Annotated in this window: 52 protein-coding genes and 1 rRNA gene; 20 read left to right on the top strand and 33 right to left on the bottom strand. The window is 72.2% G+C overall.

Annotation, left to right across the window (positions count from 1 at the left end; translation table 11 throughout):
• The first annotated feature begins 76 nt into the window (after positions 1-76).
• On the top strand, positions 77-1549 hold the full coding sequence (locus I2501_RS18055) for a DNA-binding protein NsdB (protein WP_196195115.1): 1473 nt from the start codon (positions 77-79) through the stop codon (positions 1547-1549).
• A gap of 72 nt (positions 1550-1621) precedes the next feature.
• Here the strand turns inward: I2501_RS18055 and I2501_RS18050 are convergent, their stop codons facing one another.
• A complete protein-coding gene (locus tag I2501_RS18050) occupies positions 1622-2182 on the bottom strand; it encodes a PAS domain-containing protein (protein WP_196195114.1) in 561 nt (186 codons plus the stop codon).
• A gap of 367 nt (positions 2183-2549) precedes the next feature.
• Here I2501_RS18050 and I2501_RS18045 point away from each other — a divergent pair, with 367 nt between their 5' ends.
• The 4 genes from I2501_RS18045 (at position 2550) to I2501_RS18030 (ending at position 7914) form a co-directional block, all read left to right on the top strand.
• Complete coding sequence (locus I2501_RS18045; protein ID WP_196195113.1) at positions 2550-4049, top strand: HEAT repeat domain-containing protein; 1500 nt, start codon at positions 2550-2552, stop codon at positions 4047-4049.
• 253 nt (positions 4050-4302) lie between these two features.
• Entirely contained in the window at positions 4303-5592 is a 1290-nt protein-coding gene (locus tag I2501_RS18040) for a glycosyltransferase family 4 protein (protein ID WP_196195112.1), read from the top strand.
• 10 nt (positions 5593-5602) lie between these two features.
• Complete coding sequence (locus I2501_RS18035) at positions 5603-6838, top strand: glycosyltransferase (RefSeq protein WP_196195111.1); 1236 nt, start codon at positions 5603-5605, stop codon at positions 6836-6838.
• The gene (locus tag I2501_RS18030; RefSeq protein WP_196195110.1) at positions 6835-7914 is read left to right on the top strand and encodes an SGNH/GDSL hydrolase family protein; all 1080 of its coding nucleotides are present in this window, start codon (positions 6835-6837) and stop codon (positions 7912-7914) included. Before I2501_RS18035 ends, I2501_RS18030 begins: the two co-directional genes overlap by 4 nt.
• Here I2501_RS18030 and I2501_RS18025 read toward each other — a convergent pair.
• The 3 genes from I2501_RS18025 to I2501_RS18015 all read right to left on the bottom strand — a co-directional run bounded on the left by I2501_RS18025 (position 7797) and on the right by I2501_RS18015 (position 11578).
• Entirely contained in the window at positions 7797-8903 is a 1107-nt protein-coding gene (locus I2501_RS18025) for a WD40/YVTN/BNR-like repeat-containing protein (protein ID WP_236046624.1), read from the bottom strand. The genes I2501_RS18030 and I2501_RS18025 overlap by 118 nt on opposite strands.
• A gap of 189 nt (positions 8904-9092) precedes the next feature.
• The gene (locus tag I2501_RS40260) at positions 9093-10706 is read right to left on the bottom strand and encodes a 5-oxoprolinase subunit B/C family protein (RefSeq protein WP_215909761.1); all 1614 of its coding nucleotides are present in this window, start codon (positions 10704-10706) and stop codon (positions 9093-9095) included.
• Positions 10707-10813: 107 nt separating this feature from the next.
• A complete protein-coding gene (locus I2501_RS18015; RefSeq protein WP_408022748.1) occupies positions 10814-11578 on the bottom strand; it encodes a LamB/YcsF family protein in 765 nt (254 codons plus the stop codon).
• Between the two features lie 288 nt (positions 11579-11866).
• On the opposite strand from I2501_RS18015, the gene I2501_RS18010 reads away from it, so the two are divergent.
• The 6 genes from I2501_RS18010 to I2501_RS17985 all read left to right on the top strand — a co-directional run bounded on the left by I2501_RS18010 (position 11867) and on the right by I2501_RS17985 (position 23609).
• Positions 11867-12646 carry an aquaporin gene (locus tag I2501_RS18010; RefSeq protein ID WP_196195107.1) on the top strand — a complete coding sequence of 260 codons (780 nt, stop codon included), beginning with the start codon at positions 11867-11869 and terminating at the stop codon, positions 12644-12646.
• A 129-nt stretch (positions 12647-12775) separates the two neighbouring features.
• A complete protein-coding gene (locus tag I2501_RS18005) occupies positions 12776-14287 on the top strand; it encodes a hypothetical protein (protein WP_196195106.1) in 1512 nt (503 codons plus the stop codon).
• Between the two features lie 178 nt (positions 14288-14465).
• Positions 14466-15338 (top strand): hypothetical protein, encoded by an 873-nt coding sequence (locus I2501_RS18000; RefSeq protein WP_196195105.1) that lies wholly within the window; start codon positions 14466-14468, stop codon positions 15336-15338.
• 227 nt (positions 15339-15565) lie between these two features.
• Entirely contained in the window at positions 15566-16105 is a 540-nt protein-coding gene (locus I2501_RS17995; protein WP_196195104.1) for an RICIN domain-containing protein, read from the top strand.
• Positions 16106-16399: 294 nt separating this feature from the next.
• Positions 16400-18655: a helix-turn-helix domain-containing protein gene (locus I2501_RS17990; RefSeq protein WP_196195103.1), complete on the top strand. Its 2256-nt coding sequence runs from the start codon at positions 16400-16402 to the stop codon at positions 18653-18655.
• 145 nt (positions 18656-18800) lie between these two features.
• Positions 18801-23609 carry a hypothetical protein gene (locus I2501_RS17985; RefSeq protein WP_328806436.1) on the top strand — a complete coding sequence of 1603 codons (4809 nt, stop codon included), beginning with the start codon at positions 18801-18803 and terminating at the stop codon, positions 23607-23609.
• Here the strand turns inward: I2501_RS17985 and I2501_RS17980 are convergent.
• The 4 genes from I2501_RS17980 to I2501_RS17965 all read right to left on the bottom strand — a co-directional run bounded on the left by I2501_RS17980 (position 23575) and on the right by I2501_RS17965 (position 25019).
• Complete coding sequence (locus I2501_RS17980; RefSeq protein WP_196195102.1) at positions 23575-23841, bottom strand: hypothetical protein; 267 nt, start codon at positions 23839-23841, stop codon at positions 23575-23577. The two genes, I2501_RS17985 and I2501_RS17980, sit on opposite strands and share 35 nt — an antisense overlap.
• Before the next feature lie 71 nt (positions 23842-23912).
• Positions 23913-24173 (bottom strand): hypothetical protein, encoded by a 261-nt coding sequence (locus tag I2501_RS17975; protein ID WP_196195101.1) that lies wholly within the window; start codon positions 24171-24173, stop codon positions 23913-23915.
• The gene (locus I2501_RS17970) at positions 24163-24378 is read right to left on the bottom strand and encodes a hypothetical protein (protein ID WP_236046754.1); all 216 of its coding nucleotides are present in this window, start codon (positions 24376-24378) and stop codon (positions 24163-24165) included. Before I2501_RS17970 ends, I2501_RS17975 begins: the two co-directional genes overlap by 11 nt.
• 53 nt (positions 24379-24431) lie before the next feature.
• Positions 24432-25019 carry an ArsR/SmtB family transcription factor gene (locus I2501_RS17965; protein ID WP_196195100.1) on the bottom strand — a complete coding sequence of 196 codons (588 nt, stop codon included), beginning with the start codon at positions 25017-25019 and terminating at the stop codon, positions 24432-24434.
• Positions 25020-25074: 55 nt separating this feature from the next.
• On the opposite strand from I2501_RS17965, the gene I2501_RS17960 reads away from it, so the two are divergent.
• Positions 25075-26355 (top strand): MFS transporter, encoded by a 1281-nt coding sequence (locus tag I2501_RS17960; RefSeq protein ID WP_196195099.1) that lies wholly within the window; start codon positions 25075-25077, stop codon positions 26353-26355.
• Positions 26356-26406: 51 nt separating this feature from the next.
• Here I2501_RS17960 and I2501_RS17955 read toward each other — a convergent pair whose 3' ends face one another.
• Complete coding sequence (locus tag I2501_RS17955) at positions 26407-26703, bottom strand: hypothetical protein (protein ID WP_196195098.1); 297 nt, start codon at positions 26701-26703, stop codon at positions 26407-26409.
• A gap of 187 nt (positions 26704-26890) precedes the next feature.
• Positions 26891-27586 (bottom strand): FadR/GntR family transcriptional regulator, encoded by a 696-nt coding sequence (locus I2501_RS17950; RefSeq protein WP_196195097.1) that lies wholly within the window; start codon positions 27584-27586, stop codon positions 26891-26893.
• 134 nt (positions 27587-27720) lie between these two features.
• Between I2501_RS17950 and I2501_RS17945 the strand changes: the two genes are divergently transcribed.
• Positions 27721-28269 (top strand): gluconokinase, encoded by a 549-nt coding sequence (locus tag I2501_RS17945; RefSeq protein ID WP_215909747.1) that lies wholly within the window; start codon positions 27721-27723, stop codon positions 28267-28269.
• A complete protein-coding gene (locus I2501_RS17940) occupies positions 28266-29681 on the top strand; it encodes a GntT/GntP/DsdX family permease (protein WP_408022747.1) in 1416 nt (471 codons plus the stop codon). The genes I2501_RS17945 and I2501_RS17940 overlap by 4 nt, the downstream gene beginning before the upstream one ends.
• A 326-nt stretch (positions 29682-30007) precedes the next feature.
• On the opposite strand, the gene I2501_RS17935 is transcribed toward I2501_RS17940, so the two are convergent.
• The 12 genes from I2501_RS17935 to I2501_RS17880 form a co-directional block, all read right to left on the bottom strand.
• Complete coding sequence (locus tag I2501_RS17935; RefSeq protein ID WP_196195096.1) at positions 30008-30190, bottom strand: hypothetical protein; 183 nt, start codon at positions 30188-30190, stop codon at positions 30008-30010.
• A complete protein-coding gene (locus tag I2501_RS17930) occupies positions 30187-30417 on the bottom strand; it encodes a hypothetical protein (protein ID WP_196195095.1) in 231 nt (76 codons plus the stop codon). The genes I2501_RS17935 and I2501_RS17930 overlap by 4 nt, the downstream gene beginning before the upstream one ends.
• Before the next feature lie 145 nt (positions 30418-30562).
• Complete coding sequence (locus I2501_RS17925) at positions 30563-31747, bottom strand: helix-turn-helix domain-containing protein (RefSeq protein WP_196195094.1); 1185 nt, start codon at positions 31745-31747, stop codon at positions 30563-30565.
• A 96-nt stretch (positions 31748-31843) separates the two neighbouring features.
• Complete coding sequence (locus I2501_RS17920; RefSeq protein ID WP_196195093.1) at positions 31844-32497, bottom strand: HAD family hydrolase; 654 nt, start codon at positions 32495-32497, stop codon at positions 31844-31846.
• A gap of 284 nt (positions 32498-32781) precedes the next feature.
• Entirely contained in the window at positions 32782-33294 is a 513-nt protein-coding gene (locus tag I2501_RS17915) for a hypothetical protein (RefSeq protein ID WP_196195092.1), read from the bottom strand.
• A gap of 355 nt (positions 33295-33649) precedes the next feature.
• A complete protein-coding gene (locus I2501_RS17910) occupies positions 33650-34078 on the bottom strand; it encodes a DUF732 domain-containing protein (protein ID WP_196195091.1) in 429 nt (142 codons plus the stop codon).
• A 115-nt stretch (positions 34079-34193) separates the two neighbouring features.
• Entirely contained in the window at positions 34194-34442 is a 249-nt protein-coding gene (locus I2501_RS17905) for a hypothetical protein (RefSeq protein WP_196195090.1), read from the bottom strand.
• Positions 34443-34531: 89 nt separating this feature from the next.
• The gene (locus tag I2501_RS17900; RefSeq protein WP_196195089.1) at positions 34532-34873 is read right to left on the bottom strand and encodes a VOC family protein; all 342 of its coding nucleotides are present in this window, start codon (positions 34871-34873) and stop codon (positions 34532-34534) included.
• Between the two features lie 28 nt (positions 34874-34901).
• On the bottom strand, positions 34902-35612 hold the full coding sequence (locus tag I2501_RS17895) for a response regulator transcription factor (protein WP_328806435.1): 711 nt from the start codon (positions 35610-35612) through the stop codon (positions 34902-34904).
• A complete protein-coding gene (locus I2501_RS17890) occupies positions 35609-36964 on the bottom strand; it encodes a sensor histidine kinase (RefSeq protein WP_196195088.1) in 1356 nt (451 codons plus the stop codon). Before I2501_RS17890 ends, I2501_RS17895 begins: the two co-directional genes overlap by 4 nt.
• Positions 36965-37023: 59 nt before the next feature.
• Complete coding sequence (locus I2501_RS17885) at positions 37024-37476, bottom strand: hypothetical protein (RefSeq protein WP_196195087.1); 453 nt, start codon at positions 37474-37476, stop codon at positions 37024-37026.
• A 195-nt stretch (positions 37477-37671) separates the two neighbouring features.
• A complete protein-coding gene (locus I2501_RS17880; protein WP_196195086.1) occupies positions 37672-37986 on the bottom strand; it encodes a hypothetical protein in 315 nt (104 codons plus the stop codon).
• Between the two features lie 101 nt (positions 37987-38087).
• Here I2501_RS17880 and I2501_RS17875 point away from each other — a divergent pair, with 101 nt between their 5' ends.
• Positions 38088-38318 carry a hypothetical protein gene (locus I2501_RS17875; protein ID WP_196195085.1) on the top strand — a complete coding sequence of 77 codons (231 nt, stop codon included), beginning with the start codon at positions 38088-38090 and terminating at the stop codon, positions 38316-38318.
• 28 nt (positions 38319-38346) lie between these two features.
• On the opposite strand, the gene I2501_RS17870 is transcribed toward I2501_RS17875, so the two are convergent.
• The 8 genes from I2501_RS17870 to I2501_RS17835 all read right to left on the bottom strand — a co-directional run bounded on the left by I2501_RS17870 (position 38347) and on the right by I2501_RS17835 (position 47394).
• Entirely contained in the window at positions 38347-39006 is a 660-nt protein-coding gene (locus tag I2501_RS17870) for a LysE family translocator (protein WP_196195084.1), read from the bottom strand.
• Positions 39007-39020: 14 nt separating this feature from the next.
• A complete protein-coding gene (locus I2501_RS17865) occupies positions 39021-40061 on the bottom strand; it encodes an epimerase (RefSeq protein ID WP_196195083.1) in 1041 nt (346 codons plus the stop codon).
• A 184-nt stretch (positions 40062-40245) separates the two neighbouring features.
• Positions 40246-41832, bottom strand: a complete 1587-nt coding sequence (locus I2501_RS17860; RefSeq protein ID WP_196195082.1) for a glycerol-3-phosphate dehydrogenase/oxidase — start codon at positions 41830-41832, stop codon at positions 40246-40248.
• A 175-nt stretch (positions 41833-42007) separates the two neighbouring features.
• Entirely contained in the window at positions 42008-43537 is a 1530-nt protein-coding gene (gene glpK, locus I2501_RS17855; RefSeq protein WP_196195081.1) for a glycerol kinase GlpK, read from the bottom strand.
• Between the two features lie 99 nt (positions 43538-43636).
• Positions 43637-44347: an MIP/aquaporin family protein gene (locus tag I2501_RS17850; RefSeq protein ID WP_196195080.1), complete on the bottom strand. Its 711-nt coding sequence runs from the start codon at positions 44345-44347 to the stop codon at positions 43637-43639.
• A gap of 265 nt (positions 44348-44612) precedes the next feature.
• Positions 44613-45377 (bottom strand): IclR family transcriptional regulator, encoded by a 765-nt coding sequence (locus tag I2501_RS17845; RefSeq protein WP_196195079.1) that lies wholly within the window; start codon positions 45375-45377, stop codon positions 44613-44615.
• A 163-nt stretch (positions 45378-45540) separates the two neighbouring features.
• A complete protein-coding gene (gene mmuM / locus I2501_RS17840; protein ID WP_196195078.1) occupies positions 45541-46512 on the bottom strand; it encodes a homocysteine S-methyltransferase in 972 nt (323 codons plus the stop codon).
• A 138-nt stretch (positions 46513-46650) separates the two neighbouring features.
• The gene (locus I2501_RS17835; protein ID WP_196195077.1) at positions 46651-47394 is read right to left on the bottom strand and encodes an SDR family oxidoreductase; all 744 of its coding nucleotides are present in this window, start codon (positions 47392-47394) and stop codon (positions 46651-46653) included.
• Positions 47395-47491: 97 nt separating this feature from the next.
• On the opposite strand from I2501_RS17835, the gene I2501_RS17830 reads away from it, so the two are divergent.
• The 3 genes from I2501_RS17830 (at position 47492) to I2501_RS17820 (ending at position 51200) form a co-directional block, all read left to right on the top strand.
• Positions 47492-48061 carry a TetR/AcrR family transcriptional regulator gene (locus I2501_RS17830; protein WP_196195076.1) on the top strand — a complete coding sequence of 190 codons (570 nt, stop codon included), beginning with the start codon at positions 47492-47494 and terminating at the stop codon, positions 48059-48061.
• 173 nt (positions 48062-48234) lie between these two features.
• On the top strand, positions 48235-49020 hold the full coding sequence (locus tag I2501_RS17825) for an NUDIX hydrolase (protein ID WP_196195075.1): 786 nt from the start codon (positions 48235-48237) through the stop codon (positions 49018-49020).
• 191 nt (positions 49021-49211) lie between these two features.
• Positions 49212-51200 (top strand): acetoacetate--CoA ligase, encoded by a 1989-nt coding sequence (locus tag I2501_RS17820; RefSeq protein ID WP_196195074.1) that lies wholly within the window; start codon positions 49212-49214, stop codon positions 51198-51200.
• Positions 51201-51235: 35 nt separating this feature from the next.
• On the opposite strand, the gene I2501_RS17815 is transcribed toward I2501_RS17820, so the two are convergent.
• Entirely contained in the window at positions 51236-52045 is an 810-nt protein-coding gene (locus I2501_RS17815) for a class I SAM-dependent methyltransferase (protein WP_215909746.1), read from the bottom strand.
• 160 nt (positions 52046-52205) lie between these two features.
• Between I2501_RS17815 and I2501_RS17810 the strand changes: the two genes are divergently transcribed.
• Complete coding sequence (locus I2501_RS17810; protein ID WP_196195072.1) at positions 52206-53216, top strand: EamA family transporter; 1011 nt, start codon at positions 52206-52208, stop codon at positions 53214-53216.
• A gap of 21 nt (positions 53217-53237) precedes the next feature.
• Here the strand turns inward: I2501_RS17810 and ptsP are convergent, their stop codons facing one another.
• Entirely contained in the window at positions 53238-54908 is a 1671-nt protein-coding gene (gene ptsP / locus I2501_RS17805) for a phosphoenolpyruvate--protein phosphotransferase (protein ID WP_196195071.1), read from the bottom strand.
• A 51-nt stretch (positions 54909-54959) separates the two neighbouring features.
• Positions 54960-55409, bottom strand: a complete 450-nt coding sequence (locus tag I2501_RS17800; RefSeq protein ID WP_196195070.1) for a PTS sugar transporter subunit IIA — start codon at positions 55407-55409, stop codon at positions 54960-54962.
• Positions 55410-55884: 475 nt separating this feature from the next.
• Here I2501_RS17800 and I2501_RS17795 point away from each other — a divergent pair.
• Positions 55885-56014: ribosomal RNA gene (locus I2501_RS17795) — 16S ribosomal RNA — on the top strand; the annotation flags it as partial.

Genomic DNA, 56014 nt, shown 5'->3' with positions numbered 1-56014 from the left:
CGAACCCTGGCGAATGCTCGCCTGGCACATGACGGGTGGTTAGCCTCGAAAGCGCCGAGGAACCTGGGGGCTTGACGTGAACAGAGGACCGAACACCCGACTCGCCGACCTGTTCGCCCTGACGGGCTGGTCCAAGGGCGAGTTGGCGCGGATGGTCAACCGCCGTGGGGCATCAGCCGGTCAGCAGCAGCTGTCGACCGACACCTCACGGGTGCGCCGCTGGATCGAGCGCGGGGAGATCCCACGTGATCCGGTGCCACGCATTCTCGCGGCTCTGTTCAGTGAGCAGCTCGGTCGAGTTGTCACGCCGGAGGACCTCGGCTTTGCACGGGAGCGGAACAACGGGCCGGGTGTGCGAGCCGGCACGCCCGACAGCTCCAGACCCTCCCCAGGGCAGACGGCCGCGGTCCTCACCGAGTTCACGGGAATGGACCTCATGCTCAATCGACGCGGACTGATGGGAGCGAGCACAGCGCTCGCAGCGGGCGCCGTCATTGCCAACCCCTTGTACGAGTGGATGCGTTCGCCGGCCGCCACGCCGCCGCCGGACGAGTCCGGCAGGGTGGTGCGCAGCCCTTCGGCGCTGCCCGCACTGGACTTCTACGAGGCGGGGCCTGTCGGCGAGGAGGAGGTCAAGGCACTGGAGGCCTCCGTCGAGGTGTTCCGCCAGTGGGACGCCTCACGCGGCGGCGGGTTGCAGCGCAAGGCGGTGGTCGGCCAGTTGAACGAGGTCGGCGGCATGCTGACCTACGATCACCCCGACTACCTGCGACGCCGGTTGTGGAGCGTCGCGGCCAACCTGGCCGTGCTGGCCGGGTGGATGTCGCACGACGTCGGCCTGGAGCCGACGGCGCAGAAGTACTTCGTCATGGCCGTCCACGCCTCCCGCGAGTCCGAGGACCGGCCGCGGGCCAGCGAGGCCCTGGCGCGCGCGGCGCGTCAGATGGTCCACCTGGGCCGCCCCGGCGACGCACTGGACCTGATGCGGGTCGCGGACGCGGGGACGGACACGGAGACCTTGCCGCGCACCCGCGCCATGCTGCGCACGGTGGAGGCCTGGGCGCACGCGTCGCTGGGCCACAGCCAGGCGACCCGGCGCACGCTGGGCGAGGCCGAGGACCTGTTCGCGCAGGACAAGGGCGATCCGGGCCCCACCTGGCTCCAGTTCTTCGACCTCGCCGACCTGCACGGCATGCAGGCGCTCACCTACCGCACGCTGGCCGACCACGACCCCACCGCATCCCCGTTGGCGCAGCGGCACGCGCAGCTGGCCCTCCAGCTGCGTTCGGGCGGGCACGAGCGGTCGATGCTCTTCGACAACATCTCCATGGCCTCCGCCTGCTACCTGGCGAACAAGCCCGACGAGGCACAGCGCTACGCGCAGCTCGCGCTCAGCGCCACCAGCGAGATGTCCTCGCACCGCACCTGGGACCGGCTGCGCCAGATGTACCGGCTGACCGCGCGCTACGAGAAGCTGCCCGCGGTCTCCGAGCTGCGGACGGAGATCTCCCAGGTCATGCCGCGCCCGGTCAAGCCGCAGATCGTCTGAGCAGGAAGGAAATTCGAAAGGGAAGCAGGAAAGGGACAGCAGGCAAGGCTCGGCCGGGAGCCGCCCGGCCCTTCAGGCCGCCGTGCGGCCGAGGTCGCGCAGTGCCAGCCAGACGGCCTCGACGTAGCCGTCCGCGGCGAGTTGGGGCGCGCCCACGCAGTGGACCGACCGCACCGTGCCGTCGCCGAGTTGGAGCCGGAACTCGGCGTCTATCGGCTTGCCGTCGACCAGTGCGGCGGTGAGCAGCCCGGAGACCGCGCGGCGGTCCTCGGGGTGCAGCGCGCCCGGGAGTTGATCGAGCGTCAGCGGCCCCTCCTGCGGGGCCCGGGCGAAGATCCGGTACATCTCTGCGGACCAGTCCACCGCGTCGTGGACCAGGTCCCATTCCGCGTCGCCCAGCAGCGTGCCACCCTCGCCGTCGACGGCGGGCGTGGACGCGGCTGACGACGCGGACGTGTGCGAGCCGAATGAGAGAGCGGTGGAGCACCGCTCCAGTTCAGCCAGGTGCGAACAGGCGTGCGCGAGCAGTGCCCGCTCGGAGCGGTCCTGGCAGTCGGCGATCGAGGCCTCCAGCTGTGCGCGGACCACAGCCAACTGCTGCGGAAGCGACGAGGGAGGGAGTTCGGGGTGCATGGCGTCCCACGGTTGCTCGGGGTGGCCCTCTGGCCGTTACGACTCTCGCACAGCGCGTTGCGACGGGGGAGGGCTTTGGGCGAAGTCAGGCCAAGTTTTGCCTTTGGCATATGCCTGAAGATCGTGCCACCGCCGAGAATACGGGCTTCGAGCCCACTTGCGGGTGTCTACGAACGATCTGGGTGGCCTTGTCCGCGTGTGCGGAGAGTGCACACGGACGGTAAGATTCCGTGCTTCCGGCTGACGACCCCGACAGCCGGTGACACAATCCACCCGCGGCCACCGTCGCGGACCCGAACCGACCCGGCCACCGCCGGGTGCACGAAATTCCATTGCCACCAGGACCGCCGCAACGGATGCTGACCTCATGTTCGAGCCCGCGATAGCGCCCAGCGCCTCCCTCCTCGGCCTGCTTCAGCGGGGCCGAGGGGACGGCACCCTGCACGCTCTGGCGGCCGAGCGTCACGAAGCGCTCGCCGCCCTGGACGAGTGCGTCACCAGAGACCCCCGCCGCGACTGGCAGGTCGAGAACCGCTCCCTCTACTACGCACGCCTCTACATGGAGCTGGAGGCGCCGCTGACCGGCCTGGAGGAGCACCTCTTCTGCGCCTGGGACACCCTCGACGAGTGCGAGTCGCGCACCGGTCTGACCCTCGCCGTGCTGGGACGCCTGGTCGGCTACGGCCGCCGCGACGCGCAGCTGCTGCTGCACCGCTACGCCGCGCACGGCAGCAACTGGGCCTGGGCTCTGGACGAACTCGCCGTGCGGGAGACCGACGACGGCCTGCGCGTCCTCGCCGCCGCCGTACTGGACCGCTTCCCTGAGGGCCCCGAGGGCGACGCCGCCCTTCGCGCGGCCGTCCGGGACGCCTACGAGCCACGGCCCTGGCACCTGTGGGCGGCCGACCACCCGCGCGTCGCCGCGGCCACCGAGCGCGCCCCCTTCGACCTGTGGCAGCGCCAGATGGACCGCCCGGAGACGCCGGAGTGGAGCACCGCCGCCGTCCTCGCCTGGGCGGACGCGGGCAGCGGCGGTCAGGGCGGCGGCTTCCCCAGCCAACGGAGCGACGGCACTCTGACCGGCGGTGACGCGACCGGCGACAGCCTGACCGGTGGCGGTCCGGCCGACGACCGCGCCGCGGTCCGCCGTGCCGCCGCGGGCGCCCGGCTGCTCGCCGCCGTCGCCGGGCCGGGCGACGCGTCGCTGCTCCGCGACACCGCGCGGACCGGCGCGACCGGCGCACGCTGCGCCGCCCTGCGCCACCTGGCCGAGATCGACGACGTGTGCGCCCCCGAACTGATCGAGCACGCGGCCGAGGACCTCGCCGAGCCGGTCGCCGAGTTCGCCCTGGACACCCTGGGCCGGATGCGCGGCGCCCGCATCCTCGTCCACGCCCGCGCCTGGGCCGCACGGCCCGCAGGCGGTCGCCTCGCCCGGACCGCCGCCAAACTCCTCGCCTGCGCCGGCGGGCCCGAGGACGCGCCGCTCGTGGTCAGCGCCCTGCACCAGGAGGTCTCGGACGCGGGCGCCGACGGCGCCGACCTGTGCGCGCTCGTCGAAGGCGTCGGCCGGCTGGCGGCCGGGCAGGCGGTGTCGGTGCTGCGGCACATCTACGCGGAGACGGTCTGTTCCCAGCTGCGCCAGAGCGCGGCCCGCGGACTCGCGGTGATCGACCCCTACTTCGCGACCGGCGCGGCGGTCGAGTGCCTCTGGGACTGCGAGGAGGCGACCCGCGAACTGGCCGCGCGGCACGTGTTCACCAAGGGCGACGGCCGGGTGCTGGACCGGCTGCGCCGCCTCGCGGCAGACCCCGGCGAGAAGGCCGAGGTCCACGCGGCCGTCCGGGGCCGCCTCAGCTCGGGCTGACCGTCGGCGGACCGTGCTGACGTCGGCCCACCGTGCTGACGTCGGCTGATGTCCGCTGACGTCGACGGGCTGTCTCCGGTACGCGGGCGCGTGCCGGACCGTCCGTCCCGGGATTCGGTCGTGCCACCCGAGCCCCAGTAATCCCGCAGGTCGTGGCCGTGCGTACCCGCAGCGAGAGAGGATTCGCGCGGCGTTCGCCGATCCGTCAGATCGACGTGCCTCCCTGCACGCCGCGGCTCGGAATAACGCAGGCATGCGTGTCGTCCTCGTCACCGAGTCGTTCCCGCCCGACATCAACGGCGTCGCCCACTCCGTGCTCCGCACCGCGGAACATCTGGTCCGGCGCGGCCACGATCCCCTTGTCATCACTCCCGCACCGGCCGGTCCGGTCGGTGCGCCCGACCCCTGCCCGGTCGTCCGGGTCCCGGCGATCCCACTGCCCGGGTACCCGCAGGTCCGGATCGCCCTGCCCAGCCGCAAGCTGGAGCAACTGATCGCCGGGCACCGGCCCGACGTGGTCCACCTGGCCAGCCCGTTCCTGCTCGGTGCACGCGGCATGGCGGCGGCCGAGCGCCTCGGCCTGCCGACGGTCGCCGTCTACCAGACCGACATCGCCGGGTACGCCCGCGCCTACCGGGCGGGCAGCACGCTCGGCGAGGCGGCTGCCTGGCGGCGGCTGCGCACCGTCCACTGCGCCGCCGACCGGACGCTGGCCCCGTCCACCCCTGCCGCACAGGACCTCACCGCCCACGGCATCCCACGGGTGCACCTGTGGCGGCGCGGCGTCGACTCGGCGCGGTTCCACCCGCGTCACCGCGACGAGGCGCTGCGACGCGAACTCGCCCCGGGCGGCGAGGTGCTGGTCGGCTATGTCGGCCGGTTGGCGCCCGAGAAGCGCGTCGACCTGCTTGCGCAGACCGTGGCGCTGCCCGGCGTCCGGGTCGTCGTCATCGGCGACGGACCGAGCGAGCCGGCCCTGCGGCAGAGCCTGCCGGGAGCCGTCTTCCTCGGACGCCGCACCGGCGACGAACTGGCCGCGCTCTACGCCTCGTTCGACGTCTTCGCGCACACCGGACCGATGGAGACCTTCTGCCAGACCATCCAGGAGGCCATGGCCAGCGGCATCCCCGCCGTCGGCCCGGCGGTGGGCGGGCCGCTGGACCTGATCGCCCATCAGCGCACCGGCTTTCTGGTGCCGCCGCGTGACGGCGCGGCGGTGGCCCGGGCGGTCGAACAGCTCGCCGCCGACCCGGAGCTGCGCGCCCGCTTCGGCGCGGCGGGCCGGGCCGAGGTCGAGTCGCGCACCTGGCAGTCCGTCGGCGACGAGCTGATCGAGCACTACCAGCACGTCATCGGCGGCACGGGAACGGGGCTGCCCGTCTCCCGGGTCGGTGCGGTCACGGCGGTCACGGCGGCTACGGCTACGGCTACGGTCACGGATGCGGCAGCCGCGTCCGTGTCCGCCGTGCCCGCGTCCGTGGCACCGGCACCTGCGGTGCCGGCACCCGCCTCGCCCCCGAGCGCCGCGCCTGCGGCGGCGTAGGAGCGGGGCCATGGGACTCCGTATCGTCCGCGTCGCCAACTTCGTCACCCCGACCTCGGGCGGCCTGCGCACCGCGCTGCGCCGCCTGGGGGAGGGCTTTCTGGCGGCCGGACACCGACCCGTCCTGGTCGTCCCCGGCCCGGAGGCGTCCGACCAGGAGACCGAGCAGGGCCGGGTGATCACGCTGCCCGGCCCGCTCGTCCCCGGTATGGGCGGCTACCGCGTGCTGCGGGACCGCGCCCGGGTGGCGGACCTCCTGACCCGGCTCCGGCCGGATCGGCTGGAGGTCTCCGACCGGACCACACTGCGCTGGACCGGCCGTTGGGCACGTGACCACGGTGTCCCGTCCGCGATGGTCTCCCACGAGAGCCTCGACGGCGTGCTGCGGGTCTGGGGTCTGCCGGGCCCGCTGGCGAGCCGGGCCGCCGACCGGCTCAACGCAGGCAGCGCCCACGCCTATACCCGGATCATCTGCACCACCGACTGGGCGGCCGCCGAGTTCCGTCGCATCGGCACGTCCAACCTCGTTCTGGCTCCGCTCGGCGTCGATCTGACCACTCGTCACCCCGACTGTTACGACCAGGCGTTGCGCGCGGAACTGGCGCGGCCCGAGGAGATCCTGCTCGTCCTCTGCTCCCGCCTCTCCACCGAGAAGCGCCCCGAGCGGGCGTTGGACGCCCTGGTCGAGCTGCGTCGACGCGGCGTGCCCGCCCGCCTGGTGGTGGCGGGTGACGGCCCGCTGCGGGCCCGTATGGCCGCCCGCGTCGAACGGGACGGACTGCCGGCCCGCCTGCTCGGTCATGTCGCCTCCGCCGAACGCCTTTCCGCCGTCCTCGCCACCGCCGACGTCGCCCTCGCTCCGGGGCCGGTCGAGACCTTCGGACTCGCCGCCCTCGAAGCCCTGGCCTCGGGCACTCCGGTCGTGGCCAGCGCCTCCTCCGCCCTGCCCCCCATCCTCGGCCCGGCGGGCCTCCCGGCGGCCGACACCGGCGAGGCCTTCGCCGACGCCGTCCAGCAGCTCCTGGACCGACCGGAGTCCCGACGCCGGGGCGCCGCCCGAGCCCGGGCCGAGCAGTTCGGCTGGGCGACGGCGGTCGACGCCTTCCTCGCAGCTCACGAGGCACCCTCCAGCGCGCCTGCACCGGCGCCCACGAACCTGGTTGCGATGGCCGCGCCCGCCGCGGCCCAACTCGTCCCACCACTCGCAGCCCAACCCTGCGCACCTCCGGAAGGAGCCCCGCGATGACCCAACTTCGTATCTCCGCGCTCGGCGACTCCCTCACCGAGGGGCTCGGCGATCCCGTGCCCGGCGGCTGGCGTGGCTGGGCGGCACTGCTGGCCGACAGCCTCTCCGTCGAGCCGGAGGGCCACGACGGCGTCGCCTTCGTCAACCACGCCACCAGCGGCGCCCAGACCGCCGATGTGCTGCGCCGTCAGCTCCCCGAGGCCAGGGCTCGACGGCCGCACGTCGCAGCCGTGCTGGTCGGCGTGAACGACACGCTACGGGCGACCTATGACATCCACGCCGTCGCCCGGCACCTCGACACCGCCTTCGGCAGCCTGGTCGAGGACGGGACGGTGCTGCTGACCGCATGCCTGCCCGACCCCGGACGCATGCTGGGGCTGCCCACCGCGCTCGCCCGGCCGCTCGGCCGGCGGATGGCGAGCGTCAACACCGTCGTCCACGCGCTCTCGGACCGCTACGAGGCCGTCCACGTGCACCTGGCCGACCACGACTGGATCCACGACCCGGCCATGTGGTCCGTGGACCGGCTGCACCCGAGCGAGAGCGGGCACCGGGCCCTGGCCCGCGCGTTCCACCACGAACTCGCGGAGCGCGGCGTGCCGGTCGGGCCCGCTCCCGACCTCGACACGGACGGCATCGCCCCGAGCCGGATCGCCCAGATCCTCTGGATGGCGACCAAGGGCACCCGTTGGGTGTTCGACCGCTGCACCGACCTGCTCCCGGACCTGCTCCGGCTCGCCGCGGCGGAGCGCCGCGACACCCGCGGCGGCGACCTGCTCGACCACGAGGCCGCCGAGCAGACCGCCGCAGCGCTGCGCGCCCTGCCGTGCCCGGTTCCGTACCCGACGCAGCGTCAGCTTGCGGCTGTTCACCCAGGCCCTGTTCGGACCGGCCCTCTACAGCCAGGTCCTGTCCAGGCCAGCCCGGTTCAGCCCGTTGCTGTGCAGCCGGTGGCTGGTCAGCCCAACGTGGCCGCGCGGACGCAGAGCACGGTGGGCAGATGCTCGTGGAGCAGCGCCCAGGTCTCGCCCTCGTCGGCGCTGCCGTACACCTCGCCGTTCTTGTTGCCGAAGTAGATCCCGGCGGGTTCGCCCTGGTCGGTGGTGAGCGCGTCGCGCAGCACGATGCCGAAGTGCTCGCCCTGCGGCAGGCCCTTCTCCAGCGCCTGCCAGGTCTCGCCCGCGTCGTCGGTCCGGTAGATCCGGCAGCGGTGCTCGGGGGCGAGCCGCTCGTAGTCCGCCACCAGCGGGAACACGTAGGCAGTGTCGCCCCTGTGCGGGTGGGCGACCACGGGGAAGCCGAAGTCGGCGGGGAGGCCGGCGTCGATACGCTTCCAGAGCGCGCCGCCGTCGTCGCTCCGGTAGACGCCGCCGTGGTTCTGCAGATAGAGCCGGTCGGGGTCGACGGCGTCCGTCGAGATCTTGTGCACGCATTGGCCGAACTCGGGCAGGCGGTTCTCCTCGGGGAAGAAACGCGCCTCGATCCCGGTGTTCGAGGGCTCCCAGCTCGCGCCCGCGTCGGCGGAGCGGTAGACGCCGCCGGAGGAGACGGCGATGGTCAACCGGGCCGGGTCGCGCGGGTCGAGGATGATCGTGTGCAGGCCCTGGCCGCCGAAACCCGCACCCCACTGCTCCCGCTGCGGATGCTGCCACAGGGCCTCGACCAGCGAGAACGACGTGCCGCCGTCCTCGGAGCGGAACAGTGCGGCGGGCTCCGTGCCCGCGTAGACGACACCCGGCTCGTCCGCCCCGGCGGGCTGCAGCTGCCAGGCCCGGACCAGCGAGGCCTCCGTGCTCTCGGGGAATCTGATGGCCGGCTTGGCCGGCTCCTGCCAGGTGGCGCCGAAGTCGTCGGAGGTGAAGACCGACGGGCCCCAGTGGCTTGAGTCGGCGCCGACCAGGATCCGCGGGGTCTCGCCGCGGAGATCGAAAGCCACCGAGTAGACGCCCTCCATCAGGAAGTGGGGGCCCGTCCACTCCCACGACCGCCGGTCCTTGCTCCGGGCCAGGAAGAGGCCCTTCGCCGTGCCCACCGCGAGCATCGTTCCGGCCGTACCGCCAACCATGCCGACCACCTCCGAACAGGGAAGAACAGAGAAGAACAGAGAAACTGAAGGGCAGAGAGTGAAGGGTTTGCCGAGGCTGAATTCTTCGGACGGTTGCAGTCTGGACCTCTTGTGGCCCGATGTCCCGCGCAACACAAATCGAACCCACGAACGAGTGAGCGCGCGTATCCTGCCGCGCGCCGGAAGCCCTCAGCGCAGCGGGCCGGAGACCGGAACGAAGCGCACCGGCGTGCCCGGCACGGCCTGGGCAGCGGCGGCCAGATCGGCCTCCGGGACCACGCCGATCACCGGATAGCCGCCCGTGGTCGGGTGGTCGGCGAGGAAGACCACCGGCATCCCGTCCGGCGGCACCTGCACCGCGCCCAGCACCATGCCCTCGCTCGGCAGCTCGGCCTGACCGTGTCCAAGCCCGGCGCGCCGGACCAGGGCGGGCCCGTCCGTCAGCCGCAGCCCGACGCGATTGCTCTGCGGCGAGACCCGGTACCGGCCACGGGCAAGCGCGCGTAGCGCCTCGGCGTCGAACCAGTCCTGACGCGGGCCCGGCGCGAGCCGCAGCACCACCTCGTCCCGGTCGGAGGGCGCGGAGAGCGGCAGCCAGTCGACGCAGGGCGGCCCGAGCGCGTCCTCGTTCCCGGTCGGGACGGCCGGGCCGACCTGGCCGAGCGGCAGGACCGCACCGGCGACAAGCGGCTCCGGGCCGAGCCCGGACAGCAGGTCCGTGGACCGGCTGCCCAGCACCGGAGCGACGGCGAAGCCGCCGTCCACCGCCACGTAGCACCGCAATCCGGCCGTCACCGTGCCGACCTCGACCAGTTCCCCGGCGCGGGCCCGGACCGCCGCGCCCCACGCCGCCGTCCGGCCGCCGACCCGGACCGGCGCGGGCGCGCCCGTGACCGCGACCCAGGCGTCCGTCTCGGCGCGCAAGGCGATCCCGCCCAGGGTCGCCTCGACCACCGCCGCGCCCGGAGGGTTGCCCACCAGCGCGTTGGCCCGCGCCGCCGCGGGTCGGTCCAGCGCCCCCGCGTGCGGCACACCGAGCGCGGCCACCCCCGAGCGGCCCTCGTCCTGCACCGTCGCCAACGGCCCCGGCCGCACGACGGTGACGGCGCGCGCCGCGCTCTGGCCGGTCGCTGCGGGCACCGCGCCCACCGCGCCCACCGCAGGCCCAGGCGCGGGCCCGGCCGCCGCCGAGCCCGCCCGAACCGGCCTGAACCCCACGCGCGTCCCCGGGGCCAGCAGCGCGGCCGGATCACGCGACGGATCCCAGAGCGGCAGCGACGTCCGCCCGATCAACTGCCAACCGCCCGGCGAAGGCCCCGGGTACACCCCCGTGTACGCGCCGCCCAGGGCCACCGAACCCGCCGGCACCCGCGTCCTCGGTGTGGCCCGGCGGGGCACCGCCAGGCGTTCCGGCAGCCCGGTCAGATACGCGAACCCCGGTGCGAACCCGCAGAAGGCCACCCGGAACTCGCACGCCGCGTGCAGGCGCGCCGCCTCCTCGACAGACACGTCCCACAGCGCGGCGACGTCGGCCAGATCCTCGCCGTCGTAGACCGTCGGGATCTCCACCAGGGGGCCCTCGCCGACCGGCAGCGCGTGCGGCTGCCAGCCACCCAGCCACCGTGCCAGCGTGCGCACCTGCCCCGCGTCTGCCAACCCGTCGACCAGCACGGTCCGCGCCGCCGGGACCAACTCGGCCCCGGCGTCCAGGCCGCCGGCCTGCCGATGTTCCGTCAGATCCGCCAGCAGCGCCGCGACGTGCTCGTCCGAATCCACCTCGGCCAGCAGCGCCCGCAGACCCATCGGGCGGACCGTCACCGCCATCCTCCGCGCTCCGTCCCCCATGTCCTGGCCCCGGTCACTCCGTCACCCCGCCTCTCGGCCACTCCACCCGTTCGCCGGCACCGAGCTCAGGCGAAGGCCCCGATCGCCACGCCCGCAGCCTCCAGCGCCGCACGGACCCGCACCGCGAGCGCCGCCGCGCCCGGGGTGTCACCGTGCAGGCACAGTGAAGCAGCCGCCACTGACACCCGCGTCCCGTCCAGTGCGACGACCTCTCCGCCCGAGGCGATCGAGACCGCCTGGGCGACCACGGCGTCCTCCCCGTGCAGTACCGCGCCGGGCTCGCCGCGCGGCACGAGCGTGCCCTCGGGCGTGTACGCGCGGTCGGCGAAGGCCTCGGCCACCGTCGGCAGGCCCGCCTCGGCGGCGGCGTGGAGCAGTGCCGATCCGGGCAGGCCCAGGACCGGCAGCTCACGCGCGAAGGCCCGGGCGAAGCCGGTGACCGCGTCGACCACCGCGCCCGCCTGCGCCACGTCGCGCACGGCGCGGTTGTAGAGCGCGCCGTGCGGCTTGACGTAGGCGACGCCCGCTGCTCCGGCCTGCCGCGCGAAGACCTCCAACGCGCCGATCTGGTACAGCAGTTCGTCCGCCAGCTCGGCTCTCGGCACGTCCATCGCACGCCGTCCGAAGCCCGCCAGGTCCCGGTAGGAGACCTGCGCGCCGATCCGCACGCCCCTCTCGGCGGCCTGCTCGCAGACCCGGCGCATGGTGGTCGGGTCGCCCGCATGGAACCCGCAGGCGACGTTGGCACTGGTCACCACCTGCAGCAGCGCCTCGTCGTCGGTCAGCGTCCAGCGGCCGAAGCCCTCGCCCAGATCGGCGTTGAGATCCATGATCAGCGCACCTCCTGCGGCGATCGTATGTCGCTCCGGTGACATGTCGACAGAGAGACCCGGCGGAGAGGCATCGATGCGGTGCACGCCCGTGGACCGGCGTCATCATCCCCTCTGTCGCGCCGGTCTGCCGGATGAGGCGGGTGCGCCCGGCAAAGATCACCCGCGCGGACGATCTCGAACAGCCGTGTGCGAACAGTCGATCTACGCTCCGGAGGTGTGCCGCGTCCCACGCGCGGCCCCAGCTCCCAGACCTTTCCCGAAGGCATTCCCGCAAGGAGGCACCCGATGGGAAGCACACGCATCTTCCTCGCCGAGGCTCTCGGTACGGCGATTCTGATCATCGGCGGTGTGGGAACCGCCGTGTTCGACGCCGACCGGGCCGGGGTGCTCGGCGTGGCCCTCGCCTTCGGCATCAGCCTGGCGGTCGCCGCGTACCTGATCGGGCCGATCTCCGGTTGCCACATCAATCCGGCGGTCACGGCGGCGATGGCTGTGGTTCGCAAGACGCCCGGGCGACTGGTGCCGTACTACGTCGGCGGTCAGGTCTTCGGCGGTCTCTTCGGCGCTCTGCTGATCTGGTCCGTGGCGCAGGGCCGCCCCGGCTTCACGGCGGTGGGCGCGGACGGCAGGCCGACCATCGTCTCCGTCAGCGAGGCCGGTTTCGCCTCCAACGGCTACGGCGCCCACTCGCCGGACCACTTCAACCTCGGCGCGGTCATCCTGGCCGAGGTCGTCGCGACCGCGGTCTTCGCGCTCGTCGTGCTCGGCACCACGGCCAAGGGCTTCCCGGTGCCGATGGGCGGACTGATCGCGGGCGTCGGGCTCACGCTGGTGCACCTGGTGACCATTCCGGTCAGCAACACCTCGGTGAACCCGGCCCGTTCGCTGGCCACCGCGATCTTCCAACACGGTTGGGCGCTGAGCCAGCTCTGGGTCTTCATCGTCTTCCCGTTGATCGGTGGCACACTCGCCGGCCTCGGCTGGCTCGCCCTGGGGCAGGCGCAGACGGCTGCGGCCGTCACCGCCGACTCGGAACTGGCCACCGCCTCGGCCACGGGAGACTAGGAACTCCGCACGACAGTCCGGCTGCGGGGGCCTGCACGAGGAGCGGCGCGCTGAGCGGTGTGCGGAACAGACCGGGATGATCCGTGCCGTTTGGGACGTTGTCCGTCCGAGCCTCTACGCTAGGCCCCCGTGAGCACCACCGCCGAAGCAGCACGCCCCGCGCCGGGCCCGGCGGCCGACGAGGGCCTCGCCCGTCGGCTGCGCGCACTGGCGTGCACCGCGCCGCTGCACGACCTCGACAGCCGCAAGGCCAACCTGGCCGGCGAATACGCGGTCTACGGCATGGCCGAGGTCGCGCTCTCCGCGATCGACCTGGTCACCCTGCACATGGACTTCGACACCGGCGCCGATCGGGACGAGGTTCTGGCCCGGCTCCACCCGCGCGTCGCCGCGCAGGCGCCCGAGCGCCCCTGGCGGGAGCACGAGCGGGTCGCCAAGTGGGTGTTGGAGTCGCTGATCAATGTCGGCAGCGTCGACCGCGGCTTCCGTGCCGTCTACGGCACCTTCGCGTCCGACGGCTCGTACGTCCGCCGGGACTACGACTTCAAGCTGATCGAGGAGGTCCCTGGCGCCGACGGCGGGGTCTACCTCCGAACCACCGACGAGGCCGTCAACGTCCTGGTCGGCGCGCTGGACACCGACGTCACCTCCGCGCAGATCGCCGCCGAGGTCAAGCTGGAGGTGTTGATCCGGCGCGGGCGCCTGGCCGACGCGCAGCTCGCCGCCGAGCAGGCCCGCTACCGCACGGTCCAGTACAGCGAGTTGCTGCGTCGCGCGCTGGAGGCGACCCGCCGCAACGTGCGCGCGGTCGACTGGATGGAGACGGTTCCCGACCTCATCGCCGAGGCGCTGGAGCACATCGCCGACCGCTACCGCCACGAGAACGCGATCCTCACCAACATCCGCCGGGCGCGCGACGAGGCGGAGGCTGCGGATCCCAAAAGCGCCGAGCACAAGCGGCGCGCGGCCGAGCTGGTCGACATCGTCAAGGACTGCATCCGCAGGCACACCCAGTTGCAGACGCGCCTGCTGGAGGCCGGCCCGCTCTTCCGCGCCGAGCAGGACCGCCAGGCCTTCGCCACGCCCACCGTGCGCAGCGGCCTCGACCTCTACGGCCAGCTGCTCGCCCCGGTGCTGCCGCTGCCGCTGGACCAGGCCTCGGCGGTCACGACGGCGTTCTTCCGCAAGGGGATGGGGCTGCGCACGCCCGGCGCGGTGCGCCTCACCGACCTGGTCGACGTGCTGCTGACCCCGCCGGTCGAGCGCGAGCACCTGGGAGCGGAGCTCCCGGAGCCGGACCTGATCTCCACGCCGGACGACAGCCGTTTCTCCGACGCGCAGTTGGAACATGCCCTCGCCCTGCTCGACCTCCCTCCGGACGCCCCCCGCCGCCTGTCCGGCCTGCTGGCCGAGGCGCGCCGGGCTGACCCCGAACTCCCGTACCTGGTCACCCTCCTGGCCGTCCACGCGGCGAGCCCGTCCGTCGGCACGGCGTACCGCCAGGGCGAGGAGCGGCTGCTCTTCGCCGTCGACGACGGCACCCGCCTGCAGGACGAGGAGTTCGGCGGGGCCGACCTGATCGTCGGCAGCGCGCTGCTGGACGCCGTGGGCATGGCGGCTGACCGTGCGGAGGCGAGCTGATGCAGTTTCGGTCAGGGGGCAGCTCCTCAGGGGCGCGGGGCTCTGCGCGACAAGCCACCGCGAGAGGTGAGTCGCCGAACGCACAGGGCCATCCGCACGGGGTGGCTGCTAGCGCAGTTCCCCGCGCCCCTGAGGAAGTTGCAACTGTCTCTTCTGCACCTGTCGAAGGATCGACGTCATGACCGAGGAAAGCTACGACGCCCCCGCCGGTGAGAGCGGGTCCCGCCCCGCGCCCATCACCCCCGCCGACGTCGCCGACGCCTCGCGGCTCGTCTCCTTCGGCGTGCAGCCGAAGCTGCTGCCGTCCCGGGACACCGAGTACGCCGAGCTGATCCGGCGTTACCGGGACGACCCGGCCTTCGCGCGGCTCGCCGACGCGGTCGCCGTCGGGCTCGGCCTGATTGTGCTGGAGGTGTCCGCACGGGCGGGCATGGCCGTCGCCGCCGCCGAGGACAGTGTCTTCGCCGTGCGGATGGGCGACTACTCGCGGCGCGCCGCGTCCGAGGCCACCGACCGGTTCCTGCACGGGCTGGCGCACCTCGCCGTCGCCGCGCTCGCGTTCCCGCGGCCGGAGGACCTGGCCGACGACGGGTACTTGGGCCGGATCACCGTCAACGGCGTGGACGCCTTCGTCCGGCAGGCCTGCCGTCGGCTGGAGGAGCAGGCCGATGTCGCCGGGGACAACACCGACCCGGTCAGCGAGGCGCCCGGCCTGGAGGCGGCGTGGCGCGTCTACGCCCGTCGCAGCGCGACCGGCGCGACCAAGGACGCCCGACGGCTTGCCGGGTCGACCATCGGCATCGTGGGCAAGGCCGTCTCCTTCCTCGTCGACTCCGGCTTCCTGCAGAAGACCTCCGACGACTCCGGGGGCACCTACCGCACCACCGCCCGTTACCAGTTGCAGGTCCGGGACATGGCCGGGAGCGCCGCGATGGAGGAGCTGCTGGCGCTCGGCATCGTGCCGGTGACCGACGGGACCGGCACGCTGCTGCCGCCGGACGACTCCGAGGACCTGGTCACCGACGCCGGGCTCCCGTTCCACAGCGTCTGACCCCGCGCGTCCACTTTCGTCCACCGTCATCCGCCGGCATCCGCTGTATGACGGTTCGTCATCTTCCGTGGCTCAGTTGCCTCGAGGGACCGGGCGACGGCTCGGCGAAACGCAAAGCGAACGCCATGGAGCCCCGCCGCGCGCTCCGTGACCATGGTTGACGTGCCACGGAGGACCCGCCCGCGAAGGCGGCCAGGCCTCCGGAACTCGACAAGGAAGGTCGCGAAATGCGTAAGTGGACAGTCGCCGTCGTCGGCGCAGTCGCCCTGGTCGGCTCGCTCGGCCTGGGTGCCAGCAGCGCGAGCGCCACCACCGTGTCCGCGAAGGCCGTCGGCCACCGGATGCAGCCCTACGCCGCCAACGGCACGTGGGTGCTGCAGAGCGCCGCCACGGGCAAGTGCATCGACGACAGCAACTACGGTCTGCGGGACTTCGGTTGCCAGGACCAGAACGGCCCCTACGCCGGCTTCCAGCAGTTCCGCATCATGGGGCAGCCCAACGGGACCGACGTGCTGCAGAGCGTGGCCACGGGCAAGTGCGTCGACGACAGCAGCTACGGTCTGCGGGACTTCGGTTGCCAGGACCAGAACGGTCCGTACGCCGCGTTCCAGCAGTTCTACATGTACGCGGAGCCCAACGGATCGGTCGTGCTGCAGAACGTGGCCACGGGCAAGTGCGTCGACGACAGCAGCTACGGTCTGCGGGACTTCGGCTGTCAGGACCAGAACGGTCCGTACGCCGGCTTCCAGCAGTTCTGGATGAGCTGAGCATCACGATCCGCCGGCACCCGTGCGGAGCTCGATGAGCGCGGGGCGGGATGAGCGGGCGGGCGGTGGTGGGGAGTGTCGAGGAGGACGCCTCACCCTGCCCGCCTGTCACAGCAGCCTCCTGCGTGTCGGACCGCCGCGCAGCGACGCCCGATCGATTTGGTGATGGCTGGTCAAGTCACCTGTGAAGTCGCTATCGTCGCCCTTTGGGGGAGGAAAGCTGCTGCGCGGGTCGCAGCAGCAGCCGTATGCGCAGTTCCTGCTCCCGGCAAGGCCTGACCGGGGGGCAGGGCTATGGGGGAGTTCGGCGATCTGCTGCGTGCGTGTCGGCTCAAGGTCGGCTGGACGCAGGAGCATCTGGCGGAGCGTTCGGGCGTGTCCAACCACGCCATCAGCATGCTGGAGTCCGGGCGGCGTCGACCGCGCCTGTCGACGGTGTCCCGGCTGGCCGACGCGATGGCCCTGGAACCGGCCGATCGGAACCGGATCGTCTCGGCGGTGAACGCCCAGGGGTCAGCGGCGCCGGCAGGCGTCGGGGGCTCGCCGTCACGGCCCGCCGAACTTCAGGCGGACCTGCACGACTTCACGGGCCGGTCCGCAGTGACCGAGCAGTTGGCGGCCCTGCTCCAGGACCACTGCGCGGGACCGGTGCCGCCGGTGGTGCTCACGGCGATCAGCGGCGCGGGCGGGGTGGGCAAGACCACGCTGGCCGTGCACGTCGCCCACCAGGTGATCCACTCCTTCCCTGACGGTCAGTTGCAGGTCGACCTCCAGGGAGCCGAGGCTGAGCCGACGGCTCCGCACGATGTCCTGGCGCGGTTCCTGCGCGCCCTCGGCGTGGCACCCGAGCAGATACCCGCGGATGCCGACGAGCGAGCCGCCCGTTACCGCACTCTGCTGGCCGACCGGCGCGTGCTGGTCTTCCTGGACAACGTCAGGGATGCCGCGCAGATCCGTCCGCTGCTGCCCGGGGCTGGTCGCACGCGGGTGCTCATCACCAGCCGCAGCACCCTGCCCGGGCTCGACGGTGCGGCCCGGCTGACGCTGGACCGGCTCACGGCCGAGGAGGCGTCGGCGTTGCTGCGCCGCATCATCGGGGACGCGGCCGTGGATGCGGAACCCGGGGCGGCGGCCGAGGCGCTGGACGCCTGTGCGGGACTGCCCCTCGCCATCCGGCTCGCCGGCAGCAGGCTTGTGGCCCGACCGGACTGGTCCGTGCGGGACCTCGCCGGGTTGCTCGCCGACGAGACCAGGCGACTCAACGAGCTGCGGGTCGAGGACCGCGCCGTCCGGGCCACCTTCGCCGTGAGCTACCGGAATCTGCCACCGGCCCAGGCGCGGGCCTTCCGTCTGCTCGGGTCGAGTCCGGGCCCGACGACGAGCCTGGAGGCTGCTGCCGCCCTGCTCGGGATGTCGGCGGCCGAGGCGTCCGGACTGCTCGGCGACCTCGCCGCGACGTCCCTCATCGAGCTCACCGGGACGGGGCGGTTCCGGCAGCACGACCTCATCCGGGTCTACGCCGCGGAATGCGCGGCGGAGGAGCCGCCGGGCGAGCGCGACGCCGCGACGGACCGCCTGCTGACCTGGCTCCTGTACAGCAGCGAGGCCGCATCGCGCCGGTTGTACCCCGGACGCAGGCACCTGGACCTGCCGGACGCCGAACCGGGCTGCCACCCGAAGGAGTTCGCCGACCAGGACGAGGCGCTGACGTGGTCCGCGTCGGAGGGCGACTGCCTGGTCGCGGCGGTGACCGCGGCGGCGCAGACCGGTCGGCACCGGATCGCGTGGCAACTCGCGAACACCATGTGGGAGCTGTTCGACCTGCGCCCCGAGCAGCCCGGGCGGGTGCGCACCTACGAGGCGGCCGTCGCGAGCGCGCAGAAGCTGGACGACCTCGAAGCGGAGTCCTGGGCGCTCAACGCCCTCGGTGCCGCGTACCTCGAAGCACCGCGTCTCGCCGACGCCGAGGACTGCCTGCTGCGTTCGCTGGAGATCCGCGGTCGTCTCGGGGACGTGCGCGGACAGGCGTCGTGCATGGGGAACCTGGGCCACCTCAGGACAGAAGCGGGGCGGGCGGCCGAGGCGCTGCCTCTGCTGGAGCGGACGGCGGAGATCTACCACGACCTCGGCGCCGTCCACTCCGAGGGTTCGGCGCGGCTCAACCTCGGCGAGGCCGAGAAGCAACTCGGTCGGTTGGACGCCGCCTTGGGGCACTACCGGCACGCGCTCCGGCTCTTTCGGGACGCCGGCAGCGAGCATCGTGCGATCGGCCGGACCCTGAGCAACATCGCCGACACCCTCCTGCTGCTCGACCGCACCCACGAGGCCGCCGAACTGGCGACGGAGGCCTGCACGATCAACAACCGCGTGGGCAACCGGGTCGACGAGGCCGTCGCGCTGGAGGTCCTGGGCCACTTCCATGCGGCCGACGGCGACGACGCCATGGCCCGGCAGCAGTGGGCGCAGGCTCACGTGATCTTCCGCGAGCTCTCCCATCCTCGCGCCGCCACGCTCGGCGAGACCCTGCGAGCCCACGCTCCCGAGCTCTGAGACGCCCCGGTCCGAAGGACCATGTCCACCGAGCCCGCCGGTGTGGTGCGCCCCGGGCTTCGCGAAACACGGCAATCGCGACGATATCCTCTGGTGAGACCAGGCACCCCTGCCTGTCGACAGAGAACAGGAATGAGTGCGCAAGGTGTACGAGCTCAACCGGGTCCGCCTGTACTCCATCGGGCCTGCCGGTGCGCGGTACGCCGACACCGTGCTCGACCTGAGTGGTGTCGGCGACCTGGTGCCCGATCCCGTTCCGCGCCAGCCCGGGTTCTTCGACGAGGAGGAGACCGGTCCGGCCCGGCGTCCCGCGCCCGCGGGCGTGCTGTTCCTGGAGAACGGCGGCGGCAAGTCGGTCCTGCTCAAGCTGATCTTCTCGGTGATGCTGCCCGGTCACCGCAACACCCTGGGCGGCGCCAGCTCCGGCGTGCTGCGCAAGTTCCTGCTGGCCGACGACTGCGGGCATGTCGCGCTGGAGTGGCAGCACACGCTGACCGGCGAGACCGTCGTCGTCGGCAAGGTGAGCGAGTGGCGCGGACGTCAGGTCTCCGCCGACCCGCGCAAGTTCGCCGAGGCGTGGTACTCGTTCCGACCGAGCCCCGCGCTGGGCCTGGACTCGCTGCCGGTCGCCGAGCGTGCCGTGCTGATGCCCGCGCCCGGTACGGACGCGCCCAAGGCCCACCCGTCGCCCACCACCGCCCTTGAAGGTGCCGCTACGCGGCGCACCTCTGCGCGCGGTCGCCGCCGCACCATGAAGGGCTTCCGCGACGCGCTCACCGAGGCGGGCAAGCTCGCGCCGGAGCTGGAGATCACCTGGGAGGAGGGCCACGAGCGCTGGATCGAGCACCTCGGCAGTCTCGGCCTGGACCCCGAACTCTTCCGCTACCAGCGCGAGATGAACGCCGACGAGGGTGAGGCGGCGGGCCTCTTCGCGGTCAAGAGCGACAAGGACTTCACCGACCTGCTGCTCCGCGCGGTCACCGACACCCGCGACACCGACGGCCTGGCCGACCTGGTCCACGGCTTCGCCGCCAAGCTGGGCCGCCGCGCCGAGCTGACCGCCGAGCGCGACTTCACCGGCGGCTCGCTTGACCTGCTGCACCGGATCGCCGAGGCCGCGACCGCCCGGGAATCGGTCCGCGAGAACCACCGCGGCGCCGAGCGGCGTGCGCGTCGTCTGGCCCGCTCGCTGGCCGCCCGCGCCGGGCTGGAGCGCGCCCGCGCCGACGAACTGCAGGCGCAGGTCGAGTCCGCGGCCGACGCCGCCGCCGAGGCGGACGCGGCGCGGACCCGGCAGTCGCTGATCACGGCCGAGTTGACGCACCGTCATGCCAGTCTGGCGCTGGCCGATGCCACCGCCGACGCCGCCGCGCTCCGCCGCGAGCTGCTGGACGCCCGGACCCTCCACTCCGCCTGGCAGGCAACCGAGTTGGTGCTGCGCCACCGTGCCGCCGCCGACCGGGCGGTCCGCGTCTCGGCCGCCATCCGCGAGGCCGAGCGCGACGCCGCGCCCGCGCTGGCCGCCCGGACCAAGGCCGCCGTCGCTCTGGTCCGCGCCCTGGAGGCCGCCGCCGAGGCGGCCGAGGAGCGTGCCGACAGCGAGGAGTCGCGCGCCCAGGCGCTGCTCGCCGAGGGCGAGGCCGCCCGCCGCGACGCCACCGCAGCCACCACCGCCGCGCAGAAGAGCCGCAGCGAGGGCGACCACCTGCGGCAGCGCCTCGCCGAGGTCGAGCAGGAGACCCAACAGGCCGTCCGCGCCGGCTGGATCGACGCCACCACCGGCGACCCGGACGACGCCGAGCTCGTCGACCCGGCCCGCGCCGCGCTGGAGGCCGCCGACGCCGAGAAGCTGGCCACCTCCGCCTGGGAGCAGGCCCGCGCCACCGCCGAGCAGGCCGCCGGACGCTCGCGGGAGGCCTCCTCTCGCGAGAACCGCGCCGAGCTCGCCGCCGCGCGTGCCCATGACGCCCTGGCCGCAGCCGAGTCCGCCCTCGGGGTGGAGCGGCACACTCTCGGCCTGCTCGCCGCCGAGCCGCGGATCGCCGCCCTGCTCGGCGTCGCCGACGGCGAGTTGACGCCCGAACAGCTGGACGCCGCCGCCGACCCGTTGCGTGAGCAGCTCGACAACGCCGTGGCGAGCGCCGAGCGCACCCTCTTCGAGCTGCGCACCAAGGCCGCCGACGACGCTCGGATCCTGGGCGCTCTCGGTGACGGAGGTCTGCTGCCGCCCGGCCCGGACGTGTTGGCCACCGTCGAGTACCTGGGCGAGCACGGCGTCCCCGCGCTGCCCGGCTGGCGCTACCTGGCGCAGTCCGTCGACCCGGTCGACCACGACCGGATCCTCGCCGCCCGGCCGCAGTTGGTCGACGGCGTGATCGTCACCGACCCGGACACGCTGGAGCGCGCCCGCGAGGTGCTGGCCGCCGCCGCGCTGCTGCCGCGGTCCGCCGTGGCCGTCGGCACGGCCGCCGCGCTGCTCGGGCCCGTGACGGCCGAGACCGAAGCGGCGTCGACCGGCGTGTTCCTGGTGCCGCCGAACCCGGCCATGCACGACGAGTCCGCCGCCGACGAGGAGCGCCGTCAGCTGCGCGACCGCGCCGCAGCGCGCGACGAGCAGATCCGCGAACTGGCCGCCCGCCTCGGCGCGGACCGGCTGCTGGCCGGCCGGCTCACCTCCTGGCGCACGGGCTGCCCGGCCGGACGCCTGACCGAGCTGACCGTCGAGGTCGAGGCCGCGCGTGCCGCGCTGGAGGCGGCCAACACCGAGCGCAGCGCGTCCCGCGCCGAGCACACCGAGGCCGAGCAGGAGCGTGCCGAGGCCGCCCGTCTGCGCGAGTCCCGGCTGGAGGGCGCGCAGCAGGCCCGCCGCCGCGCCGACGCGCTGGCCGGTCTCGCGTACCGGTTGCGCGAGCGCGGAGCCTGGACGGCCCGACTGCGTGGGCTCGGTGACGAGACCGCCCAGGCCGAACAGCGCCAACACGCCTGCGAGGAGCGCGCCCACGCGGCCGACGAGGACCGCCGTGCCGCCCAGCGCGCCGCCGACGACGCACGCCGCACGGTCCGCGCGCTCCGCGCCGAGCGGGCCGAACTCCCCAGCGCCGACCTGCCCGAGGACGCCTCGACCCAGGCGGCAGGCGACGAACTCCCCACCGCGTCCCTGCCCGCACTGCGCGAGGCGCACCGCGTCGCGGCCCAGCTCTACGAGAAGGTCGGCGTCGGCGCGGACCTGCGCGCCGAGCAGGCGCGGGCGGAGAGCGACGAGTCCGGCTCCCGGGCCGAGCTCGACCGGCTCACCAACAAGGTCCGCACCCGCGCCGAGGAGCTGCTGGGCAGCCCCGACGGCGCCGACGGCCCCGGCCGCCAGGCCGCCGCCGCCCGCGCCGAGGACCTGGTCCAGACGATCGAGGCACGCGCCTCCGCCGCCAGCGAGCAGCTCGGCCGCCTGCGCGCCGAGACCGAGCGCAGCGCCCCCGCGTCCGGCGACGCGCACACCGAACTGTCCGAGGAGCTGGTCCCTGGCGACCAGGAGCACGCACAGACGCTGCTCCGCGCCGCGACCGCCGAACTGGCCGGCCGTAGCGACGCGTTGGACGCCGGCCGGGCGGCCCACGCCGAGCTGCTGCACGTTCTCACGGCCACCCAGCACGCCGCCGCCGAGTTCGACGAGACCGCGGCCCAGCTCCGCGACGGCCTGCGCGAGCCGGCCGCCGAGGCGAACGGCTCGGCCACCGAGGAGGAGGAGCAGGCAGCGCCGGTCACCGGCAGCCTGCCGGAGGCCCGGCACGCCGCCGCCGACGCGCGCCGTCAGCTGCGCGCCGCGAGCGCCGAGCTCTCCGCCGCCGACCTCTCGGTGCGCGACGCCAGCGACGCACTCGTCCGGCACGCCAACGCCACCCGCTTCGAGGCGGTCCGCACCCCGGCCCGCCAGCAGATCCGCGAGCTGCCCGCCTCCGTGCTGCCCGACTACGCGGCGCAGTGGGCGGCCGCTTTCGCGCCCCGACTGCGGGTGCTGACCGACGAGTTGGACCAGCTGGAGCGCAACCGCGACAGCATCGTCGACCGGCTGCGCGGCCTGGTCGAGACCTCGCTCGCCACACTGCGCGCCGCGCAGCGGCTCTCCCGCCTTCCGGAGGGCCTGGGGGAGTGGTCGGGCCAGGAGTTCCTGCGGATCCGCTTCGAAGAGCCCGACCACGCGGTGCTGACCGAGCGTCTCGGCGAGGTCATCGACGAGGCCACCCGCGCGGCGGTCAAGCGCACCGGCGGCTCCGCCTCCGGCGCGGCCAACGCCGGTGCGGTGGACTGGAACCGCCGCGACGGCATGTCCCTGCTGCTGCGCGGTGTCCACGCGGCGCTGGAGCCGCGCGGCGTCACCGTCGAGATCCTCAAGCCCGACGCGGTGCTGCGCGCCGAGCGGGTGTCGGTCAGCCAGATGTCCGACGTCTTCTCCGGCGGGCAGCTGCTGACCGCGGCCATCGCGCTCTACTGCACCATGGCCGCCCTGCGCGCCAACGACCGCGGCCAGGCCAAGCTGCGCCACGCGGGCACGCTCTTCCTGGACAACCCGATCGGCCGCGCCAACGCGACCTACCTGCTGGAGCTCCAGCGTGCGGTCGCCGACGCGCTCGGCGTCCAGCTGATCTACACCACGGGTCTGTTCGACACCACGGCGCTGGCCGAGTTCCCGCTGATCATCCGGCTGCGCAACGACGCCGACCTCCGGGCCGGGCTCAAGTACATCTCCGTGGAGGAGCACCTGCGCCCGGGCCTGCCGGAGATCGACGACGAGGAGGCCGAGATCCACGGCGCGGTCAGCGCCACCCGCGTCTTCCGCCGCCCGCGTCCCGACGACGTCGACGGCGTCGAAGCCGTCGAGGACGCCGTGGACATCGCGGACTCGGAGGCGGCGGAGAGCTCAGGGCTCAGCGAGGACGCTTCGCACCCGTCATCGGAGTGACGCCGCCGGAGCCGTGGAGCTGCTCGCGGTTGGAGCGGCGGGTGATCCAGACGTCCAGGCCGAACCAGGTCGTCAGGAGCACCCCCGCCACCGTCGCGGTCAGCCAGGCCCCCGCCTGCTGAGCCTGCGCCACCGAAACGAATATGGTGAAGACCAGGGACGCCATCGTGAACGCCGCGCCCATCAGCAGTCGTACCTGCGCGCGGCGCGCCTTGTCCGAGACTCGAACCATCGTCGTACCCGCCATCTCGAACCCTGCCTCTTCCGTTCTCTTCTTCGGTACCGTCGGCTCTTGCGAGCCGGCTACGCCTCGACGTAGGCGACGAGGATGGTCGAACGCAGCACCGACACCGAGTAGATGACGCGGACGTCCTCCAACTCGTCGCGGTAGTCCCGGAGCAGGGGGAACCGCGTCGGGAGTCCGAGCTCCGGGGCCAGGGAGAGCGCGGTCAGCGCCCGGTCCAGCCGACGGATCTCCTCGGTGCCGGTGAGCGCGTCGACCTGCTTGCGCGCGCCCTCGGTGAACCGGATCTGCGCACGCCTGAGCCGCCGCCTAGAGGACACGGCCCGTGGGACCCTCGGCCAGTCGCGCGAGCGCGGTCTCCCGGATCTCCTCCCAGGCCACGCACTCGTCCACCGCAGGAAGCCCGTTGGTGGCGATCGACTCCAACGCCGCGGCCAGGCTGTCCCCTCGGGCGCGCTCGTCGGCGGCCCACGCACGCAGCGCGTCGGCCGCGTCGGCATCCCACCGCGCATCCGGCTGACTCACTCGGCTCCTCCCCAGGCCCCGTCCCGCCCTGCCGTCCGCAGGCTACCCGGACCCTACCGGGTCGAGGCTGGGCCGTTCGAGGGACCCCGGGAGCCGGTCGGAACGTCTGGTTCGCCTGGTTCTTCCGGCTCAGGTCGGTTGGGGTGAGGGTGGTTCGGGTCGGGGTGGAGCACCATGAAGAACGACCAGGCCGGTTCCGCGAGATCGCTGGGGCGCTCGGCGAACTCCTCCAGCAGGCCGCTCAGTCGGCTGCGGAACTCGTCCATGTCCCCGGGCGACAGGCGCAGGCCCATGCGGGTGCTGTCGACGTCCGCCGCGGGGACCAGGGCGAGCTCCTCCAGGAACGTCTCCAGCATCGTCCGGTCCAGCGCCGGGACTTCGAGCCGCCAGGACTTCCGCGTCGCCAGGTACGGGATCTCCCGCGCGCCCCGGGCGCCGCGCCGCTCCTCCTGCGCCTCCAGGAACCCCGTCCGCACCAGTGTTCTGGTGTGGTGCAGCACGCTCGCCGGGTCGCGCCCGAGGATCTCGGCGATCTCCTTGTTGGTGTGCGGCTCGCCCAGGCAGATGCGCAGGATGCGGAGCCGCAGCGAGGAGGCGAGTGCCTTCGCCTCGTCGTCGGTGGCCGGTCTGCGCTGCGTCATGCACAGCATCCTACGAGTGATTGACAAAAACCAATCACTCCGCCACGGTGAACACATGACGGCTCGGCTGTGGCGACACCGCGATTTCCGCCGGCTCTGGATCGGTGAGTCGGTGAGTCAGTTCGGCACGATGGTCAGCCAGTTGGCGCTGCCACTGGTGGCCGTCCTGGTGCTGCACGCGACCACCTTCCAGGTCGGGCTGCTCTCCGCCTGCGAGACGGTGGCCTTCGTCGTGGTCGGGCTTCCGGCCGGGGCGTGGGTGGAGCGGATGCGGTTCCGATCCGTGCTGATCGTCAACGACCTGCTCCGCGCCGCGCTGCTCGCCTGGGTGCCCCTCGCGGCCGCCCTCGGCATCCTCAGCGTCGAGCAGCTGTACGTGGTCGCCCTGGTCACCGGGGTCTGCACGGTCTTCTTCGACGTCGCCTACCAGTCCTACCTACCGCAGTTGATCGACCGAGAGCTGCTGGTCGACGGCAACGCCAAGCTCCAGGCCAGCGAGTCGGTCAGCCAGATCGCGGGGCCGAGCGTGGGCGGCGCGCTGATCCAGGCGCTCACCGCGCCGTTCGCGGTGCTGGTGACGGCGGGGACGTTCCTCTGGTCGGCGCTCTGGGTCTCCCGCATCCAGGCGCGGGCGCCACGTCCCGAGCGCAGTCCCGACCGCAACCTGGTTCGCGAGATCCGCGCCGGGCTGCGCTTCGTGCTCGGCAACCGGATGCTGCGCGCGATCGCCCTGTGCACCAGCACGTCAAACCTCTTCGGCGCGATGATCACCGCTGTGGTCTACGTGCTGCTGGCCCGGCAGCTCGGCCTGTCGCCGGGGGTGATCGGCCTGCTCAGCTCGACGTCCGCCGTCGGCGGTCTGCTGGGCGCGCTGATCGCCGCCCGCGTCGCCGCCCGACTAGGCCAGGGCCCGGCGATCTGCGCGTCCGCGGCGGTCTTCGGGCCGTGCGCGCTGGTCACGCCGTTCGTGCAGCGCGACTGGACGCTGGCGCTGTTCGCCGCGGCGCAGCTGGTCATGTGGACGGGCATCGTCGTCTACAACATCACCCAGGTGAGCTTCCGTCAGGGCCTGTGCCCGCCAGGTCTGCTGGGCCGGATGAACGCGACCATGCGGTTCCTGGTCTGGGGCACCATGCCGTTCGGCGCCTTCCTCGGCGGCGTGCTCGGCACAGCGATAGGCGTGCGCGACACGCTGCTTGTCGCCGCGCTCGGCGGCTCCGCGACGTTCCTGGCGGTCTTCCTCTCGCCGCTCCGTCACATACGCGAACTCCCCACGTACGACGGGGTGTCCGACGCCCCCGCCCCGGGCCCGCTCGTCGTCCCGACCGAGGGGTGACATCGGGCGGAGCGACGGCGGACGGGTGGCGGGAGCGGCCGGTCGCGGCGGTCAGAGCCGCTCGTCGCGGACGATTTCCAGATTGACGAAATGCGGTGGGGTGATGCAGGCGTTCTGCATCTCCTCCGCGATGTGCCGGGTCTCCGGCAGCTCACTGTTGCGCATCGCCGACTCGTAGGACGGGAACTCCACCATCTGCATGAAGTGCGTCGGCTTGTCGCGGTCCATGCCCACGGAGGAGTGGGTCGCAGTCCGTTTGCCCTCGGTGACCCGTAGCCACTCGTCCATCAGGGCGTTGAACCGCTCTGCTTCCTCGGTCTCGTAGTCGATGACCTGAACGAAGGTCATGCCGCTCGACCTCCTTCCCCGCGCGGAGCGTTCCCGCGCGTGGAATCAGCGTCCCGCGTCGGACAGATCACCACAAGACCGGCAGAACGTCATCGCCCGGCTACCGGTCGTGGCGGGTGCGGGTGCGGGTGCGGGTGCGGGTGCGGCGCGGGCGCGGTTGTGCGTACGGCCGCGACCGCGGTCCTGGCTACTCCAGGACTGCGTCCAACTCCTCCAGCGCGCCGGTCACGATCGCCCGCATCGCGCGCTCGGCGCGGACGCCGTCGCCCGCGCAGACCGCTTCGGCCACCTCGCGGTGCAGCTGGACGGCGTACTCCTCCGGGTGATGCGGCATGAGGTGGTGCTCGGTGCGCCCGCGCAGCACCGCCTCGACGGTGTCGCCGAGGTGGGCGAACATCTCGTTCCCCGACGCCTGCAGCACGGTGGCGTGGAAGTCGGCGTCGTGCCGGAGGAAGGCGGCCAGGTCACCGGCCCGCCCGGTCATCGTCATCTCCATGGCCAGCGCGCTGAGCGCCCGCCGCTGGTCGTCCGTCGCATGTGTGGCTGCCAGCCCGGCCGCCGCCGGTTCGACCGCTACCCGCAGCGAGCCCAGCGAACGCAGCTGCGCGCTGCGGTCCGCCCCGGCCAGCCGCCAGGCGATCACGGTGGGGTTGAAGACGTCCCACTCGGACTTGGGCCGGACCGTGATCCCGACCCGCCGCCGCGACGCGACCATCCGCATCGACTCGAGCATCCGCACCGCCTCGCGGACCACGGTGCGGGAGACGCCGTAGCGCTCCTCCAGTTCCTCGATCCGCAGGATCGAGCCCACGGGGATCTCGCCTGCGGCGATGGCGGGTCCGAGATCGGCGAGTAGGCGGCCCGGCAGGCCCTGGAAGTCCATCCGTCCAGGTTAGGGGGCGTACGGCCGAACCTGGACCACGGGCGGTAAGTATGACCATTTCGAAAACGGGGGTTGATTAAGTCATACCTTTGAACGACACTGTGGCGACCAGAAAGTAGAACGGAGCACCAGCAATGGCTCTCAGCGTCGAGATCCAGCGCCCGGCGATGGCCATCGTCGTGATGGGTGTGGCGGGGGTCGGCAAGACCACCGTCGCCCAGGGCCTCGCCCAGCGCCTCGGCCTGCCCTACGGCGAGGCCGACGACTTCCACCCCGCCGCCAACATCGCCAAGATGGCGGCCGGACACCCCCTCGACGACCAGGACCGTGAGCCGTGGCTCCGGGCCCTGGGCGCCTGGCTCGGCGAGCAGGTCGCCGCCGGCAACGGGGGAGTCGTCACCTGCTCGGCGCTCAAGCGCAGCTACCGCGACCTGCTGCGCGAAGCCTGCCCGTCGGCCTTCTTCCTGTACCTGACCGGCCCGGACGCGCTCATCGAGGAGCGTCTCGCGCACCGCAGCGGTCACTTCATGAAGGCCGGCATGCTCGACTCCCAGCTCGCCATCCTCGAACCGCTCGCGGCGGACGAGAACGGCGCGGCCCTGGTTGTCGACGCCTCCCCGGAAAACCTCGTCGAGTCCGCCGTGGCACTGCTGCCACGGCCTGTCAACGGAGACCTCGCGTGACCAGCCTGTCCACCCCCACCGCCTTGCTGGCGGACGCGACCCCTGCCCTCGCCCACTCCCACAGCCAAGGTCAGCTGCTGCTCGCCGCCCTGCTCGGCATCGGCGTCATCGTGCTGCTGATCACCAAGCTCAAGCTGCACCCCTTCCTCGCCCTGACCCTCGGCTCGATCGTGCTGGCGGTGGTCGCCGGCGCGCCCTTCGACAAGCTGACCGACAGCTTCGGTACCGGCTTCGGCGCGACCGTCACCAGCACCGGCCTGCTGATCGGCCTCGGCGCGATGCTCGGCAAGCTGCTGGCCGACTCCGGCGGCGCCAACGTCATCGCGGACACGGTGCTGGCCCGCTCCAGCGGCCGGAAGCTGCCCTGGGCGATGGCGCTGATCGCGGCCGTGCTCGGATTGCCGCTCTTCTTCGAGATCGGCGTGGTGCTGCTGGTCCCGATCGTGGTGCTGGTCGCCCGCCGCGGCAACCTCCCGCTGATGCGCGTCGGCATACCCGCCCTGGCCGGTCTCTCCATCCTCCACGGCCTGATCCCGCCCCACCCGGGTCCGCTGGTCGCCGTCAGCGCCCTCCACGCCAACCTCGGTGTGACCCTGGCGCTGGGCCTGCTGGTCGCCATCCCTTGCCTCATCATCGCGGGGCCCCTGTTCTCCCGCGTCGCCGAGCGCTGGGTCGGCCCGCTGGAGATCCCGGAGCAGCCGGAGCCCGAGGCCCCTGCGGCGATCGAGTCCGCCTCCGAGCACGCCCCGGCCTTCGGCGCGGTGCTGGCCACCATCCTGCTGCCGGTCGTGCTGATGCTGACCAAGGCGTTCTTCGACGTCGTCGTCGATTCACCGAAGGCTGTCGGCCAGCGGATCTTCGACTTCGTCGGCTCGCCGTTGATCGCGCTGCTGCTGGCGGTGCTCGTCGGCATGGTCACCCTGGGCAAGGGCGCCGGCTTCACCAAGCAGCGCATCTCCGACTCGCTCAGCTCCTCCCTCGGCCCCATCGCCGGCATCGTCTTCATCGTCGGCGCGGGCGGCGGCTTCAAGCAGACCCTGGTCGACGTCGGCGTCGCCAACGCGGTCAGCTCGTGGGCCGACAAGCTCCACATCTCCGCCCTGCTGCTGGGCTGGCTGATCGCCGTCCTCATCCGCCTGGCCACCGGCTCGGCCACGGTCGCGACGATCACCGCCGCGGGCATCGTCTCCCCGCTCGCGGTCGGCATGAGCACCACCCACACCGCCCTGCTGGTCCTGGCGGTCGGCGCGGGCTCGCTCTTCTTCAGCCACGTCAACGACGCGGGGTTCTGGCTGGTGAAGGAGTACTTCGGGATGAGCGTCGGCCAGACGGTCAAGTCCTGGTCGGTGATGGAGACCCTGATCTCCGTCGTCGCGATCGCCATCATCCTGCCGCTGGGCCTGGTCATGTAGACCACCCCCAGCGCCCCTGGACGGCGGCCCCGCTGCGTTCCCCCGACGCAGCGGGGCCGCCTTGTCGTCTACTGAACAACCCCTTCACGCGCCCCCGTGTGAGACTCACTTCCCGCCCAGCGCCTTCCGCCGTGCGCCGTGGCACAGGCAGTCGCAGCCGAGCACCCGGCCGCTCACCCTGTACACACCGACCGGGCACACGTGGTCCTCCGCTGTTGCGACAGGGCTGCAGGTCCCGAAGAACGACCGTGCCGGCGCCTGCCACGTCCGCACGCCCGGCTGCGGCCAGGTGAACGGCTTCTGCGTCTCGGGGTACTGCGGCCGGCTCAATGGTGCGCCTGCAGCGTTCGGGCGGGCATGGAGAAGAGGTCGGCTCGGCGTTCCAGCATGTCCTCGGCGTCATGCCTGGTCTCGAACCTGAGCGGCCGGCCTGGCTCGCCTTCCAGGGTCTTGCCGTTGACGATGACCCGGTACATGCCGTCGGCATCCTGCTCGATGCGTGCGCTCACGCCTGCACCTCGCAGTCGCCCGCCGTGCAGGTCTTCGCGCGCCAGCCGCCGCCGACTTCGCCGTACACGTGCCCGGAGTCTTCAAGAATCGCCCCGGTGCTGTGGCAGAGCATGCACGCGTTGCCGCGGAGCTGAGCGTCGGTCACGAGCCGCTCCAGAGTCACACCGTCCGGGGTGAGCCAGCGGACGGGAATCGTCGGCTCTGGTGGAGCGGTCAGGTCGGTCATCACGCCTCCAGCAGGATGCAGTCGGGGCACGTGACGACCAGCTGGAAGCTCCTCCGCTCACGTGCGCGATTGGCTGACGTGATCCATGCTGACGATCTGCAAGGGGGGTGAGGGACACACCTTGTGTCCCTGCGTGGAGGGCCTGCTAGAGGACGTGTGCCCACTCCGCGAACCCGATCAGGGCGTCCCGGTCCGTCTTCTTGGACCTGAGCAGCGACTGCAGGGTCTGATGGACCTGGCCATGCTCGCGGACCTGCTGTGGGGCGATCGTCCGGGCCACCCGCAGCGACTCGAAGGCGTCGTCGTCGCGGGACTGCCACAGCTGCGCGCGGGCGATGTCGATGTAGAAGTGCGATCGGCGCTCGGCCGGTAGATGCCCTGGTGGCTTCCACGCGCGGGCGGCGTCGAGGACGGTCTGGGCGTCACCGAGCTCGACTGCGACGGCGACCTCGTGGACGTAGTAAGACTCCGGGCCGAACGCCGTGCCCGCGTACACGGCTTCGGGCACCCGGGTCGCGCATGTCTTCGCGTGCCGCAGGTGCTCCTTCGCGCGATCCTCTTGGCCGATGCGACCGGCGGCGACCGCGGCCCGCATGTGCAGTGCTCCGACAGCGGCTGTCACGCTACGGGGGCGGCTGGCCGGGGCGGCGTCGATCGCCGCTTCCAGGGTGCGCAGGCCGGTTGCGAGGTTTTCCGGCTTCCCGCCGGCGAAGAACACCTCCATGCGTACGTACGCTGCGGTGGCGTCGAGCGCGGGGTCTTCGGCTATCCCGGCGGCCCACCGCATGAGCTCGACCAGGCGCGCAGACAGGTCGTGGTACCGGAACTTGTAAACGACGGCGTCCGCCGACCGGTACGCGGACGTGAGGAGGGCGGCGGCCTGCTGCCGCTCCACGCCGTCGAGAGTGTGAACGGCCCGGGACAGCTCGGCCAGCAGCGCTGGGAGGTCGCGGATGAGCTGGGAGTAACCGGAGTTCAGGCGCTCCTCCTCCAACGTGGAGGCCGCCTGCCGCAGTTCGCGGAGCGGCCGGATGGGGCCGTCGTCGGGCAAGTCGTAGGCGTCGACGGCCATCCGCAGCTTCGGGATCGCGTCGTGGACCCGGCCGCTGAGGCGGCCGATGGCGCCGAGAAGCTGCTCCGGGTCCATGTCGAGGGCGTCAGCGATGGACTCCAGCACCTGATCAGACGGCGTCCTGCTGCCTTGCTCGATCTTCTTGACCGTGCTCGGCGAGATGTGCGCTGCGGCGGCGAGTTCCTTCTGATCCATGCGCTTGAGGTGCCGGGCGGTCGCGATACGCGCCCCTACCGAGTCGGGGTTGCGCGGTGGCATGCTGGACTCCGTTCCTGACTCACTATCCGGAACGGTACGGCCACGTCCCGTAGCTGTGCAGGCGAAGCGCCCGACTGCGCCCACGGCAGCCGGGCGCTACTCTCGTCGAGCCGCCAGCACTTCGACCAACTCGCTCAGGGAATCGACCCGGTAGTCAGCGCTCGCTGCCTCGGGCTGATCCGCCCACAGGTAGCCCCACGGGCCACGCCGAAGATGACATGCCTTCAACCCGGCGGCCTGCGCGGGTGCGATGTCGTTCGCCGGATGATCGCCCACGTAGAGGATCTCCTCGGCCGGGCGTCCGGACCATTTCAGCAGGCAGTCGAAGAACGCCTTCGTGGGCTTCGCCGCACCCCACTCACCCGAGGTCGCGATCCCGTCGACTGGTAGCTCGAGCGCCCGCAGCAGCCCGGCAACCCGTGCGGTCTGGTTTCCTGCGATGCCGACCCACAAGCCGGCGTCCCGCAGGGCCTGGAGCGACGTCCGGACGTCGGGGTAGAGGTCGGTGTCGTCGAGGCGCTCGCCGTGGCCCCACCGCTCGCGCTTCTCGTACTCGGCCCAGAGGTCCAGGTCGGGCTTGATCAGTCTGAGGGCATCGGCGTTGTCTCGGCCCTGCGCCACGACTGCACCGACGAGTGCCGAGAGGGTGTGGTGCGGGACTTCGAGCCAGTCCGCCCAGTCCGCCCAGAACCGGCGATCCGAAGTGATGGTCTCGCCGACGTCGAACACAACCGCACTGATCTGAGGCATGCAGGGAGCCTACCTGCGAGGTGGTGGACGTCAGAAGAACCAGCCTCCCATCGCCCAGCGCGCGAAGTCGGGCCACAAGACATGTCGCGGATGGCCGCGAAGTACGCGTCAGACGGACGTCGCCAGTGCACGCGCCGGTATCGAAGCAGCACACCCAGTTGCGGCATTGCTCCGGGGCGGCGTAGATCAATGGTCTGCCAGGCAAAGGGGACCTTCTACCGCCCGCCTGAACGCGAAGAAACCCCTCCCCGCCGCCGAAGCAGTGGGCAGGGGCTCAGATCTTGCTACGCGCCGATCAGTTGCGCGAGGTCTGCTGGCGTCACGTCGCCCGGTTCGCGCCCGTCCTTGAAGAGGTGGACCCCGGCCACGGCGTAGGCGGCGTCGGTCAGTTGACTGCAAATCATCGAACTTTGCGACGTCATGACATGCTTCGCCCAGGGGATCCGCACGCGGAAGTGCCACAGTGCCAGCGCGAAGTAGTCTGCGGCCGAGTACGGCACCCCGATGAACGAGCGCGCCGCAGCCGCGATCCCGGTCCGCTCGGCGTCGGTCAGCTGCACGTGGCCCGTCGACCAGGCGATCGGCCGGCCCGCGTACTCGTCGACGTTCGCGAGGCGCGCGCCGCCCGGCTCTGCCTCGACGACCTGGCCGTCGCCGACGAACACTCCGGCGTGGTCCCAGTGGCCGAAGCGCGAGCCGTTGAGGAACTCGCCGACCGATATCAACACCCCGACCGGGCCGTCGACCTTCACCACGAAGAAGTCCCCCGGCAGGGGCTGTACCGGTGCGGTCGTCATCTCGTGGGCGGTTCGGCGGTCGGGGCGGGCAGGGGCTCGTGGTCCAGGGTTGTGAGCGCGCTCAAGGGGTCCTCCCGCTGAGGATCGACACCGGGCCGCGCAGCGGCCGCGAAAGAGATGTCATGTAGGCCAAAGTCGTGTGACTGCTTGGCCATTGAGTCGGCGAAGGCGGCCGGACAGGTCGTCGTGCCGAACCATCGGGGAGCGTGGGCGAGTGACGCCCGACGCGGCGAACGCGGCTGAAATCCAAGCCACGTAGACGAGTTGCTGTTCCAAGGAAGGTGTACCCGCATGGCGGGCCAACGCTGCACGCAACCTGCCACCAGATCCGGAATCGCAGGCAGCAGCAGCCCGTTCAGCTGCTGCTGCCCATCCCGGCCTGTATGACGGCGACGCTGTGGACGGGACAGAGGGTGTCCGGCTGGGCGGCGCTCAGCAGGATGATCGCCGCGTCCACCTGCGACCAGCCCTCATCCGTCAGGAGCGCCATCACCTGCGTCGGTGTGTGGGTCTGCAGGTCCGCGCAGCTTTCCACTCCGGCCGAGACGAGCTGCGCGTCAGGGGACTGCCCGGGCCCGAGGCGCTCGGTGGGCGGCTGGTCTTGGGCGGACCAGGTGTGCAGGTCCCGTAGGAAGGCGGAGACCGCCGCCGCTGTCGGTGGAGGAGCCGCGGTCGTGGCCGAACTCGGCGTCTCCGGGCAGGACGCGGGGCTGGTCAGGCTGGTTGTGACAGCCAGAAGGGCCAGCGTCATGGTGGTGAGGGCGAGCGAACGTCGCAGGTTCACAACTGGTCACTGTACGGCGGCTGTACAAATCTGGTGAAGAGTCAGAAACCATTTCTGGTGCGGGAGTCAGCGATAACCCGACTGCGGTCGCCGCGCACGCGTCAGCGAGAACCCGCTAGATCTTGCCGCTGATCAGGGCTGCGCCGATCGGCCCGACGACGGCCGCCATGACCGCGAAGATCACCGATGTCATCCAGAGCTCCCGGTCCGCGCCCGCCCAGCTGCGTTCCTTGCTCGACATCGCCTGGTACTCGGCCATGTGGCCGTTCATCCACGCCTTGTGCTTCCGGCGGGCCCGCCGGAACAGCGGGACCTCCACACCGACCAGCACCACGGCACAGCCGACCCACCACGCCACCAACACCGTCGCCCCCGTTGTTGTCCTCGGTCCGGGAAGCGTAGCGCCACGGGGCGATCGGCATCAGGCCGACGAGTCATGGCACGTCGCCCGAGTCAGGAGACTTTGCCGCCGAAGGCGATCTCGTTCCCGTCCGGGTCGTGGTAGCTGATCTTCTGGACGCCCTCGGGATACGCCTCCCGCCGCATCGGCTCCAGGCCCCGGACGGCGATCGCGGCGACGCGGGCGTCGAGGTCGTCTACGAAGAGCATGACCAGCGCGCCACCGGCCCGCGCGGGCTGCTCGACGACGTAGACGTAGCGGTGCTCGGCCACCTCCCAGACCGATTCCGTCGCATGCGGGGAGAACGCGGGCGGGCCGCCCAGCAGCCGTTCGTACCACTCCACCGCCGTCGCGTGGTCGCTGACGGGAACGCCCGCGAAGAGGTCGAGGCTCATACGGCCAGCCTAGTTCGCCATGACGCTCTCAGCCCTGCGGCGGGCGTCGCTGGGGTTGGAGCAGGCCGCGGTGGAAGGCCTCGCTCACGGCGGCGGCGCGGTCGCTGACGCCGAGTTTGGCGTAGATGTTGAGCAGGTGGGACTTGACCGTGGCCTCGGTGATGAAGAGCTTCGCCGCCGCCTCGCGGTTGGTCGCGCCGGAGGCGACGAGTTGCAGTACCTCGACCTCGCGCTGGCTCAGCGGACCCGTGGACGCGACGGCGTCCGCCGCGTTCGCGGGCGGCGCGCCTGCCGTCGCGGCTTCCGACCCGCGGACGCGGCTCATCAGCAGCGCCGCCACCGACGGTGCCAGCACCGCCTCGCCGCGCGCGGTGGCGCGGACCGCGCGGAGGAGGTCGTCGCGTGGGGCGTCCTTGAGCAGGTAGCCGCTCGCGCCCGCCTCGATGGCGGGCAGGACGTGGCTGTCGGTGTCGTACGTGGTCAGCACCAGGACGCGGGAGGAGCTGCCGCGCGCGGCGAGTTCGCGGATGGCGGTGACGCCGTCGGTTCCTGGCATGCGGAGGTCCATCAGCACCACGTCGGGCTGGAGTTGCTCCGTCAGCCGGACCGCCTCCGCTCCGTCCCCGGCCTCGCCGACGACCTCGAACTCCCGGTCGCCTGCGAAGAGTCCGCGCAGGCCGTCGCGCACGACGGGATGGTCGTCCGCGATCAGCAGCCGGATCACGTTCTCGCCGCTCACGCCTCAGCTCCTCTCAGCGGCGCGGGCACCCGCGCCGAGATCCCCGTGCCACCGCCCGGCTCCGACTCGATCTGCAAGGTCCCGGCCAGGCCCTCGATCCGCTGCCGCATCGCCACCAGCCCGAACCCTCCCTCCGGCACAGCCCGTTGCCCCGCGCGATCTCCTGGTCCAACGACGCGCGACGGCGAACCCGCCGCCACCTCCGCCCCGAACCCCGCCTCGACCCCCGACAGGTCGAAGCCGCAGCCGTCGTCCCTGACGTCCAGCGCCACCTCGTCCTCCAGGTAGGACAGGGTCACCCCGACCCGCGACGCTCCCGCGTGCTTCGCCACGTTGGCCAGCGCCTCCTGCGCGGTGCGCAGCAGCGCCAACTCCGCCTCCGGCGGCAGCGCGCGCACCGTCCCGGTGGTGGTGACCTGGACCGGGACGCCGTGCAGAGCCGACCAGCGCTCCGCCACGCCCGCCACCGCGTCGCCCAACCGGGCCCCGGACTCCAACGGTTCGGGGCGCAGCGCGTGGACCGAGCGGCGTGCCTCGGTCAGGCTCTCCTTCGCCAACCGCGTCGCCGCCTCGATGTGGCGCTGCCGGACCTCGGGCGCGTCGGCGGCGTGCTCGGCCGCGTGCTCGGCGGCGTGGAGCTGGGTGATGATCCCGGTCAGGCCCTGGGCCAGGGTGTCGTGGATCTCGCGAGCCATCCGCCGCCGTTCGTCCTGGACGCCCGCCGCGCGGGCCTGCGCCAGCAACTGCTCGTGCAGGGCCGCGTTCTCCGCCAGCGTCGCCTCCAACCGACGGTTGGCGGCGCTGACCTCGGCGAGGGCGCGCTCGCGCGCGTCGTGGTCGTGCGCGCGTCGCCGCATCACCACGGCGGCGGCGCACATCGGGACCACGTTGGCGAGCACGACGCCGAGGTACCCCAGCACGCCGACCGCAGTCGACTTGTCGATTCCGCTGCTCTGCGCCGTCCCGGCGACGACGGCCACCGCGGCGACCCCGGCGAGCTGGCCCGGCCAGGGCAGCAGTTGGAAGGCGTAGATGTATCCGGCAGGTGTGAAGAACCCGAACCACGGGTCCCTGACCACCAGCGCGGCGGAGATCGCGATGAGCACGACGAAGAAGACGGCCATCACGCGCGGCCGTTCGCGCCAGGCCGGATGCAGCGTGAAGACACAGAGCATCCAGGCGGCCGCCGCGCCGCACAGGATCAGGTCGACCGGCAGCGATCCGCGCTGGGTCGGGTTGCCCGCCTTCTCGGCGACGGTGACCAGGACCAGCAGCGCGAGCAGCAGATAGGGCACGACCGTGACCGCCGCTGACCACTGCCGCGTCAGACCGGTCGTGCCCTGCTGCGCCATGCCTGCGTCTCCCTGTCGGTTCACGAGGAACCGTTCGACCTCTCGCCAATGTATCGGCGTCAACGGGCGTCGGGCCCGTCAACGGCGAAGAGTGCGCGCGTCCGGCTGCTGTTCGCGATCACCACGACGCCGAGCAGCAGCACGCCGCAGACGCCCTGCTCGAACCGCATCCAGACGGGCAGCACGCCGGGCAGCGAGGCCATCACGGCGATCACCGCGACCATCACGCCCGAGGCGATCCGCAGCCTCCGGTACGCACCGCGTCGGCCGCGTGCGGAGCCGACGGCGAGGGCCAGCATCAGCAGCGAGGTCAGCGCGACGATCCCGCCCCGGATCCAGACGGTGGGCGTGACCAGATCGGCGTGCTGCCGCATGAGGTACGCGGCCACCAGCGTGGCCGCGCTCAGGGCGGCGTAGGCGCCGACCAGTCGCTTGACGGTACGGAACGCCTCGGCGGTGGTCGCACCGTGTACCTGGGCGGTGGCGGAGGCGGTGGTCTGCACGGTGTTCATCTCGGGAGCCCTTTCCTGTCCGGCCTTTCGGCCTCTTCCGGCTTGGCTCCAGATTCGCCGCGCGACCCCTGCTCCCACATCAGCCGTCCGCCGGGGACGAGGGCTGATCCTGCCGGTCAACCGGACGGCTGAGTCGACCCACCGAACGGTTGAGGCGGTGGGGCAGGTCAGCCGCCGGACGTCAGCCCCCGCGCGTCACTCGCGGCCGAGCGCTCCCCGCACCAGCTCCCGCGCCGCGTCCAGCTCGCGCAGCGCCGCTTCGAGGTGGGCCGGATCGGGCTGGTTGAGGTGGAGGCCGAGCTCGTGGACGGCGTCCGCCGCCGAGGCGAGCGCGCGGAGGAGGGGGCCGTTCTCGGTCATCACGGCACGGTCGATGTTGTGCGCCAGCCAGACCGACCCGGCCAGGATGTTGCTGGAGATGTGCGTCCGGCGTCGGAGGGAGTCGAGGTCCTCCGGTGTGTCGTGGTGTGCGATGGTCTCGCTGCGGTGCATGTCATTGCTCTCGGTCACAGCCGCCACACTAGGCGGCAACGCGGCAGCCCTCTCGCCCCGTTGTGGCGATCTTCACCGATATGCCATACGGGCAAGGGTTTTTGACGCACACTTGGTTCATGGCGCAGACGACTCGCGATCCGTCCAAGCCGTACGGCGGCCTGTGGACGCCCCCGGACAAGTACCTCGCGCCCGGCTGCAAGGGCGTCGACCCCGAAGAACCGCACGCCTGCGCGGTCGGCGTGCGCGTGGTCTCGGGCAAACTCATCGGTTGCGAACACGAGTGCCACGACCAGGAGGTCAAGCGCCTCAAAGAGGTCTCGGCCCGCTACGGCGACACCCTGACCTGACAGGCCGGGCTGACCCCACACCGGCCCCTCAGCGCTCGGACAGCGCGAGCTCCACGCCGAACCCGATCAGCGTCACGCCGGTCACCGCGTCCAGCGCCCGGCGGACCGCGTCGCGCCGGAGGCGGAGGTGCCGCAGCGCCGCGCGCAGCCGCGTGGTGCCCAGGATCAGCAGGCTGAACCACGCCATCCCCTCCACGTCGTGGACCAGCGCGAGCAGCAGGCCCATGGCCAGGTGCGACGCGTGGGGCGGGATGAACTGCGGCAGCATCGCGGTGTAGAAGACGCCGATCTTCGGGTTGAGCAGATTGGTCGTCAGCCCACGCCGGTACGAGTGCGACAACGGGGCGGCGGCCTGCGCGGACCCGTCGCCCACCGGCCCGCCGAGCGCCGCCTCGGGACGCCCGGCCGCGCGCAGCATGCCGACACCCAGCCACAACAGGTAGGCGGCCCCGGCGATCCGCAGTCCCAGATAGGCCTCCTGGGACACCGTCAGCACGGCGGTCGCGCCACAGGCCGCCGCGGCACCCCAGCACAGCGCCCCGGTGTTGATCCCGAGCGCCGTGGCGAACCCGTGCGCCCGTCCTCGCGCGGCGGCGCTGCGCAGCACAAGGGCCGTGTCCAGCCCGGGTATCAGCGTCAGCAGACCCGCGACGACGGCGAACGAGGCGAGGGCGGAGGGGAGCGTCATGCGGCCATCATCGCTCAGCCGCGCAGCCAGGCGGGCGTCAGAACGGACCGCAGTGCCGTGCCCCTGCGTTCGCCGCTGCCCTGCTGGGCGCGGACCCGGTCGACCAGGTCGGCTGCCGCGTCGTGCCACTGGCCGTGTTCGAAGGTGAACCCTGCGTCCCGCAGGGCTCCGGGCACCACCCGGCGGCTCTTGAGCAGCAGTTCGGCGTCGCTCCGGAGCACGAGTGCGCCGAGCCGCGCCATCTGACGGGTCGCGGGCAGCCTGACCGGCGTGCCCCACGCCTGGCGCAGCGCGCTCATGAACTCCCGCTGAGGCAACGGCTCAGGGGCGGCAAGATTCACCGGGCCGGAGAGGGCCGTGTCGCCGTCGGTGTCGCCGTCACCGTCGCTCTCGATCAGGAACCGCACCGCGCGGACGAAGTCGACGTCGTGGATCCAGGACACGTACTGTCCGCCGCCCGCGACGGGGCCGCCGAGGCCGAGCCGGGTCAGGCCGAGCAGGACGTCGAAGACGCCGCCCGTGTCCGGGCTCATCACCATCGCCGAGCGCAGGGCCACCTTGCGGGTGTGCGGCGTGGCGGCCAACTCCTGCTCGCGCTCCCAGTTCCGGGCGATCCGGATGCTGAACTCCCAGTAGCCGGGCACGTCCGGCTCGGTGCCGCCGAGCACACCGCGGGTCTCGTCATGCGCCGGCACGCCCTCGCCCGCGTGGGCGTAGATCGTCGCGGTGCTCATCTGCAGCCAGACCCGGGGCGGGCGCTCGGCCGCCGCGATCGCCTGACCGACGACGCGGGCGGAGTCGACCCGCGAGGCCATCATCTCGGCCAGGTTCGCCGGGCTGTAGCGGCAGCTGACGCTGCGTCCGGCCAGATTGACGACCGCGTCCGCGCCGTCCAGCGTGGCGGCCCAGGGGCCGAGTGTCCGGCCGTCCCAGGCCACCTCGCGGGCGTGGGTCGGGCGTCGGGTGAGCACCACCACCTCGTGTCCGTCCGCCTCCAGCGCACGGGTCAGGATGGCTCCCACCTGTCCGGTTCCGCCCGGAAGTATCACCTTCACACCGACCAGCTCCCCCTTCGGCACGCTGGGACGGGCCGAGCACGACCGCCCGGTCGCCCACTCCGGTCAGGAGCGTACGCCTGTCTTGAACGCGTTCAAAAAGCGGGGTGGCCCCGGCGCGCAAGGCGTCGGGGCCACCCGTCGAAGGAGCGTGGTCAGCTCTGCGTACTCGGCTCTGTGGGCCTCAGCCCTGCGCGCCGTGCCCGGCCAGGAAGGACTCGACCTCGGAGCGGACCTCCGGGGTGTCCAGGCCGCGCACGGTCAGCGTCGTGCGCCGGCGGAGGACGTCGTCCGCCGTGGCCGCCCATTCGTGGTCGACCGCGTAGGCGACCTGGGCCCACACGTCCGGGCCGTCCGGGTGGATCGGGCGGCCCAGCGCCGGGTCCTGGTCGATCAGGCGGGCCAGGTCGAAGGAGATGGTGCCGTAGTGGGTGGCCAGGTGGCGGGCGACCAGCGGGTCCATCCGGGCGCCGGGCTCGCGGTCCACCAGCAGGCGGTGGGCGACGGCGTTCGGGCTGCCGACGCCGGGGAGCGGGACGGTGCGCGGGATCGCCGACATGTCGTCGGCCAGGCCGGTGCCGGGCACGTGGGCGAGCTTCTCCAGCACCACGCGGCCGATGTGACGGTACGTCGTCCACTTGCCGCCGGCCACGGACAGCATGCCGCCGCGGCCCTCGGTGACGACCGTCTCGCGCTTGGCGGCGGCCGTCTGGCCCGGGCCGCCGGGCAGCACGCGCAGGCCCGCGAAGGAGTAGGTGATCAGGTCGCGGTCCAGGTGCTCGTCGCGTATCGCGTGCGCGGCCTCGCCGAGGATCTGGTCGACGTCGGCCTGGGTGGCGCGGACGTCGGCCGGGTCGCCGGTGTACTCCTCGTCCGTGGTGCCGAGCAGGACGTGGTCCTCCCACGGGATCGCGAAGGAGACCCGGTACTTGTCGATCGGGATGGTCAGCGCGGCGTGCCACGGGGCCTTGCGCTTGAGCACCACGTGCGCGCCCTTGGAGAGCCGGATGCTGGGCGCGGCGCCCGCGTCCTCCATCCGTCGCAGATGGTCCACCCACGGGCCGGTCGCGTTGAGCACCAGGCGCGCGTCGATGCCGAACTCGTCGCCGGTGAGGCGGTCGCGGACGTCGGCACCGGTGACCCGGCCGCCGGTGAAGCGAAGACCGGCCACCTCGGCGTGGTTGAGCACGACCGCGCCCGACTCGACCGCCGCGCGCACCGTCATCACGGCGACACGCGAGTCGTTCATCTGGTGGTCGCCGTAGACGGCGACCGAGCGCAGACCCTCGGTCTTGAGCGCGGGGACGGCCTGCCCGGCGCGGGCCGCCGTGGCGACGTGGCCCATGCCGTCACGGAAGGCGGAGAGCGCGGAGTAGAGGAAGACGCCCGCGCCCAGCTTCGGCGCGGAGTGCGGGCCGCCCTTGTACACGGGGACGAAGAAGGTGAGCGGGTTGACCAGGTGCGGGGCCACGTCGGTGGAGAGCGCGCGGCGCTCCTTGTGGTTCTCGGCGACCAGCTTGACCGCGCCGGTCTGCAGGTAGCGCAGACCGCCGTGGACCAGCTTGGAGGAGGCGCTGGAGGTCGCGCCCGCAAAGTCTCCGGCGTCCACCATGGCGACCCGGAGCCCCGACTGCGCGGCGGTCCAGGCGACGGCGGTGCCGAGGATGCCACCGCCGATGATGAGCAGGTCGTAGGTGGCGCTGCTCAGCAGTTCCCGCGCCTGGGCGCGGTCGGCCGTGCGGTTGGCCCCCAGGGTCGGCATGGAGTGCATCGGAAGATCCCTCAACTTCTCTGGTGGTGGTGCGAGGTGGAGCGAGGTCGAGCGTGGTGGAGCGTCGTGGAGCGAGGTGGAGCTTGATGGCGCGGTGTGGTGCGAACGGCGCGGCGGGCCCTCCCCGTGGCGGGGCCCGCCGCACCCGTCGCGCGGGCGTCCGGGCGTGCTGGTGTCAGCGGCTGGGAGCCGGGTCCTCGTCGATCCAGCCCATGGTCCGCTCGACGGCCTTGAGCCAGTTCTTGTACTCGCGGTCGCGCGTCGCCTCGTCCATCCGCGGCGTCCACTCGGCCGCGCGGTGCCAGTTGGCGCGCAGCGTGTCCAGGTCCGGCCAGAAGCCGACGGCCAGACCGGCGGCGTAGGCGGCGCCCAGCGCGGTGGTCTCGGCCACGAACGGGCGCTCGACCGGGACGTCGAGCACGTCCGCGATGTTCTGCATCAGCAGGTTGTTGCTGGTCATGCCGCCGTCGACCTTGAGCGCGGAGAGCGTGACGCCGGAGTCCTTCTCCATCGCGTCGACGACCTCGCGGGTCTGCCAGGCGGTCGCCTCCAGGACGGCGCGGGCCAGGTGACCCTTGGTCACGTACCGGGTCAGGCCGGTGATCACGCCGCGCGCGTCGGAGCGCCAGTACGGCGCGAAGAGGCCGGAGAAGGCCGGGACGATGTACGCGCCGCCGTTGTCCTCGACGGTCGAGGCCAGCGTCTCGATCTCGGCGGCGGTGGAGATGATGCCGAGCTGGTCGCGCAGCCACTGCACCAGCGAGCCGGTGACGGCGATCGAGCCCTCCAGGGCGTAGACCGGGGCCTCCTTGCCGATTCGGTAGCCGACCGTGGTCAGCAGGCCGTGGTAGGAGTTGACGACCTTCTCACCGGTGTTGAGCAGCAGGAAGGTGCCGGTGCCGTACGTCGACTTGGCCTCGCCGACGGCGAAGCAGGTCTGGCCGAAGAGCGCGGCCTGCTGGTCGCCCAGCGCGGACGCGACCGGCACGCCCGCCAGGTCGCCCACCGCCTCGCCGTAGATCTCGGCGGAGGAGCGGATCTCCGGCAGGACGCTCATCGGCACGTCCATCGACTCGGCGATCTTGTCGTCCCACTGCAGCGTGTGCAGGTTCATCAGCATGGTGCGGGACGCGTTGGTGACGTCGGTGACGTGCTTGCCGCCGTCGACGCCGCCGGTCAGGTTCCAGATGACCCAGGTGTCCATGGTCCCGAAGAGGATGTCGCCGCGCTCGGCGCGCTCGCGCAGACCCTCGACGTTGTCCAGCAGCCAGCGGATCTTCGGACCGGCGAAGTAGCTCGCGAGCGGGAGCCCGGTCTCGCGGCGGAAGCGGTCCTGACCGACGTTGCGGCCCAGCTCGCGGCAGAGCTCCTCGGTGCGGGTGTCCTGCCACACCAGGGCGTTGTGGACCGGCTTGCCGGTGTTCCTGTCCCACAGGACCGTGGTCTCGCGCTGGTTGGTGATACCGATGGCGCGGATGTCGTCACGCGTCAGCCCGGCCTTGGCCAGGGCTCCGGCGATCACGGACTTGACCCGGGTCCAGATCTCCTCGGCGTCGTGCTCGACCCAGCCGGGCTGGGGGAAGATCTGGCTGTGCTCCTGCTGGTCGACCGCGACGATCCGGCCGTCGGCGCCGAAGATGATGCAGCGGCTGGAGGTGGTGCCCTGGTCGATGGCCGCGATGTACTGGCCGGTGCTGGTGGTCATGTGTGTCCTCGTTGACAGTGGGGGCGGCGAGGGCCCTGCGGGGTGGCGCGTTCTCGGGTGTGCCTAGCCTGGTCGATCCGGCGGGTGGAGGCGGGTGGATCAGAAGGCCGCGTTGTAGATTCCGCCGGCGAGCAGCGCGCCGAGGATCGGGCCGACGATCGGGACCCAGGCGTAACCCCAGTCCGAGCTGCCCTTCTTGGGGATCGGCAGCAGCGAGTGGACCAGACGCGGGCCCAGGTCGCGGAAGGGGTTGATCGCGTAGCCGGTCGGGCCACCCAGCGAGAGGCCGATGCCGACCACGGTCAGGGCGGTGATCAGGATGCCCATGCCGGACAGGCCGAGTTCCTTGTTCAGCCCCTGCGTCAGGATCAGCAGGCAGAGCACGGTGGTGCCGACGGTCTCGGTGATCACGTTCTGGACCGGGTTCCGGATCTCCGGCCCGGTGGCGAAGATGCCGAGGGTGGGCTCGTCGTTCTCGTTGAACTGGCCCAGGTAGGCCAGCCAGACCAGCACCGCGCCGACGACCGCGCCGAGGAACTGTCCGGCCAGGTAGACCGGGACGTGGCTCCAGTCGCCGGTCTTGACGGCTATCGCGATGGTGACGGCGGGGTTGAGGTGGGCCCCGGACAGTGAGTTCGCGGTGTACGCGGCGACGAGCACGGCAAAGCCCCAGCCGAAGGCGATGGCGAGCCATCCCGCCCCTTCGGCCTTCGAGCGCTTCAGGGTGACGGCGGCGCAGACACCCCCGCCGAGCAGGATGAGTAGGGCGGTACCGATGAGTTCGCCGAAGAAGATATGGCTGTTGGACACAGCGGCTCCCAGTGCAGTTTGCGGCTCACGTTCGACAATGTCGACCGTTGTGCGAAAACTACGTGGCCCGCCGTGCCTGCGTCAATGCAGGTGCAGCCGTGGCTGTGGATGCGTCGAACAAACGGAACATTGCTCGCTCAACATAGACAAATCACCCGATCGGACGGCGGCAGAACACACCGAACGGACCGTCAGATCGAGAGCAGACCCCGCAAGCGCGGGACGTCAGAGCGGCAACGGGCGGGGCATCAGCAGGCGGGGCGCGTCAGAACCGCGGCGCGCCCAGGTCGCGGGAGATCGCGCGGGCCGCCTCGCGCACGGAGACGACCAGCTCCGGCCGGATCACGCCGTCGCGGCAGACCCGCTCGACCGGCCCGTTGAGCGCGACCGCACCGACCGGGTTGCGGCGCCGGTCCTGGATCAGCGCCGCGACCGACGCCACGCCGGTCCAGGTCTCCTCGACGGCCGCGCCCCAGCCGCGCTCGCGGATCTGCGCGGCCTCCGCGTCCAGGTCGGCCAGCTCGGTCAGGGTGCGCGGGGTGAACGCCTCGCGTTCGCTCTCCTGCAGCTCGGCGCGGGCGACCGGGTCGTGGGCGAACAGCACCTTCCCCAGCGCGGTGCTGTGCAGCGGCTGCATGCTGCCGACCTCCAGCACCTGCCGGGTGTCGTCCGGGCGGAAGACGTGATGCACGATCAGCACGCCGCGCTGGTGCAGCACCCCGAGGTAGACCGTCTCCCCGCTGGCCCGGGCCAGGTCGTCCGCCCAGACCAGGGCGCGGGCGCGCAGCTCGTGGACGTCCAGGTAGCTCTGGCCGAGCCGCAGCAGCTCGGCGCCCAGCTGGTACTTGCCGCTGTCCGGGTCCTGCTCGACGAAGCCCTCCTGCTGCAGCGTGCGCAGGATGCCGTGGGCGGTGCCCTTGGCCAGTCCCAGCGAGGCGGCCACGTCCGACAGGCCCAGCCGCCGCTCGCCGCCGGCGAGCAGCCGCAGGATCGCCGCCGCGCGTTCGAGCGACTGGATCGACCCGGCCATCGGAGGACCTCCCACTTCGGCTGAAGACAGCACCACGGAACGAACAGAACAGGGGACGGAACAGCGGTCGACAATGCCGACAGCGCCGTGCGTGACACCGAGTCTGCCAGCAAACCTGGTCAGGCAGCACACAGGCCCGCCCCGAAGGGCCGTCGAAGGCGTCTCAGCGGACGCGGATCCCCTGCGCCAGCGCGGCGATCTGGTCGGCCCCGACGCGGCAGCAGCCGCCGACCAGCCGGGCCCCGGAGGCGGTCCACTCGGCCACCCGGTCAGGGGAGAAGGTCGCGGGGCCGGACCAGGCGCGCGCCGCCGCGTCCCAGCCCTCGCCGCTGTTCGGGTAGACGACGACCGGCTTGCCGGACACCTCCGCCGCCAGCGCGACCGCATCGGCGGCCTCCTCCGGCGCGAGGCAGTTCACGCCCACGGCGACGACCTGCGCATTGCCGTGCGCCAGCGCGAACGCCTCGGCGAGCGGCTGCCCGGCCCGGGTCGAGCCGTCGGCCGCGCTGAAGGAGAGCCAGACCGGCACGTCCAGCGAGGAGACGGCGTCGAGCGCCGCCTCGGCCTCGTCGATGTCGGGGATGGTCTCGATCGCCAGCACGTCGGGTCGCGCCGACGCGAGCACCTCAGCGCGCGGCGCGTGGAAGGCGCGCAACTGCGCTCGGCTGAGCCCGTACCGGCCCCGGTACTCGGAGCCGTCGGCCAGCACGGCGCCGTAGGGTCCGACCGAAGCCGCGACCCAGCGCCGCCCCTGGCCGGGCACGTCGTCCGGTCCCGCGTCGGATCCCGTGTCGGGTCCCGCGTTGGGCACCCCGTCGGGCAGCTCGTCGGCGGCCTCCCGCGCCAGCGTGACGCTGCGCCGCAGCAGTTCCTCCGCCTCCGCGCGGTCCAGGCCGACCCGGGCGAAGCCCTCGAAGCTGGCCTGGTAGCTCGCGGTGATCGCGACCTGCGCACCGGCGGCGAAGTAGCGCCGGTGCACCGCACGGACGGCCGCCGGTTCGTCGCGCAGCAGCCGCGCGGACCACAGCGCGTCGGAGAGGTCGTGTCCGTCGGCGGCCAGCTCGTTGGACATGCCGCCGTCCAGCACCACCACGCCCCTGGCGAGCGCGTCGGCGAGCGAACCCTGGATGGACATCGGCGGACCTCCGGACGGACGAGCGGAGCAGGTGAGCTGGCCAACGGCGCGGGGCGGGCCACCGGTACTCCGGCAGGCCCGCCCCTTCGACGTCACCCCAACCCTATCCCCGCCGGTCGCCCGGCCACGTGGACGGGGTCACCGCTGCACGTTGAGCCGAGCCCCGCCGTCGACCGGCAGGACCACGCCCGTGGTGTAGGTGTTCTCGACCAGGAAGCCGATCGCGTGCGCGACCTCCTCGGCCCGGCCCGGACGGCCGACCGCCGTGGCCCCTGCCGCACCGGTGATGGCCTCGGCGCGCGCCTCCGCCGGGATCCAGTCCCACCAGGGCGTCTCGATCACGCCGGGAGAGACCGCGTTGACCCGGCGCGGGGCCAGCTCCGCCGCGAGGATCCGCGAGGCGGTCTCGACGGCCGCGTTCATCGCGCCGAGGACGACCAGGCCCGGTGCGCTCAGCTGCGAGCTGACCGCGCCGACCAGCGTCACCGAGCCGTCGGCGCGCAGCGTGCCGAGCGCGGCCTGGACGCTGAGCAGGTGGGCGAGGAGCTTGCCCTCGCTGTGCTTGCGTACCTCGGCGGCCTCCAGGTCTGCCAGCGAGGTGACCCCGCCGTTCCTGGTGACCGTGACCACGAGGTGGTTGAACGCGCCCACCTCCGCGAAGAACGCGGCGAGTTGCCCGCTGTCCGTCGCATCCACCGCCCGGCCCGTGACCGGGCGGTCGGCGCCCTGCGCGTCCAGCGTCTTCAGTGCTTGCGCGAGGCGTTCCTCGCTGCGTCCGGCGACGACGACCTCGTACCCCCGGTCGAGCAGCAGGTCCGCCGTCGCCAGGCCGATCCCCGAGGTGCCGCCGAGGATGACGACGCGCTCCGACGTGTGTGCCATGTCCGTCCCCACTTCATTCCGCTCGTGTCTCGTCACGAGTAACGAGACACCGTGCCTCGATTCTGTATCGAGACACCGTGTCTTGTAAAGTCGGCTCATGAACGTGAAGCCTCCCGGGCGTCCGCGCAGTGATGCGGCCCGTCGCGCGATCCTCGATGCCGCCGTCGCGCTCTGTGTGGACGGCGGCTATGCCAATGTCACGATGAAGGCCATCGCGGAGGCGGCCGGAGTCGGGCGTCAGACGGTCTACCGCTGGTGGCCGACCCGGGGTGCGGTGCTGTCCGAGGCGCTGGCCGAGGTCGGCGCGGCCCACGGCACCCCGCCGCCGAGCGGCGATCCGGTCGCCGACCTGCGCGTCTTCCTGGACGCCACGTTCCGGCTCGCCCACAAGGCCCCGGTCGCCGACATCCTGCTCGGTCTGACCTCCGACGCCTTCGCCGACGAGCAGCTGGCCGCCACGCTCCGCGGCTATATCGCCGGCCGGCGCGCACTGCTGGCCGAGGTGCTGGAGCGTCAGGGCGTGGACGGTTGGAAGGTGCCGGTCCCGACCGTCGTCGACCTGGTCTTCGGGGCCATGTGGTACCGGCTGATGAACCAGCACGGCCCGGTGGGGCCGAAGTTGACGCAAGAGGTGCTCGTCGTGGTCGCCGCGCTGCGGCAGGCGTAGCCGGCACGGAGGGCGGGGGTTTGGGCTGGTACTCCGGCGCGGCATGCGCTACGTTGTTCTCAGGCCGAGAAAGACTCGATCAGAGAAAAACTCGACCTGAGAACAACAGGAGTGGGCGAGTCGACGCAGTCGACCGACCCCGACCAGAAACCAACCCAATCGGAGCAACGCGCATGCACGAGGACGACGAGGCCGCGTGGCTCGCCGCGTACGACCCCCGGGCCTACGCGCCGATCGCGCTCACGGTCGACGTCGTCGTGCTGACGCTGCGTCAGGGACGGCTCAGCATCCTGCTCGTGGAGCGGGGCGGCCCGCCGTTCCAGGGGCGGTGGGCGCTGCCCGGAGGGTTCGTCAAGGCGGGGGAGGAAGGGCTGGACGAGGCCGCGGCGCGCGAGCTCGCGGAGGAGACCGGCCTCGCGCCCACCGCTCTCGAACGGGTGCACCTGGAGCAGCTCGGCTCCTACGGCGCGCCCGACCGTGACCCGCGCATGCACGTGGTCTCGGTGGCCTACCTGGCCTTCGCACCCGATCTGCCCGACCCGCGCGCCGGCGGCGATGCCGCCCGCGCCGTCTGGGTTCCGGTCGCCGGTCCTCACGGGGGTGGGACCGGCGACCGGGAGCTACCCGCTCCGCTCGCCGAACGCGAACTGGCCTTCGACCACGCGCGGATCGTCGCCGACGCCCTGGAGCGCGCCCGCGGCAAGCTGGAGTACACGCCGCTGGCCACCGCCTTCCTCCGGCCGGAGTTCACCATTCCCGAACTCCGTGCCGTCTACGAGGAGATCTGGGGCGAGCGCCTGCACCCGGGCAACTTCCACCGCAAGGTGCTCTCCGTGCCCGGCTTCGTCGAGGACACCGGCGCTACCGCGGAACGCGGCAACTCCCGCGGCGGTCCCCGCGCCCGCCTCTACCGCGCCGGACCGGCCACCCTCCTGCACCCGGCACTGCTGCGGCCGTGATCAGCTGCGGCCCTGATCGCGTCCAGGCGTGATCAGCTGCGGCCCTGATCACCGCGCCCGAAGTCAAGGGCGTGTGACGCGTTCCGTCGACCCTGGCGCGTCCTGCCCCGATCGTGGCAAGGTCAGCACAGGCGTTCCCACCTGCCCACCGACGCGCAGGTACGCCTGACGGTCGGAGGCACACGCAGCGCATGAGCACTGAAGAGACCACGCCGCTCTGGCGGCCGGACCCGGCCTCGGCCGCGGCCTCCCGGATGGCTGCCTTCCAGCGCTTCGCCGCCGAGTACTACGGCGCGCCCCGCCCCCAGGAGGGCCAGGACCCCGCCGTCGAGTACGCCGCCTTCCACCGCTGGTCGGTCGAGCACCTCGAGGACTTCTGGAGCGCCGTCACCCAGTGGTTCGACGTCCGCTTCACCACGGAGCCCGAGGCCGTGCTTGGGGACGCGACCATGCCCGGGGCCACCTGGTTCCCCGGCGCGAAGCTCAACTACGCCCAGCACGTGCTGCGTCACGGCGAGGACCCGCACAACGCCGACTCGCCCGCCATCCTCCACGTCGACGAGGCGCACCCCGAGCCGCGGGTCACCACCTGGTCGGAGTTGCGCCGTCAGGTCGGCTCGCTCGCCGCCGAACTGCGTCGCCTCGGCGTCGAGCCCGGCGACCGGGTGGGCGGCTACCTGCCGAACGTGCCGCAGGCCGTCGTCGCCCTGCTGGCCACCGCCGCCGTCGGCGCGATCTGGACCTCGTGCGCGCCGGACTTCGGCGCCCGCAGCGTGCTCGACCGGTTCCAGCAGCTCGAACCCGTCCTCCTCTTCGCTGTCGACGGCTACCGCTACGGCGGCAAGGAGCACGACCGCACCGACGTCGTCGCCGAGCTGCGCGCCGAGCTGCCGACGCTCCGTCACGTCGTGCACATCCCGCTGCTCGGCCGCCCCGCGCCCGAAGGCGCGCTGGAGTGGGAGGAGTTGACGAGCAGTCCGACCGTCCCCTCCTTCGAGCAGCTGCCGTTCGACCACCCGCTCTGGGTGCTCTACTCCTCGGGGACCACCGGCCTGCCCAAGGCCATCGTCCAGAGCCACGGCGGCATCACCGTGGAGCACCTCAAGCAGGCCGGTCTCCATCTCGACCTCGGCCCGGGGGACCGGTTCTTCTGGTACACCTCCACCGGCTGGATGATGTGGAACTTCCTGCTGGCCGGTCTGCTGGTGGGCGCGAGCATCGTCACCTACGACGGCAGCCCCGGCTACCCCACCCCTGACGCGCAGTGGCGCATCGCCGCCGACGCGGGGGTCACCGCGTTCGGTACCTCCGCCGCCTATGTGATGGCGTGCAAGAAGGCCGAGGTCCACCCGGGCCGCGACCTCGACCTGGCCCGGCTGAGGGCAATCGGCACCACCGGCTCCCCGCTCCCGCCCGACGGCTTCCGCTGGATCTACGACGAGATCAGCCCGGACGTGTGGCTCGCCTCGGTCAGCGGCGGCACGGACGTCTGCAGCTGCTTCGTCGGCGGCGTGCCGACGCTGCCGGTCTACCTCGGCGAGATCCAGGCCCCCAGCCTGGGCGCGGCCGTCGAGGCCTGGGACGTCGACGGCAAGCCCGTCGTCGGCGACGTCGGCGAACTGGTCGTCACCAAGCCGATCCCGTCCATGCCGATCCGCTTCTGGAACGACCCCGACGGCGTCCGCTACCGGGACAGCTACTTCGAGATGTTCCCCGGCGTCTGGCGCCACGGCGACTGGATCACCGTGACCGAGCGCGGCACCGTGGTCATCCACGGCCGCTCCGACTCGACGCTCAACCGGCAGGGCGTCCGGATGGGCTCCGCCGACATCTACGAGGTGGTCGAGCGGCTGCCCGCCGTCAAGGAGTCCCTGGTCATCGGCCTGGAACTGCCCGACGGCGGCTACTGGATGCCGCTCTTCGTGGTGCTGGCCGAGGGCGCGGAGCTCGACGACGAGCTGCGCACGGCGGTCCGCGACGCGCTGCGCACACAGCTGTCGCCACGGCACGTCCCGGACGAGATCATCGCCGTGCCCGCGCTCCCGCACACCCTCACCGGCAAGCGCATCGAGGTGCCGATCAAGCGGATCCTGGGCGGCACGCCGCTCGCCCAGGCCGTTAACCCCGGCTCCATCGACAACCCCGACGCGCTGCGGATCTTCGAGCAGTACCGCCGCTGACGGTCAACTGATCGTCCGAGGGCCGCTGTGCCGGGTCACACCCGGCACAGCAGTTCGCCGTGCAGCACGCTGAACCAGCCGCGCGGGTCCTGCGCCCAGCTCTGCCAGGCAGCGCTGATCCGCTCCAGCTCCTCGCGCCCGGCGAACCCCTCGGCCACCGCCTGCTCGGCGATCGCGGAACCGGTGATCCGCTCCGCCCACATCCCGCCCCACCAGGCACGGTCCTCCTGCGACGAGAAGCACCAGGTGGACGAGGACGCCTCGACCTGCTCCGGCGCGAAGCCCGCGTCGAGCGCCCAGGAGCGCAGCATCCGCCCGGCGTCCGGCTCGCCGCCGTTGGCGCGGGCGACCCGGTGGTACAGCGCGTTCCACTCGTCCAGCTCCGGCAGCGACGGGTACCAGACAAACGCCCCGTAGTCCGAGTCGCGCACCGCGACCACGCCGCCCGGACGACAGACCCGCCGCATCTCGCGCAGCGCCTGCACCGGGTCCGCGACATGCTGCAACACCTGGTGCGCGTGCACGACGTCGAACGACGCGTCGGGGAACGGCAGCGCGTGCACGTCTGCCGTCTCGAACCGGACCCCGGCCGACTCAGGTACCGCCTCGGCCGCCTTGGCCAGTACCTCGGCGGAGATCTCGACCGCCGTGACCAGACCCGGCCCGACCCGCTCGGCCAGCCCGGCCGTGATCGTGCCCGGCCCGCAGCCGACGTCCAGCACGGACAGGCCCGGCTTCAGCTCCGGCAGCAGGTGGCCGGCGGAGTTCTCCACGGTGCGCCAGGTGTGCGAGCGCAGGACGGACGCGTGGTAGCCGTGGGTGTACTGCTTCTGATGCTCGGTCATGTCTGCCTCCCTGGACATCGACCATAGATCAGGTCTCAGTGAGTGAGAACAAGTGTCTTGCATGACAAGACGCCCTCATCAGAACGGCAGGATATGGCGTGGCGGGTGGCCGTCCTCCTGCGGGAGGATCGACGTACAGAGCTGTACGAGAGGAACACACATGACACACGAGGCGGCGCCGGCTGCGACCGAACGGTCGGTTCCCGCAGGTCGGTCACCTGGTCCCGAGCAGACCAGGAACTTCCTCTGGCCCGCCCTCGGCATCGTCTACGTCGTCTGGGGATCCACCTACCTCGCCATCCGGATCACCGTCGAGACCATGCCGCCGTTCCTCTCGGCGGCCCTCCGCTTCCTCACCGCCGCGGTCCTGCTGGCGGGCCTGGTCGCCTGGCGCTCGGGGCCGAGCGCCCTGCGGGTGACCCGAAGGCAGCTCGCCTCCGCTGTCGTCGTCGGCCTGCTGCTGCTTGTGGGCGGCAACGGGCTGGTCGTCCTCGCCGAGACCCGGATCCCCTCCGGGCTGGCGGCGCTGCTGGTCGCCGCCGTACCGCTCTGGGTCATCGTGCTGCGCACCCTCTTCGGCGACCGCCCGCGTGCCGCGACCTTCGTCGGCGTGCTGATCGGCTTCGCCGGGCTGATCGTGCTCACCCTGCCGGGCACCTCCGGCGCGGTCCGGCTGGTCGGAATCATCGCGGTGCTCTCCGCGGCCCTGCTCTGGTCGATCGGCTCGTTCCTCTCCTCCCGCCTGCCGATGCCCGGCAACCCCTTCACCGCGAGCGCCTACGAGATGCTGGCCGGTGGGCTGGGCGACCTCGCCGTCGGCTTCTTCCGCCACGAGCACCTGGACTTCGGCGCGGTCAGCACCAGCTCCTGGCTGGCCCTCGCCTACCTCGTCGTCTTCGGCTCCCTGGTCGCCTTCAGCGCCTTCGCCTGGCTGCTGCAGACCGCGCCGCTCTCCCTGGTCGCCACCTACGCCTACGTCAACCCGGTCGTCGCGGTCGCGCTCGGCTGGCTGATCCTCAACGAGCAGGTGACCTGGTCCATCGCCGTCGGCGGCGCCATCGTGGTGGCCGGAGTCTGCGTCGTCGTCTCCACCGAGGCCCGCACGGCACGCGCTGCGCGAACGCCGGAGCGGGCCCCCGCCCCGAAGGACGAAGGCCCGCTCACGTCGTAACCGGTGGCCCGCACCGGTGCCTCACTCCCCGGAGAGCACCTGGTTCGCCGCCGCCCGCGCCTCGGCCGCACTGTCCGCGGCCCGCGCGGCGGCAGCGGCCCGCTCGCACTGGGCCAGCGTCACCTTGGCCAACTTCGCCCGCACGTACGGGATCGACGCCGCGCCCATGGACAGGCTGGTCACGCCGAGACCGGTCAGCACGCAGGCCAGCACCGGATCCGAGGCGGCCTCGCCGCAGACGCCGCAGCTCTTGCCCTCGGCACGGGCCGCCTCCGCGGACAACGCGACCAGGTCGAGCAGCGCCGGCTGCCACGGATCCTGCAACCGCGCCACCGCGCCCACCTGCCGGTCGGCCGCAAAGGTGTACTGGGCAAGGTCGTTGGTACCCAGCGAGAGGAACTCGACCTCCCGGAGGATCGACCGCGCCCGCAGCGCCGCCGAGGGGATCTCCACCATCGCGCCGAACTTCGCCTGCAGCCCCGCCTCACGGCACGCATCGGCGAAGGCCTTTGCGTCCTGGCGGTCGGCCACCATCGGGGCCATCACCTCAAGGTGCACCGGCAGACCCTCCGCCGCTCGCGCCAGCGCCCGCAGCTGGGTCCGCAGCACCTCGGGGTGCTCCAGCAACGACCGCAGACCGCGCACGCCCAACGCGGGGTTGGGCTCGTCGGCCGGAGTCAGGAAGTCCAGCGGCTTGTCCGCCCCCGCGTCCAGGACCCGCACCACGACGCGCCCTTCGGGAAACGCCTCCAGCACCGCGCGGTAGGCCTCGACCTGGGCGTCCTCCGACGGAGCCTTCTTCGAGTCATCCAAGAAGAGGAACTCCGTACGGAAGAGACCCACACCCTCCGCTCCCGCCTTGACCGCGGCCGGTACGTCCACCGGGCCGCCGATATTGGCCAGCAGGGGAATCAGGTGCCCGTCCGAGGTCCGGCCCGGGCCTGTGGACGCGGCCAGCGCCGCCTTCCGCTCCGCCGCCTCGCGCCGCAACCGCTCCTGCGTCTCCGTCGACGGGTCGACGATGACCGCGCCGCTGCTGCCGTCGACCGCGACCACCACGCCCTCCGGCATCGCGGTCGCGCCGGGCATCGCCACCACGGCCGGCACCCCGAGCGCTCTGGCCAGGATCGCGCTGTGGCTGGTCGGCCCGCCCTCCTCGGTGACGAAACCGAGCACCAGCGTCGGGTCCAGCAACGCCGTGTCGGCGGGGGCGAGATCACGTGCGATCAGCACGTACGGCTCGTCGCTGTCCGGCACACCCGGCATCGGCACACCCATCAGCCGGGCGACGATCCGGTTCCGCACGTCGTCCAGGTCCGCGACCCGCCCGGCCAGGTAGTCCCCGGCCGCCGCCAGCAGCGCCCGGTACGCGGCGAACGCGTCGTAGACGGCGCGCTCCGCGCTGCTGCCCACGGCGATCCGCCGCTCCACGTCGGCCATCAGCTCCGGGTCGAGCGCCATCAGCGCCTGGGCTTCGAGTACCGCCTGTGCCTCGCCGCCCGCCAGGTTGCCGCGCGCCTGCAGATCGGCGGCGACGGCGTCCACCGCCCGCTTGGCCCGAGCCTGCTCGCGCGCCGCGTCCTCGGTCGGAATCTGCTTGGCCTCCGGCTCCAGCACCGCCGTGCCCATGTGCCGCACCTGGCCGATCGCCACGCCGTGGCTCACGCCCACGCCCTGCAGGGTCTCTGTCATCACACCGGTCTCCGCTTTGAGTCTCCGTCGTCATCCCGCTCTACCGCTGAATCACTGCCAGGTGAAGAGCGTGTCGCCCACCGCGATGTCCCCGGACTCCCGCAGCCCGGAAAGCTGGTCGGCCAAGGCCTCCAACGCGACCACGGGGCAGATGGACGACTTCCCCGCGGCCTCGACGGCGGTCGGGTCCCACTTGACGACCGGCTGCCCGCGCTTGACGGTGTCGCCCTTCTGCACGAGCAACTCAAAACCCTCGCCGTTCAGCTGAACGGTGTCGATACCCAGGTGCGTCAGCACGCCGTGCCCCTGCTCGTCCAGCACGACGAACGCGTGCGGGTGCATGGACACCACGATGCCGTCGACGGGGGAGACGGCCTCACCGGGACCGGGCGCGGGCTTGATCGCGGTCCCGGGACCGACCATGGCGCCGGAGAAGACGGGGTCAGGAACGTTCGCGAGCCCGATGGCCTCGCCGACCAGAGGTGACGTCACGGTCGTCATGGTTGAGCCTCCTAGATGGCGGAACCCAGGACGCGAGCCCTCAAGGGCGCACGCCGGGAATCAGCCTAAATCATGTCAACATCGGACACTCCGGACCTAAAGCTCCGAGTTGTCCGCCCAGGTCAGGACGGCTGGTCCCCGACCGGGCAAGATCGGCGAGAGGTCTAGACCACTGCGCCGAGCCGACTCTACGTCATTCGAGTGACGGATGCCGATTTGCTCCTACGGACAGCTCCCTGTAACTTCTTCGTTGTGCCCGGCGCCGACCGGGACAAATCACGAAGGAAGCGCCCGGAGGGCCCGGTGAAAACGGGACCGAAGGAAGCGTCCGTTCCTTGAGAACTCAACAGCGTGCCAAAAGTCAACGCCAGTTACTTTTGAGAACAAATTTTCAGCGAGGACGCTGTGCACGGGTCCGCTCATTCCGGCGGATGCTGTGCCGCTCTGCGTTGGATGTCCCGATTACGGGAAAGCATTCACGGAGAGTTTGATCCTGGCTCAGGACGAACGCTGGCGGCGTGCTTAACACATGCAAGTCGAACGGTGAAGCCCTTCGGGGTGGATCAGTGGCGAACGGGTGAGTAACACGTGGGCAATCTGCCCTG

It is taken from the genome of Streptacidiphilus fuscans, assembly GCF_015690355.1.
GTDB lineage: Bacteria > Actinomycetota > Actinomycetes > Streptomycetales > Streptomycetaceae > Streptacidiphilus > Streptacidiphilus fuscans.
This window is presented reverse-complemented; position numbering and strand designations above follow the sequence as displayed.

What these genes read in the sequence shown, in the direction of transcription:
- I2501_RS18050 (WP_196195114.1), bottom strand. Translation starts at nt 2,182, where the DNA reads ATGCACCCCGAACTCCCTCCCTCGTCGCTTCCGCAGCAGTTGGCTGTG.
- I2501_RS18045 (WP_196195113.1), top strand. Translation starts at nt 2,550, where the DNA reads ATGTTCGAGCCCGCGATAGCGCCCAGCGCCTCCCTCCTCGGCCTGCTT.
- I2501_RS18040 (WP_196195112.1), top strand. Translation starts at nt 4,303, where the DNA reads ATGCGTGTCGTCCTCGTCACCGAGTCGTTCCCGCCCGACATCAACGGC.
- I2501_RS18035 (WP_196195111.1), top strand. Translation starts at nt 5,603, where the DNA reads ATGGGACTCCGTATCGTCCGCGTCGCCAACTTCGTCACCCCGACCTCG.
- I2501_RS18030 (WP_196195110.1), top strand. Translation starts at nt 6,835, where the DNA reads ATGACCCAACTTCGTATCTCCGCGCTCGGCGACTCCCTCACCGAGGGG.
- I2501_RS18025 (WP_236046624.1), bottom strand. Translation starts at nt 8,903, where the DNA reads ATGGTTGGCGGTACGGCCGGAACGATGCTCGCGGTGGGCACGGCGAAG.
- I2501_RS40260 (WP_215909761.1), bottom strand. Translation starts at nt 10,706, where the DNA reads ATGGGTCTGCGGGCGCTGCTGGCCGAGGTGGATTCGGACGAGCACGTC.
- I2501_RS18015 (WP_408022748.1), bottom strand. Translation starts at nt 11,578, where the DNA reads ATGGATCTCAACGCCGATCTGGGCGAGGGCTTCGGCCGCTGGACGCTG.
- I2501_RS18010 (WP_196195107.1), top strand. Translation starts at nt 11,867, where the DNA reads ATGGGAAGCACACGCATCTTCCTCGCCGAGGCTCTCGGTACGGCGATT.
- I2501_RS18000 (WP_196195105.1), top strand. Translation starts at nt 14,466, where the DNA reads ATGACCGAGGAAAGCTACGACGCCCCCGCCGGTGAGAGCGGGTCCCGC.
- I2501_RS17995 (WP_196195104.1), top strand. Translation starts at nt 15,566, where the DNA reads ATGCGTAAGTGGACAGTCGCCGTCGTCGGCGCAGTCGCCCTGGTCGGC.
- I2501_RS17990 (WP_196195103.1), top strand. Translation starts at nt 16,400, where the DNA reads ATGGGGGAGTTCGGCGATCTGCTGCGTGCGTGTCGGCTCAAGGTCGGC.
- I2501_RS17980 (WP_196195102.1), bottom strand. Translation starts at nt 23,841, where the DNA reads ATGGTTCGAGTCTCGGACAAGGCGCGCCGCGCGCAGGTACGACTGCTG.
- I2501_RS17965 (WP_196195100.1), bottom strand. Translation starts at nt 25,019, where the DNA reads ATGACGCAGCGCAGACCGGCCACCGACGACGAGGCGAAGGCACTCGCC.
- I2501_RS17960 (WP_196195099.1), top strand. Translation starts at nt 25,075, where the DNA reads ATGACGGCTCGGCTGTGGCGACACCGCGATTTCCGCCGGCTCTGGATC.
- I2501_RS17955 (WP_196195098.1), bottom strand. Translation starts at nt 26,703, where the DNA reads ATGACCTTCGTTCAGGTCATCGACTACGAGACCGAGGAAGCAGAGCGG.
- I2501_RS17950 (WP_196195097.1), bottom strand. Translation starts at nt 27,586, where the DNA reads ATGGACTTCCAGGGCCTGCCGGGCCGCCTACTCGCCGATCTCGGACCC.
- I2501_RS17945 (WP_215909747.1), top strand. Translation starts at nt 27,721, where the DNA reads ATGGCTCTCAGCGTCGAGATCCAGCGCCCGGCGATGGCCATCGTCGTG.
- I2501_RS17930 (WP_196195095.1), bottom strand. Translation starts at nt 30,417, where the DNA reads ATGACCGACCTGACCGCTCCACCAGAGCCGACGATTCCCGTCCGCTGG.
- I2501_RS17925 (WP_196195094.1), bottom strand. Translation starts at nt 31,747, where the DNA reads ATGCCACCGCGCAACCCCGACTCGGTAGGGGCGCGTATCGCGACCGCC.
- I2501_RS17920 (WP_196195093.1), bottom strand. Translation starts at nt 32,497, where the DNA reads ATGCCTCAGATCAGTGCGGTTGTGTTCGACGTCGGCGAGACCATCACT.
- I2501_RS17915 (WP_196195092.1), bottom strand. Translation starts at nt 33,294, where the DNA reads ATGACGACCGCACCGGTACAGCCCCTGCCGGGGGACTTCTTCGTGGTG.
- I2501_RS17900 (WP_196195089.1), bottom strand. Translation starts at nt 34,873, where the DNA reads ATGAGCCTCGACCTCTTCGCGGGCGTTCCCGTCAGCGACCACGCGACG.
- I2501_RS17890 (WP_196195088.1), bottom strand. Translation starts at nt 36,964, where the DNA reads ATGGCGCAGCAGGGCACGACCGGTCTGACGCGGCAGTGGTCAGCGGCG.
- I2501_RS17885 (WP_196195087.1), bottom strand. Translation starts at nt 37,476, where the DNA reads ATGAACACCGTGCAGACCACCGCCTCCGCCACCGCCCAGGTACACGGT.
- I2501_RS17875 (WP_196195085.1), top strand. Translation starts at nt 38,088, where the DNA reads ATGGCGCAGACGACTCGCGATCCGTCCAAGCCGTACGGCGGCCTGTGG.
- I2501_RS17870 (WP_196195084.1), bottom strand. Translation starts at nt 39,006, where the DNA reads ATGACGCTCCCCTCCGCCCTCGCCTCGTTCGCCGTCGTCGCGGGTCTG.
- I2501_RS17860 (WP_196195082.1), bottom strand. Translation starts at nt 41,832, where the DNA reads ATGCACTCCATGCCGACCCTGGGGGCCAACCGCACGGCCGACCGCGCC.
- glpK (WP_196195081.1), bottom strand. Translation starts at nt 43,537, where the DNA reads ATGACCACCAGCACCGGCCAGTACATCGCGGCCATCGACCAGGGCACC.
- I2501_RS17845 (WP_196195079.1), bottom strand. Translation starts at nt 45,377, where the DNA reads ATGGCCGGGTCGATCCAGTCGCTCGAACGCGCGGCGGCGATCCTGCGG.
- mmuM (WP_196195078.1), bottom strand. Translation starts at nt 46,512, where the DNA reads ATGTCCATCCAGGGTTCGCTCGCCGACGCGCTCGCCAGGGGCGTGGTG.
- I2501_RS17835 (WP_196195077.1), bottom strand. Translation starts at nt 47,394, where the DNA reads ATGGCACACACGTCGGAGCGCGTCGTCATCCTCGGCGGCACCTCGGGG.
- I2501_RS17830 (WP_196195076.1), top strand. Translation starts at nt 47,492, where the DNA reads ATGAACGTGAAGCCTCCCGGGCGTCCGCGCAGTGATGCGGCCCGTCGC.
- I2501_RS17825 (WP_196195075.1), top strand. Translation starts at nt 48,235, where the DNA reads ATGCACGAGGACGACGAGGCCGCGTGGCTCGCCGCGTACGACCCCCGG.
- I2501_RS17820 (WP_196195074.1), top strand. Translation starts at nt 49,212, where the DNA reads ATGAGCACTGAAGAGACCACGCCGCTCTGGCGGCCGGACCCGGCCTCG.
- I2501_RS17815 (WP_215909746.1), bottom strand. Translation starts at nt 52,045, where the DNA reads ATGACCGAGCATCAGAAGCAGTACACCCACGGCTACCACGCGTCCGTC.
- I2501_RS17810 (WP_196195072.1), top strand. Translation starts at nt 52,206, where the DNA reads ATGACACACGAGGCGGCGCCGGCTGCGACCGAACGGTCGGTTCCCGCA.
- ptsP (WP_196195071.1), bottom strand. Translation starts at nt 54,908, where the DNA reads ATGACAGAGACCCTGCAGGGCGTGGGCGTGAGCCACGGCGTGGCGATC.
- I2501_RS17800 (WP_196195070.1), bottom strand. Translation starts at nt 55,409, where the DNA reads ATGACGACCGTGACGTCACCTCTGGTCGGCGAGGCCATCGGGCTCGCG.